The organism is Bacillus sp. bc15 (assembly GCF_900142585.1).
In the GTDB taxonomy this organism is placed as follows: Bacteria; Bacillota; Bacilli; order Bacillales; family Bacillaceae_G; genus Bacillus_A; species Bacillus_A cereus.
This window is the reverse complement of the sequence record NZ_FRBJ01000011.1, coordinates 95,691-145,149: the sequence shown is the minus strand read 5'-3', so window position 1 is coordinate 145,149 and position 49,459 is coordinate 95,691. Positions and strand designations below refer to the sequence as shown.

Below are 49,459 nucleotides of genomic sequence, written 5' to 3'. Positions count from 1 at the left end.
CCTTGTATCCCCTGAGGACCCTCTGGACCCGTTGCTCCAACTGGCCCTGGCACACCTTGGATTCCTTGCGGGCCCTGAAGTCCCTCTGGGCCTTCTGGACCTGTTGGACCTATCTCTCCTTGTATCCCTTGGATTCCAGTTGGACCTTGTGGCCCAGTCGGACCTATGTCACCTTGCGGACCTTGGATTCCCTGTGGACCTTGTGCTCCTGTTCCCCCTGTCGCTCCTTGGATTCCTTGAGAACCTTGTGGGCCTTGAATTCCTTGTGGGCCGGTTGGACCTATGTCGCCTTGTGGGCCTTGAATCCCTTGCGGACCTTGATCTCCAGTGGCCCCCGTTACTCCTTGAATTCCTTGGGGACCTTGAACACCTTGGGGACCCGTCGGACCTATCTCTCCCTGCACACCTTGGATTCCTTGCGGACCTTGCAAACCCGTCACTCCGGTTGCTCCCGTTTCTCCTGTCGCTCCTGTCACTCCAGTTGAGCCTGTCGCCCCAGTATCTCCTGTTACTCCTGTCGCACCTGTTGCTCCTGTCGGGCCAGGTGGTCCACCAGATGGACCAGTTACTCCCGCCGGACCTGATGGCCCCGTTGGGCCGGTCGGTCCTGCTGGTCCTCCAGATGGGCCTGTTACCCCTGTTGGACCGGTTACTCCTGTTGGGCCTGTAGTGCCTTCCCCTGTTGCTCCTGTATCTCCTGTTGCCCCCGTCGGACCTTGGATTCCTTGAATTCCCTGTGAACCTTGCACTCCTTGTGCGCCCGTCGCTCCTTGAATTCCTTGTACTCCTTGCACACCTTGGGGACCCATCGGACCTGTTGGACCAATCTCCCCTTGAGCACCTTGCACTCCTTGGGGACCCTCTGGACCCGTTGCTCCTATTTCCCCTTGTATCCCTTGAATTCCAGTTGCTCCTTGTACTCCAGTTGCTCCCGTTATCCCTTGCACACCTTGTATTCCCTGTATTCCTTGTGGACCTTGTGGGCCTGTTGTTCCTACCGGTCCTTGAATACCTTGTATCCCCTGAGGACCCTCTGGACCCGTTGCTCCAACTGGCCCTGGCACACCTTGGATTCCTTGCGGGCCCTGAAGTCCCTCTGGGCCTTCTGGACCTGTTGGTCCTATATCACCCATCGGACCTTGTATCCCTTGAACTCCCTGTGGGCCTGTTGCTCCTGATGGCCCTGGTACTCCTTGGATTCCTTGTGGACCTTGATCTCCTGTTGCTCCTGTGGCCCCTTGAGGCCCTATAGCCCCCTGTATTCCTTGTGGACCTTGATTCCCTGTTGCTCCCGTTGCCCCTTGAATACCTTGAACTCCTTGTATTCCTTGTTCACCAGTTACTCCCGTCGGACCAGGAATACCTTGAATACCCTGCGGACCTTCTGGACCTGTTGGCCCAATTGGCCCTTGAATCCCTTGGATTCCTTGCAAGCCCTGTGCTCCCGTGCTTCCAGTCGGACCTGTACTTCCCGTTGCTCCTGTTACCCCTGTACTTCCTGTAGCCCCAGTATTCCCCGTTGCTCCAGTCGCACCTGTACTTCCACTTGGTCCACCACCCGGACCTGTCGCACCAGTCGGCCCCGTCGGACCAGGAGGTCCTCCTGACGGGCCAGTGATCCCTGTTGGACCGGTTACTCCCGTCGGACCTGTTATCCCCTGACCAGTCGCTCCGGTTGCACCTGTATTTCCACTCGGTCCTTGTGTTCCTTGTATCCCTTGTGCTCCTTGTATTCCTTGTGGACCAGTTGCACCCGGTAACCCTTGGACGCCTTGAATTCCTTGAGGTCCCTCAGGTCCCGTCGCTCCAATTGGCCCCTGTAATCCCTGTATCCCTTGTATACCTTGTGCCCCAGTCGCTCCCGTTGAACCAATCGGACCTTGTAACCCTTGCACCCCTTGAGGTCCTGTCGCTCCAGTTTCTCCTTGTGGTCCTCTCAATCCTTGTGGCCCCTGCTGTCCTTCTGGTCCAGTTGCACCTATTGGCCCAACTGATCCTTGTATCCCTTGCACACCTTGAGGTCCTGTCGGGCCCATCTCCCCCATCGGACCTTGTAACCCTCTCGGTCCTTGAGGACCAGTTGGACCCCGTGGACCTGTTGGGCCAGTAATCCCTATACCTGTAAATCCAGTTGGAACAGGAGGGAAAGTAGGCCCAATAAGTTCGGGGGGAATTCTAAAATTAGAGCTTAACGAATTTTGCCCCCCATTATTATCACGTTTCTTCACACTTTCACCACCTACAAACCGTCTTTTTCATAATAAATAAACCTCTTCTTAATCTATTTACAAAAATAATTTCCAAGACTATTTTTATTTTAAATAATAAAAACTCCCTTAATTCCTTAAGGGAGTCCAGCAACTGAATCCATATTATCTGTATTAGGGACAGCTTGTGCTATACCCGATGCATTTACACTTTGCCCCATATTTATTCCTGTTACAGTACCAGCAGGAGTGCCTCTTGTATATGTTGTCGTCACCGAATCACCCGGCTGTAAACAAAGCTTTGTCTCCGTCCCTATTACTGTAACAACATCAATCCAAGTGCACCCCATTGAACCACTATATGATTTCGAAGCAGTAAATGAAGTATCACTCAAATTATCACCGGTAAATATATTTCCAGTGTTATTCACAATAACAAATTCTTTTATATGAGCAGGCATAATTACACTCTACCTTTCCTCTATGAACCTAATGTACGTGTACTCGTTGCTAATGGCGGAAGAAACACTGATGTTCTAATGACTGCTTCTGGCTGTCTTTTCCCATTTAAAAAAATAGCCGCACTCGACCCTCCAGCACCTGCATATACTTTTGCTACAGCTAAAGGCGAGATATCATAACAGTCGCCGACATTAACAGCTCCTGTATTATTAATAATTTTTACTTTACGCAAGTTAATCCCCATTGACCCCTCCTCCTTTTTTATACTGTATGCAAAAGAAAAAAACTTGAAACAGACTCGTTTCAAGTTTTTAACTATTAACTATTTCGTTTCACCTTCATATTGAAGCATACCGCCAACCATATTCACTGTTTTAAATCCTTGCTCATTTAAATAATGACATACATTTTCACTGCGCATTCCTGAACGACAAATAAAGATATATTCATTCTCTTTATTAAAGAAATCTACTTTATGTGGGATATCGCCCATTTTAATATGTACAGCTTCTGGAATCTTTCCTGCCGCTACTTCTTCATCTTCTCTTACGTCTACTAGAAATAACGTTTCTCCATTTTCTAAACGCTCTTGTACCTCTTCTGTAGTAATTGTTTTAACTTCTGTCATATGTAGTTCCTCCTTATATACAATAAAACCTTTATTTTCTTTTTCACAAACATTCTCTACCAATTTTAGCACGCAAAAGAAAGAACGCAAAGAATCGAAAAACTATTTCTCAATTTTCTCTCAAAATTTATTCTTTACAAACATAACTAGCACATTGTATCCTCAATATACTTGTTTTATGAAAGGAGTCGATTAAAATGACACTTTTTCTTTTCATTATGGGCATTGTGTTCTTACTCGCTGCAATTATTGCTCTTAGTATGAAAAATAATAGAAAAATAAAATCCTCACAAGAAATGTCATTCTTATTTCTATTGCTTAGCATAGCGTTTTTCGGTATAGCAATAGCTACATATATTTTCCGTCTACAAATCATGTAAAAAAAGGTGCCTATTACAAACATTGCACCTTTTCCCCATCATTTGTCTTCTACACAAAACTAGATACTTTCCGATTCAAAAATTCATAAACTTTCTTTTCAAATAAATGAATATCAAATGCTCCTGCCATATGCCCATTTATACTTTCTATCTCATACACTTCCGCATATTTTCCTTGTTTTTGCAAAATATCTACCATTTTATAATTATAACGAGACGGCTGAAGCAAATCTTGTTTACACGGAATCATAAGTACATTCGCTTCTATGTTAGAAAGAGATTCTTCTAGTGAAGAAAACCCATGTGCAATATCATGCAATAAAACTGCCTTCGCAGTATACATCCATGAATTTGCATCTACTAACTCTATACTTCTATATGTCGCTTTATTTATCTCTTTTTCAAATGATGTTAATGTAGAAAACTTTTTATAAGGTTCTATCTCTATACTATTACGAGGAAATGCCATTTCATAAAAATGCTCATCAAACGCGTTCATAAACATCATTCTATTTGCTAAATGAAGCCCTTTTATCGGCTGCTCTTCTCCGTATTTTCCATCTTTCCAACTTGGATCCAGTTGAATTGCCTCAATCGCATTTTGTGCTACGTTTACAGACGTAATAATTGGATTTTGTGGGTTCGTAATAACGCCAATCATCCGCTCTACCATATGTGGATAGTGAACCGCCCATTGTTGTGCAATCATCCCCCCCGCCGACGGTCCGATTACAGCGTGTAACCTTGAAATTCCCATACCTTTTATTAACTCATATTGCATACGAGCTACATCAAGAAATGTAAAAACCGGAAAATCCATAGCATATTCTTCTCCAGTTTCTGGATTAATCGATTTCGGTCCTGTTGTAATCACATATGGATTCCTCGCCTGCACATTACAAAGATTATCCGTACATATAACAAAATACTTATTTGTATCAATTGCTTTCCCAGGTCCAATGAGCCCATCCCACCAACCAGACTCCTCATCATGCACTGTATATTTTCCTGCCGCATGACTTGTTGCACTAAAATAATGACAAACCAAAATCACATTTGACCTTTCTCTATTCAACGTACCATATGTCTCGTATCCCATTTGAACAGGAATTTCCCTGCCATTTTCAAACGTAAACTCTTTTAAAACAAACTTCTCCTTTTTTACAATTTGCACAGACTCTCCCTCTCCCCGTTATAGTATGAACTGCTTACTAAAGATTTTTTTCTATGCAAACTAATCTCCTTCTTCTTTTCATAAATAAATGAATAATATACAAAATTAGCCACAAAATAGCACTATATTACAAGATTAAAGAGGGCGTACATATGATTTGGAATTGGTTACGTAAGAAAAAAAAATCAAATACACCAGAAGCAAACAAAACAGATAACTGGGAGCAGCATTCTAACAATCAAGAGGATGATAACAAAGAACAGACTAGAAGTACGAAACATAATAAAGGTAAAAATAACGAGCAAAAAGATTCTTCTCAGGATAAGCAACAAAGTGCTAAACAGGAGGACTCGTCTCAAGATAAACAACAAAGCGCTAAACAAGAGGATTCCTCTCAAGGTAAGCAACAAAGTGCTAAACAAGAGGATTCCTCTCAAGATAAACAACAAAGTGCTAAACAAGAGGATTCCTCTCAAGGTAAGCAACAAAGTGCTAAACAAGACGAACCTTCTCAAGAACAACAGCAACATTCTAAGCAAGACAACTCAGAGCAAAATCAACAACACTCTAAGCAAGACAACTCGGAGCAAGGGCAACAGCAACATTCTAAGCAAAACGACTCCGAGCAGGATCAACAACAAAGTGCTAAACAAGACAAATCTTCTCAAGGACAACAGCAGCAAAACTCTAAAGGTAATAGTATTTATGACTTTACAAAACCAGAAAAAGATCGTATTCATTCTTTACAAAATTTAATAGAGAAGCTGAAAAAGTCTAGTGATTTTGTAAATTATCATACATCCGACGATGAAACGATGCCTTATTGGATTTCTTACTATCGACCTTCACTTGATGGAGAAAAATTACAAAAGTATTTAATGCCCACTCTTTTAGAACGACCTAACGCATCACTAGAAGAGCTGAAGGAACATATCCCGATGAGCGGCATTACAATTACGAACGACTTACAAAAAATTGAGGATATGGTTTTAAAGGGGCATGCGATTATTCAATTGAATCAGCAAGATCAAAAATGTATGCTTGCAAACATTGCAATTGATAATTATCGTGCACCAACCCCTCCTTTAAACGAATCAACTGTTATTGGTCCGCAAGAAGGTTTTGTAGAGGATATTGATACAAACATTAATTTAGTTCGAAAACGTCTTCCTGTTTTGGATTTACAAACAAAAGAAATGATTATCGGCGAGTTTTCCAAAACAAAAGTTGTCATGATGTATTTAGACAACCTCGCTGAAAAAGATAATGTAGATTTTCTAGAAGAATCATTACGCGCTCTTGAGTATGATCAAATTAATGATAGTGCTTATATACAAGAATTGATGGGTGAAAAATCGATCTTCCCTCTCTATATTAATACAGAACGCACTGATAGAGTTACAAAAGCACTAATTGATGGAAAAATCGCTATTTTCGTTGATGGTTCTCCAAGTGTTTTACTAACACCTGTATCCTATTTCGATTTTTTCATTTCACCAGAAGACTATAACGTCTCCTGGATGTACGCTACATTTTCAAGGATTTTAAGATTAATTGCCGTTCTATTTTCAATTTGCGCTACACCATTATACGTTGCAGTTTTAAATTATCATTATGAACTTATTCCAAGTGATTTACTTGAAACTTTGATTTTATCAAGGGCACAAGTACCATTCCCACCTTTAATTGAAGCGCTCTTTTTAGAACTTGCAATTGATTTATTAAGAGAAGCCGGCGCAAGGTTACCAATGAAAGTTGGTCAAACGCTCGGTATTGTAGGCGGTATCGTAATCGGGCAAGCATCTGTACAAGCTGGTTTAACGAGCAATATTTTATTAATTATCGTTGCCTTATCAGCACTTGCTTCCTTTATTACACCTATTTATAAAATGGGTAACGCTGTTCGATTACTACGCTTTCCTTTTCTTATGTTTGCAGAAATAGGCGGATTGTTCGGGATTTCTCTTGGATTTATCTTCTTATTTACTCATCTATTCAGGCTTACTTCTTTACGCAAGCCATACGCTTTGTTTTATCCAACAAGACAACAATCTGTTAAAGATTCTTGGATTCGTTTTCCTTTAACAATGATTGATACAAGAGATGTACAAGCAAGGCCACAACATGTAAAAAAAGCAGCGAAAGGAATTTCAACAAAACATAGATCAGACTTTGATGATTAAGAAATGAGGTGCATTCGATGAGTAAAGTTCAAGAAAAATATCAAATATCTCCTGTCTTTGTTTTCTTCTTAATTCACGGTGCACAGTTCGGTGCTGGAGTTCTCGGATTCGCTCGAATTATCGCAAAAGCCGCTGGATACGACGGCTGGATGGGAGTTATAATCACGGGAATTTTCATCCATATTATTATATGGATGATGTATGTCTTATTAAAAGAAACAAATGGGAATTTAGTTGATTTACATCGGCAAACATTTGGAAAATGGCTAGGAAATGGCATTAGCATCATCTTTATGGCTTATTTTTTAATCGTTAGTATTTCAGTCATCCGAACATATGTTGAAATTATTCAAGTATGGATGTTTCCTACCGCTTCCACCTTTATGTTAACACTCTTTTTATGCTTAGTTAGCTATTACATTATCTCTTCTGGATTTCGTGTAATTACCGGTATTTGCGTCATCTCTGTTGGTGGTACATTAGGATATTTATTTCTAAGCTTATTCGTTTTGAAATATTCACATTGGGATAATTTACTACCTATATTCACACATTCTTTTTCAGACATTTTAAAATCCGCTCAACTGTCAATCTACAGTATGACCGGTTTTGAGATTTACCTCATGGTGTATCCATTTGTGAAAAAGCCTATGCAATCTCATAAATACGCTCAGCTTGGAGCACTATTTTCAAATCTTCTATATCTATTTAGTACCCTTTTAGCCTTTGCATTTTTTAGTGAGAAGCAATTGTTAAAAACAATATGGGCACAACTTTCTATGACCCAAGTCATTCAATTACCATTTATAGAAAGACTCGAATATATTGCAATTTCAGGCTATGCACTCGTTATTATTTCAAGTTTTATCCTCCCTTTATGGGCGTCAATGAGAGGAACTCATGAAATATTCCGTGTAAAACAAAGGGGTGTTTTAATTGCTTTTATCTTTATCACTCTCATTGTTTCGCAACTTTTAACAAACAGACACGATATTAATAACTTTATTAGTAATGTATCAAAAGTTAGTTTTTGGCTCATTTATGTATACATCCCAATCCTATTTATTATTGTGTGGGTGAAAAGAAAATGGAAAAAATCAAAAGCACAAGCAAATTAATACTTATTTCTTGTATAACATTCTTCAGTCTAATTGGATGTTTACAAAAAAATATTATCGATGATGTACAACTTATTCAAGGAAGCGTTTTTGATGTCGCAAAAGATAATAAAGTAAAAGTGACATTCGTTTGTCCCATTCAAAAAAAAGGAAATAAAGTTCAAGTTTTTGAAGGCAGTGCAAATGCGGTAAAACAAGTAAAAGCAGACACATCTTTAGAGTCTTCTCAACCTTTTGCTAGTGGACAAATGCGTGTCGCTCTATATACGATAAGACTTGCCAAAACAGGAATGTCTACTTCATTCGATACATTACTCCGAGATGTGAATATAGGGAACGCTTTATATGCTGCTTTATTAGATGGGAATGGTACTGAACTTTTAAAAGGCAAATATTCGACTTCATACAACGTTGCAATTTATATAAAAAAATTGCTAGAACATAACATGGAGACCGGACCTTTACCAGCGGATAATCTACATATAGGAGCATTTCGCTATTATCAAGAAGGAAAAGACTACTATATTCCCATTCTAAAGAAGCATGGTGATAAAATAAAAATTACCGGAATTGGCCTTTTTAAAAAGGATAAATATATCGGTAAAATTGCGGAAAAAGATATGTTCATATTTAAAGGACTATTAGAGAAACATAAATTAGATTCACATGAATTTAAAACAGATTCTGCGTACGTAATGATTAATAATATTCGTTCTGTTCCAACTTACGATATAAAAATTAAAAACGGAAAGCCTTCTTTTTTCATTCACGTTCGTCTTGACGCACGTATTCAAGAACTATCAAAACAAATTAACTTAGAAAATAACAAGAACACAAAAAACATTGAAAAAGATGTCCAAAAACAATTAGATAAACAAGCTGCTAAGTTAATTAAGCAATTTAAATCTTTAGGCGTCGATCCTCTCGGACTAGGTGCAAAGTATAAACAACATTATCGCCCATTCAAATTAGAAGAATGGAGACAAATGTATAAAGATGTTCCGGTTCATATAAAATACACCGTAAATATTACAAATTCTGGTGTCATTGAATGAGAAATGATTGAACTCCTCTCTCCAGCATGATACAACGGAGAGAGGAGTTTTTTATTATCAAATAGAGAGAGAAGATATTTATGGGGGAGCTTATGTCTAAAAAATTAGTAAAGCCTATTTTAAATGGTATTTTATTTCTCGGCGTCTTTTTATTTGCTCATACATACTTAAAAAATGTTTCCTTCACACGTTACTTGCTTGTCGTTATACCAATGTTACTCGTCGGTATTTTTGGCATCGATCTTATTTCATCGCTTTTAATAAAAAAAGAAGAATAACGAGCGAACATCTTATTTCGATAAGATGTTCTTTTCATTTCATAATCACCTTATGTTACAATAAACTTCGGCATAACGTAAGAAAGGATGAAACAACATGACAAACGAAAAAGGTTTAGATAAAGGATACGAACTTGTTGCGAAAATGCATGAAGTATTCGGACATCCTGTGACAAATACTCCAACAAAATTAACAGAAGAGCGTGCAAAAATCCGTGCAAGTTTTATGCAGGAAGAACTAGAAGAATTTCTAGAGGCAACGACTGTTGAAGATCAATACGATGCACTGATTGACCTTATTTACTTTGCATTCGGAACGTTTGCAGAAATGGGCGTACGTCCAGATAAAGGATTCGAAATTGTAAACAACGCCAACATGGCAAAACTATTCCCTGATGGGAAGCCTCGATTCCGTGAAGGCGACGGTAAGATTCTAAAGCCAGAAGGCTGGCAAGCACCGGAACCACAACTTCGTGCTGAAATTGAACGTCAGCGTCAAGAAGCTGAAAAAAACTGCTAGGATTTCCTAGCAGTTTTTTATTATGGCTTTTTTTCTGCCAATCATTAATGACCCACGTGCCCTGCGTGTCCTGCTGCTCCACTAATACTAGCTGCTCCTGCTGCTGCCCCTGCTCCTCCTGCTCCAATTCCACCTGTCCAAGGAGAAGATTGTTGCTGTTGTTGATATTGCTGATATTGCTGATATTGTTGATGATGTTGGTGCTGTTGACCTTGGTGTCCATGATGTTGGCCTTGGTGCCCATGATGACCGTGTTGGCCTTGATGACCTTGATGACCTTGGTGATGGTGGTGACCTTGGTGTCCATGATGTTGGCCTTGGTGGTGATGTCCATGGTGACCATGTTGGCCTTGGTGAGTTTGATAAAGAACAGCTTGCGGATGAATGTGGTGGTGACCTTGATGATGTACTTGTTGTTGGTGATGACCATGATGGCCTTGGTGACCTTGATGGTGATGATGACCATGATGGCCTTGGTGACCTTGATGGTGATGATGACCGTGGTGGCCATGTTGGCCTTGATGGTGATGATGACCATGATGGCCTTGGTGGCCTTGGTGGTGGTGATGTACATGATGACCGTGGTGGCCTTGGTGATGGTGATGTACATGATGATCGTGAACACCCTGTGGATAACCACCTACTCCTCCTGCCACTACACCTACTCCCGGTACAGGGAATCCTGTCTGCACTCCTCCAACGAAAGAAGGAAATGTAGTTGGTCCCCCTACTGGAATTCCTGTCTGTACGCCAGCTACTGATGTTGGAAATCCTCCTGTTACTGTAGGCATTCCAGCCCCTGATGTCGAAAATCCTCCCATTAATGTAGGCATTCCAGTTTGCATGCCAGCTACCGATGTTGGAAATCCTCCTGCTGCTCCACCCATCCAGCTCGGAATTCCACCGTATCCTTGTTGTCCTCCTCCCATTAACATCATTTGTTCATAACTATCCGATCCACCCCCGAAGAAACCATGTGGTGCATTATTGTCCATCCCTTTCATTCCTTTCACCTCTTCTGCTCAATTTTACCTACCTTTTTTATCATATTTCCTAGTGAAGAATAGGTGTTTGTCTTTATAAGAATTCCTCAACAAACAAATTAAAGGAAAAGATGCAAAACGCCTTTAAAGTAAACTTCTTTATAAATTAAAAACTTATATAAAAGTGATCCAAAGATTATTTTTTACACAAAAAAGCCCAGAGTATAAATACTCTGAGCTTTCATTTAGAATAAATTAGTTTGCAACAACGTTAACAAGTTTTCCAGGAACAACAATTACTTTACGAACTGTTTTCCCTTCAATTTGGTCTTGAATTGCTTCAAGTGCAAGTTGTTCCATTTCTTCTTTTGATGCGTCTTTACTCATTGTTAGTTTTGCGCGAACTTTACCCATAACTTGAACAACGATTTCAACTTCATCTTCTACAAGTTTAGACTCATCAAATGTTGGCCAGCTTGCATATGTGATTGTTTCATTGTATCCAAGTTTGCTCCATAGCTCTTCCCCGATATGAGGTGCAACTGGTGCAATCATTTTTACGAAACCTTCTACATATTCTCTTGGAAGTGTTTCAGCTTTGTATGCATCGTTGATGAATACCATCATTTGAGAAATCGCTGTGTTGAAGCGAAGCTCTGCATAGTCTTCTGTTACTTTCTTCACTGTTTGATGGTAAGCTTTTTCAAGCTCTTTATTTGGTGCGTCAGTAATTTTCTCACTTAATTCACCGTTATCTTGAACGAATAGACGCCATACGCGGTCTAGGAAACGACGAGCTCCGTCAAGACCATTTTCAGACCAAGCGATTGAAGCATCTAATGGTCCCATGAACATTTCGTATAGACGAAGTGTATCTGCACCGTGGCTTGCTACGATATCATCAGGGTTTACAACGTTACCTTTTGATTTACTCATTTTCTCGTTGTTTTCACCTAGAATCATACCTTGGTTGAATAATTGTTGGAACGGTTCTTTCGTTGGAACTACACCGATATCGTATAATACTTTATGCCAGAAACGAGCATATAGTAAGTGAAGTACAGCGTGCTCTGCACCACCGATATAAATATCAACTGGAAGCCATTGTTTTACTTTTTCAGGATCTACAAGTGCTTCGCTATTGTTTGGATCGATGTAACGTAGGTAATACCAACAGCTACCAGCCCATTGCGGCATTGTATTTGTTTCACGACGACCTTTTTTACCAGTCTCAGGATCAACAACATTTACCCACTCGTCAATGTTAGCAAGTGGTGATTCACCTGTACCTGAAGGACGGATGTTTTCTGTTTTCGGAAGAACTAATGGTAATTCCTCTTCTTTCACAGCTGTCATTGTACCATCTTCCCAGTGAATTACTGGAATTGGCTCACCCCAGTAACGTTGACGGCTGAATAACCAGTCACGTAGACGGTACGTTACTTTTTGATTTCCTGCGCTCGTTACTTCAAGCCATTCAATCATTTTTGCGATTGCTTCTTCTTTATTTAATCCATCAAGGAATGCTGAGTTTACGTGTGCACCATCACCTGTGTACACTTCTTTCGTAATATCTCCGCCTTTTACAACTTCCTTCATTGGAAGATTAAATACTGATGCGAATTCATAATCACGCTCATCGTGAGCTGGAACTGCCATTACAGCACCTGTTCCGTAAGTTGCAAGAACATAGTCAGCAATCCAGATTGGTAATTTCTCACCGTTTACTGGGTTAACTGCGTAAGCACCAGTGAATACACCAGTTTTTTCTTTCGCAAGTTCTGTACGCTCTAGGTCACTCTTCATTTTTACAGCGTTAATGTAAGCTTCTACCGCTTCTTTTTGTTCTGCTGTTGTAATTTCTGCAACAAGTGCATGTTCCGGAGCAAGTACACAATATGTTGCACCAAATAGTGTATCAGGACGCGTTGTGAAAACTGTGAACTTCTCATCTGTACCGTCGATGTTGAAGTGTACTTCTGCACCTTCAGAACGACCGATCCAGTTACGTTGCATATCTTTTAAACTTTCAGGCCAATCAAGCTCATCTAGATCTTCTAATAGACGATCTCCGTAAGCTGTAATTTTTAACATCCACTGTCTCATCGGACGACGCTCAACTGGATGTCCACCACGCTCACTCTTACCGTCAATGATTTCTTCGTTTGCAAGTACTGTACCAAGTGCTGGACACCAGTTTACAGGTACTTCATCAACGTAAGCTAAACCTTTTTCAAATAGTTTTAAGAAGATCCATTGTGTCCACTTATAGTAGTTTGGATCTGTTGTATTTACTTCACGGTCCCAATCATAAGAGAAACCTAATGATTTAATTTGGTTACGGAACGTATTAATATTATGCTCTGTAAATTCAGCTGGGCTGTTTCCAGTATCAAGTGCATATTGCTCTGCTGGAAGACCAAATGCATCCCATCCCATTGGATGAAGAACGTTATACCCTTGCATACGCTTCATACGAGATAAAATATCTGTCGCTGTATAACCTTCTGGATGTCCTACGTGTAGGCCTGCACCTGATGGATATGGGAACATATCTAGTGCATAAAATTTTGGTTTTTCTGTCTCATCTGGCGTACGGAATGTTTTATTCTCTTCCCAGTACCCTTGCCACTTCTTCTCAATATCTTGATGATTAAAGCTCATGAGATACCCTCCTTGAAATTCTATTTATTTTCACCGCCCAAAATACAAAAAACCTCTCATCCCTAGAAAGGGACGAGAGGTTATAGATTCCCGCGGTACCACCCTAAATTAATGTAAAAATATACATTCGCTTAGATCCGTAACGTGGATTAACGGCAATTGCTACTATTAGTTTCACAACTGCAACTCAAAGGCGAGTTCATAACGAAACGTGGATTGACTTGCACCGACCGTCAACTCTCTAAACCAGCTTCTATTACTACTACTCCTTCTCACTGTTATTACACATATAAGTTAAGTGAACTATCCTTCATCTAGTATCTCTTAAGAGCTTACTTAAAGCGAGGACTTCTCGGTTAATCTTTACTCTTAATAACTAACGAATTCATCTTAAGACAGCCGAGCTATCTCCCTTGTTCTAAAGGTTGTTTTATTTAAATATATTCTAAAACATGTGAACATGTTCCGTCAAACTAAACTGCAATTTTTTCTTCAACTGCTTCTTCTACTTTTACTCGTTTATCATAAATACTCGTTGCTATAAGCGCTACTACAAGCATTACCATGATTGCTATAAACAATACTTCCATATTGTATAAATCCACAATTGCTCCGCCAACGACCGGCCCGAACATTTTCCCTACAGTCGCCGCACTATTTACGACCCCTTGATAAAACCCTAATTTATCTTTTGGTGCAAGTATATTTGCAATCGTTGGAACCGCAGGCCATACAAATAACTCACCAATTGTTAATGTTACCATCGCAATGAGGAACATCGTAAATTGCTGCGCTTGACTTAGCACAATGAATGACGCCGCAAAAATAAAAATTCCAATCATAATTTGTTGCTTTAAAGAACGCTTCATCCAGCGAATTAACATACTAACTAACGGCTGCGCACAAACGATCATCGCTCCGTTTATCGTCCATAATAAACTATAGTGGCGAAGGCTAATATTCAATTCTTGCATATGTGTTGCAATCGCTCCTTGCCACTGTACGTATGTAACCCAGCATAAAGCATATGCTACACATACGATAAGAAGTGCTTTGAATCCAGGTGTAAGTGACCAACCTTTTTTCGTCTCGACTTCTTTTTGCACTCCTGGCTCTTTCTTGTCTTCCATACCACGGAATCCAATAAAAGCAATTAAGAAGAAAACAAAGTATAAAATAAAGTTCGCTAAGAAAATATAATCAAAACGATATGAAGCAACTAAACCACCGCACGCTGTTCCAATCGCAATACCAACGTTTTGTCCAACGTACATCGCATTAAACGCTCGTCTTCCGCCCTCTGGCCAAACCGTACCAACCATCGCGTACATCGATGGGAAGACCATCCCAGAACCGAAGCCGATTAACGCTAGCCACACAACATATAACGGCCAACCGTGGAAGAACACAAGACCTAAAATCGATACAAGTGTAATGACAATCCCTACTAAAATTGATTTATAACCGCCCCATTTATCAAATAAAACACCGCCGAGCAAGTTTCCGATTACACCAGTAAGCGAGTTGATCATTAATACCATTCCGGCCACAGATAAAGATTTGCCTAGGTGATCATGCAAATAAATTGTATTAAAAGGCCATAAAAAAGAAGCACCCGTGACATTAATAATCATCCCAGCTACTAATAGCCATACTTTCCTTGGCATAGTTTCCCCTCCTATTCTATTTTTTTCGTTCATATATATAACAGTAAAATTGTAGTCGTTTTTAAATAGGAAGGCAACTGATTAATAGTTGATGAAATTCAGATAATGGTTTTGCGGTAAATGAAATTATATTGATTACTTCTTGGATTATATCAGCGATTATTAGAATATATCGGCGCAACTACAAATATATCAGCGATTATCAAAATATATCGGCGCAACTACAAATATATCAGCGATTATTAAAATATATCGACTTACCGACAAAAAACGACGACAGTAACAATATATAAAAGGGTAGACTGCATGAAATTTTCATGCAGTCTACCCTTATTTGTACTATCCAACTTCTTTTTCTCGCTTCGCACTTTCTTTAGCGCTCCATTTAAATATTTTATCTAGTAAGGAATATATTCTCCCAGATTCTTTCGTTAACAAAGGTCCTAACGATGCTAATATTAAAACATACAAAGCTGAGAATGGTTTAATCGTTGCCATTAAGCCGCCCGCAATTCCAATATTCGCGACGATAATGGAAAATTCTCCGCGTGATACAAGTGTTAAACCGATATTCGTAGAAGCCTTATGCGATAACCCAGCTTTACGCCCCGCAACCATTCCAGCAGTAAAATTACCGATAAGAGTAATGAAAACTGCTCCTAATGCCAACCACACTGCTCCGCCAAGTGAAAATGGGTCTATACTTAAACCGAAGCTGAAAAAGAATATAGCTCCAAAGAAATCACGAAACGGAACGACAAGCTGTTCAATTCGATCACTATGCTCTGTTTCAGAAAAAACGAGTCCTAGTAATAATGCTCCAATTGCCTCTGCAACATGAATCGTTTCTGAAAATCCTGCTACAAAGAATAAAATAGCGAATATTACGATAATAAAAATTTCATTGGACGAAATATCTAACATTTTATTTAAGAATCGTGTAGCTTTTCTAGCAACTACAAAGAATAGTAGCATATACCCTACTGCGATTAAAATAGATGTAAGAGCACCTACAAATGACGTTGCCCCTCCGAGTACTAATCCTGAAACGACTGATAAATATACCGCTAAAAAGATATCATCAAACATAATGATTCCTAAAATTAGCTCCGTCTCTTTATTACCAGATCTTCTTAAATCAACAATTACTTTCGCAACAATTGCACTCGATGAAATTGTTATGATCCCAGCAATAATTAATGTTTCTAATAAGGGGAAACCCATTATATATCCGTAAAGTAAACCTAATATAAAATTAAGCGATATATGAACAGTTCCCCCAAAAGCAATTGATTTTCCTGATTTAATTAATTTTTTAATTGAGAATTCTAAGCCTAAATAGAATAAGAGGAATATAACGCCAACACGGCCGAGGAAGGAAATAACTTCTCCACTTTCAATAAATCTTAAATCGATAAGCCCTAAATCTGGGGCATGTGGTCCCACTAGCATACCGAGTATAATGAGAAACGGAATAATCGAGAACTTTAACTTTGCAGCGAGAATAGCTGCAAAAGCGACTAATACTAACGCAGTTCCAACTTCAAAGATTAAAGTATCCATCGATTATGAATCCCCTCCTACTGAAAGCAACTCATTAATAATTCTTTTTACTTCATGTCTTTCGCCTGATAATACGAGCATATCGCCAGCTTCAATGATAGAATCTGGGCCTGGATTAAAGAACTTCTTCATATTCTTTTTCAAAATGGCAATAATCGTTACGTTATATGTGTTTCGAACATGTAAACTACCAATTGTTTTTTGTACAACTGGTGCATTATTTTCCACCTTAAACCACTCAATTGATAATCCCTCAAAAGCCATTTCAATCGTATCTAAAGCTTGTGGCCTATATACCATTCCGCCCAATATAGCTGCAATTTGTCTCGCTTCAGAATCACGAAGAGAGACACTTGAAATACTCTCTTCATGATCAGCATCAAAATGGTACATTTCTCTTCGGCCATCATCATGAATAACGATAACCATCTTTTCATTACCTTTTGTAATCACTTCAAACTTACATCCAATACCCGGCAGTTCACTCTCTCTAATATTCATATTTTCCGCCTCCTAATTTTTTAGTTACGGCTTTTATAAATCGACATCAATCTCCGTTTTAAAGGTCTCATCCTTTGAGATACCTAAATACTTTAGTGTCTCTGATGGAGTCGCGTGATGAAAATGTTTTTGCAATAGCGCAATCGCTATCCCTCTTTTGTACGCATGAAATCCGAACGTTTTTCGCATTGAATTCGTTCCGATTTTACCAACAACTCCAACTGCTTCTGCAGCATTATGAATTACACGATACGCTTGTTGGCGCGTAATTGAATTTGGCGTTTTATTAGATTGAAATACGTAATTTTCTCTTTTAACGCCAATAGATTGTACGTAATCTAAAAGCGCTTCTTTTACTTTTGTATTTAAATAAATATCTTGTTTAAATTTTTCATCTTTCACAGGAAGAGCATAAAACTCTTTAACAGTCCCGTCTTCATTTAATACATCTTCAAATTTCATGCTAAGTAGTTCTGTAATTTTTAATCCTGTGTTAATTCCAATAACAAATAAAAGATAATCTCGCTGGGAGTGCTCTTTTAAATATTTTTTCATAGCCTCAATTTGGCTTATATCTTTTAATGCCTCTACAACTTCCATACATGTATTCTCCTCATCTTATGAACGGTAATTTTCTCATTATGTTGTCCATTTTACCTTATCATGCTATGAGATTTCCATGTGTTATCCATTATTTTCACAATATACTCAGGTGGTTCTGAAAACTTTCAATGTGGAAACTTACGATTGTATAAATACGTTGCGGTAAAAAAATGTGGGGATAAAAGTTCAGCTTCTTTCTACAGATTGCATTCCTCCTTTCCTTATACAGCTACTTCTACTTTTATATTACGTTACTTACTTACATTATATTATACATTTCAGTAACATTAAAGTGTTTTTTTCTGAAAATAATAAAAACCGAGCGTTTTTGCTCGGTTTTTATTATTAATCTTCTTTCGGAAGAACAATTCCTTTATACAATTGAACGGTAATGAAGTAATAAATCGCATAAATAACTACGAAAATTACAATTGGTACCCAAATACGGAAGTACGGATCGATTAAAATAAATCCGAAAATATTCATACCAACTAATACGTGAGCGATACCCACAATTGCTGGGAATAAGAATACTAAGAATAACTCTTTATAAATCGATTTCGTTAGTAACTCACGGCGCACACCGATTTTACGAAGCATTTGATAACGCGTAATATCTTTTGATGCACCAGAAAGAATTTTAAACATAAGGCAGCTTGCCATCATTGCTAAGAACGCAATTCCAAGGAAGAATCCCATAAATACTGTTCCACTCGCAATGCCATAGAACCCACTATAAGCTTGATATTTACTATCCATTTGTTCAGCTTTTACATTTTTATATTTATCTAGCTGCAACTCATCAAGTTTTTTCCATTCTTTTTTATATGTTAAAAAATCATCTGTTTTTCCGATAAATGCTATACCTTCTTTACCATTTATCCCATCGTACATTTTTTGATCTACAATTTTAATTGCATGATCATTGTATAAATAATATGGATGGATTGTACTAAAAGCATCTGTCCATTCCGCTGAAAGTTCTTTAGTATTCGCATCTTTTTGATTCATCTCTCTAGAAACTGCACCTACCGGTAGTTCCTCTGAAACTTTTTTCGTATTTACTAAATCCTTCATAGACTTCATCTTTGCCATATCTTTTACGAAAGGACGATTTTTCTCTAAATCTTCTTTTACATAGTAAACGTATTTATCATCAACTTTATAACGATATTCGCTTTTCTCTTTAAATGTAATACCATCTAAAATTTTCTTTTCTTCAGCTGTTGGATTATGAACTACTGAATCATATATTACTAAACCATCTACCATTTTTATAACGTTATTTTTAAATGCCATACCACCTGAAATTGCACCAGCTCCAAGTGCAACTAACATTGCCACTGTTGCAAGTACTTTCGTTAAACTATTAATTCGGAAGTTTAATTGTGCAAATGTAAAAGCATTAAGTCCTTTTTCACTACGCTTTTTATTACTTTTTAACTTTTTAATAATGACTGGAAGAAGTGAGCCAAATAGCATGTAAGTACCAGCTGTCGTTGTAATTAATGCAATAAGGATTCCCATCTCTTTTAGTTTTTCCATATAGATCATAGATGCATAACCTATACCTAATAAAATAACAGCAAGGAATGCCACTACAACTGTCTTTTTACCTTTTACTGCAACACGCTCTGTTTGTGCATCTGCATGTACTAGTTGCAATACAGAAATACGTGACAATTTAATACTGTTCATAATTGCTGATAATACAAATAGTGCAAAGAAGAAGATGCAAGTAACAGTCATAGATGGTAGATAAAATGCTTTATACCCTTCACCAGCAAATTCAAGCTGTTTCATTAATAACTGTCCAATACCTTCTGCAAGTCCTACTCCAACTGCAATCCCGATTGCAAGAGACGCAGCACCTAATACGATTGTTTCAATAAACATAAGTAATGTAACTTTATGTTTTTTCGCACCTAACATCATATACATACCGAACTCTTTTTGACGAAGAGATAATAAGAAAGAGTTTGCATATAAAATGTAGAAGAACGTTATAATTGCTAATAAAAATGAACCTGCTTGGAATACGAATCCAATAGATTTAATCACTGAATTAGATTCTAAAAATGCTTTATTCAGTGCTAACGTTTGGAACATGTAAAAAATTGAAATCGACATGACAAGACCAACAAGTAAGACGATATAATCTTTCAGCTTACTTTTCAGCCCCGACATGGAAAGTTTAAATAACATACTGGAACCTCCTTTCTTACGCCTTTTGTGTACCTAAATCTGCAAGTACATCTAAAATTTCTTTGTAGAACTCTTCACGCGTACCACCGCGATGAATTTCTTTATATAGCTCACCATCTTGAATGAATAAAATACGCTGACAGTAACTTGCACTATATGGATCATGCGTAACCATCATAATCGATACGCCTTGATCTTTATTTAAGTTTGTCATCGCATCAAGTAAACTCGTTGCATTTTTAGAATCAAGCGCTCCTGTTGGCTCGTCCCCTAAAATAATTGCCGGCTCATGCACAAGTGCACGCGCTGCTGCTGAACGTTGTTTCTGTCCACCAGATACTTCAGATGGATACTTTTGAAGAATTTCTGTAATCCCTAACATATCCGCTACTTTTTCTACTTTCGGTCCAATATTACGTGATGCGACACCTTGAAGAGATAATGGAAGTGCGATGTTTTCATAAATAGATAAGTTCTCTAATAGGTTAAAGTCTTGGAAAATGAATCCTAATTTTTGTGAACGGAAATCAGAAAGTTCACCTTGCTTCATTTTCGTAATATCCGTACCCGCAATTTCAACAACGCCGCCCGTTGCTTTATCAAGTGTTGAAATTACGTTTAATAATGTCGTTTTACCAGAACCAGATGGTCCCATAATCCCTACAAACTCACCCTCTTGAATTGAGAATGAAACACCTTTTAATGCATGTGATTGGTTCTCACCTTTTTTACCGTACACTTTTTGAACGTTTTTCACGTCTACAACTGGTTTCGTCATATATATCCTCCTACGCTTGTTTTTCCATTACCTATTTTGCGCTTTTTAGAGGCGAACTGCTATTTGTTAACATTACATTTACCTTACACTTTTGTAATATAAAAAAGATAAGTGTGTAAGGTTCGTTGATAAATGAAATTTTATTAGCGATTTCTCAAATATATCGGCGATTCGCGAAGGAATATCAACTTTCCGAAAAAGATGAAAATGAAAATAAAAATGGGCTGTTCCACAAAAGGAATAGCCCATTTCTCTCTCTATTTCTTTAAAGGTGTTACCGTCCAATACGTAACAACTCGCCAAATCCATTCTAATGGACCCATTTTAAAGATTTTCATCCAAATTACGCTAAAGACAATTTGAATTGCATAAATTGCAATACACACATATAAAGTCTGCATGTACGTTAAGTTTCCTGCAAAGTTAAATACACTTCCTGCGATTAAAATCATTGCAGTTTGTCCAATATAATTCGTTAAAGCCATGCGGCCATAATATTTCAATGGTGCTAATAATGTTTGAACTGGTTTTAACTGAAGTAATAAAATTAATGCTCCTACATAGAAAGCTGAAATAATTGGTCCAACTGTAATGCCAATTTTTAAGAATTGACCTGCAGCGTCCACTGTTCCATCCTCATTCATGAGCATCATATTTACAAATGGTTCGGCAGGAACGTGTCCATATTGATACCATAACGCGACAACACTTAAAACAAACATAATTCCTGTAAAAATAGCGACTTGTTTAATTTTTGCTGAAAGATTTTCAAATACTTTATACTGCCCCGCAGCAAGACCTAATAAAATTAACCCTAATGGTAATAATTCCTTAGCTGCCATAATACTAAAAGCTATCGTAAGAATAAGACCAATTACTACATTCACTTCTTTTTTCGCTTTATAAAACGGTAAAACGATTAACCCACAAATTGCGTATAACGCTAGTGCTTCTCCAGGCTGAAACATTTGATGAATTAAACCAAAAATAAATAATGCTACTAAGCGACGTAAAAATAAAACATAGCCATTTTTCCCTTTCGCAATCGCTCTTGAAATAAAGATATAGAATCCCACTCCAAATAAGAATGAGAAGATTGAGAAGAAACGACCTTCTACAAATAAGTATAAAAATCTTTGATAGCTAGCATCCACTGTATTAGGATCTGGAATTTTAATGTTAAGTAATGCGAGAATATTTACTAAAATAATTCCCAGTAGTGCAAAGCCACGAATGTAATCTAACTCATCAATTCGCTTGTTTGTAATATTGTTCCCCATAAAGCAACTCCTTGTATAAAATTTAATCCTTCCTTACTCTACTGGAGAAAGCTGCTCACAACTATCGACAAACCTTACATAAATCTTACATTATTGTCATATAGCAAAATAAAACCAGGTCATATTTCGACCTGGTTTACTCTGATTGTTTTGATTTTTGAGGTTGTCCTTTTTTACTATTACGCTGTTTTACTTGAACAATCGGATCAAGTTCATTCGAAAACTCAGCGTTATGTCCATTTTGTGTTTTTTGCTCTGGATTATTTTGATCTGAACGTTTCGCCATTACATTCACTCCTTATTAGTGCGGTGTAATAATCATTTGATGTTGCAATTGGCGAATTGCCATACGTGCTCTATTTAATTGCTCACGTTGCTCATCATTCGCATGTTGTTGCATCGTTTGTAAATCGTTATATGCTTGTTCTAATTGCAACTGCGCATCCGAATACTCCATCGTATTATAATGCTCTTGTCTCATACCTTGGTCTAATTGTTCTTTCGCATATTCCACCGCTTGTTCCGCTTGTGTAATATACGATTCAAGTGATTGACGCTCTGCCATAATTGTCCCTCCTTGCTTCAATTCCCCTTTAGTGTGTCCCTTCCTTATGAACCTTATGAGTATGTTATAATGGATTTTGTGTTATTTTGACTCGGCTTAGGAGGGAAAGTAATGAAGGTTCAAAACCCTTTTCCATATACAAACGACAATAAACGTTATCATACATGGAATTATCATTTACGAAATGAATTTGGTGAAAAAATCTTTAAAGTTTCATTAGATGCTGGCTTCGATTGCCCGAACCGTGACGGTACAGTTGCTTATGGCGGTTGTACATTTTGCAGTGCTGCTGGATCTGGTGACTTCGCTGGCGATCGCCGCGATGATGTTATAACGCAATATCATGAAATGAAAGAAAAAATGCGCTCAAAGTGGAAAGATGGAAAATGTATCGCTTATTTCCAGGCGTACACAAATACACATGCACCACTTGAAGTGTTAAAAGAAAAATTCGAACCGCTTCTAGCAGAAAAAGACGTTGTCGGTCTTTCTATCGCAACTCGTCCAGATTGTTTACCAGACGATGTTGTTGAATATTTAGCGGACTTAAATAAACGCACGTACCTTTGGGTTGAACTCGGACTACAGACCGTTCATGAACGTACTGCAAATCTTATTAATCGCGCTCACGATTATCCGTCTTATGTGGAAGGTGTAAATAAATTACGTAAGCATGGCATTCGAGTTTGCTCTCATATTATTAACGGTCTTCCTCTTGAAGATTACGACATGATGATGGAAACAGCACGTGAAGTAGCGAAGCTTGACGTACAAGGAATTAAAATCCACTTACTTCATTTATTAAAAGGAACGCCAATGGTGAAGCAATATGAAAAAGGACAACTCGAATTCCTTTCTCTTGAGGATTACGTAAGCCTCGTTGTTGACCAACTTGAAATTATTCCAGAAGACGTAATTGTGCACCGCATCACAGGTGACGGTCCGCCTGATTTAATGATCGGTCCAATGTGGAGCTTAAATAAATGGGAAGTATTAAATTCCATCGATGCAGAATTTGTACGCCGCGGAAGCTGGCAAGGAAAATATGCAAATGAGGAGAAACAAAAATGAAATTAGAACGTGTATTACCGTTTGCTCGTACTCTCTTGCAAACGGCAGTAAAAGAAGGCGATTACGCTGTAGATGCAACTTTAGGAAACGGCCATGACACTTGCTTCCTAGCTGAAATCGTTGGAGATAACGGAAAAGTATTTGGATTTGATATTCAAAAAGGGGCAATTGAAAGCTCAACAACTCGTCTAAAAGAAAAAGAACTTTTCGAACGTACTGTTTTAGTTCACGATAGTCACGATACACTTCTATCCGTATTACCGGAAGACGCAAAAGGAAAAGTAACAGGTGCAATTTTCAACTTAGGTTACCTTCCAGGCGGAGACAAGCATATCGTTACAAAACCGAACTCAACAATCTCAGCGATCGAACAATTATTAGAAGTAATGGCACCTGAAGGTATCATCGTCCTTGTTATTTACCACGGACACCCAGAAGGACAAGTAGAACGCGACGCTGTGCTTACATTTGCTGAAGAACTAGACCAAAAACAAGCACACGTACTGCGATACGGCTTCATTAATCAACAAAATAACCCGCCATTTATTGTGGCGATTGAGAAGCGATAATATATCGACGATTTTTCAATTATATCTATCGTAACTCGGGATATATCAACGATTTTTTCGATATATCTATCATAACTTACAATATATCAACGATTTCTCGGATATATCGATTGTTCGACAAAACATAACAAAAAAAGACGTGCATTCACTGCACGTCTTTTTTTATTCTCCTATATAATGGATATATAGACTATTTAAAGAAAGAAGGATAGAACTTTACTAGTAGAACTACGGGGAATTCAAAAGAAGTACGGCAAATCACTTATACTAGACAATATTGATTTATCCCTTCCAGAAGGAGAAGCACTCGCCATTGTTGGCGGAAACGGGACGGGAAAAAGTACTCTACTCAAAATAATTGCAGGATTTGTTTCACCTACGGCAGGGGCACTTCAAAGAAAAGAACATATACAAATTGGCTATGTACCTGAACATTTTCCTGAAGGGATTCGTTTTACATTAGAGGATTATTTATATCATCTCGGCCACATTCACGGTTTATCAACCAAATATTTAAAAGATAAAATCCCGATGCTTCTTGAATCTTTTCATTTACAGCATGCAAGACATTCTGTTGTACGAAACTTTTCAAAAGGTATGAAACAAAAAACTAGTATTATGCAAGCATTACTTACAGACGTCCATTTATTAATTTTAGATGAACCGCTTTCTGGGCTCGATCCTAACTCTCAGCAAGAATTAGAACATATTTTACTCTCATTAAAACAACAAGGTATATCTATACTCTTCACATGTCACGAAAAACAACTATTAGAAAACTTCGCCGATAGAATTGTGACGTTAGCAAATCATACAATTGCAGAAAATACCTCTGCACAAAAAGTAGCAGAACAGGTCTATATTGAGGCAATCGTTCACGACACATTTTCAGCAATAGAACTACAAAAGCAATCCGGTTTTATACACGTTGCACACAATGCAAATCAAAATCTTATTCAATTACAAATCGAAAAAGAATATACAAACGAAATACTTCAGTTTTTATTACATAAAAAAGCATCTATCACACTGCTACAACCTAACTTTTAAATCGAAAGAAGGTTTATTATGTTTGCGCTTATTCGTTACCATTTTCTCGACTATACAAAATCGTATAAGTATGTCCCTCCTATTGCGATGTACTTTGTGAGCTTGCTTTTTGTATATACATATAAACCGACTCCTATTGTACCGACATATTTAGAAACAGCTCTCGCGCTTTATTTATTATCTGCCTGGATTACGGTCACAATTTTTCATACTGAAGACCCTGTACAAGAACAAATTACTATTTCTCACACAAATAATATTTCCGCATTATACGTTGGTAAATATATTACAGCTCTTCTCATTTGTACTGTATTATCTTTTATATCAGTAATCTATCCAATTATTTTGCAAATGTTTAATGAAAAAATGACTGTTTCTTTATTATTAGTCGGATTTCTCGCTCACATGTCTTTCTCTATACTAGGAATTTCAATTGCAACTTTATTTACTAGAAATATTATTCCAAAAGCAAGCACAGCTTGTCTTAGCCTGACATTTATATTACTTATAACGATTGCCTCCATCCGGTTTAAAAAAGAGTTACTATGGTTTTTACCACCTATCGAAAGCTTTCTAATGCTTGGCCAATATAAATTTAATATACTTACTCACACGCTATGGCTCACAGCTTGGGCTATCGTATATTCATTTTTATTACTTACTTTATTTCTTTTTATCGTTCGCAAAAAACGTTTTTAATTACATATTAAAGGGGACTAAACAATGATCGGAATACTAGCAGGAATGGGTCCAAAATCAACTGGACCATTCGTCGATACAGTTGTAGCAAGGTGCCAAACAATATACGGAGCAAAGTATGATATGGACTTTCCTCATATGATGATTTACTCGTGCCCAACACCATTTTACATGGATCGCCCTATTGATCACGAAGCGATGAAAAAAGCAATTATTGACGGAGCACAAAAACTTGAAAGTACTGGCGCAAGCTTTATTGCTATGCCGTGTAATACGGCGCATCTTTATTTTGAAGAATTACAGCGTTCGCTTTCTATCCCGATTTTAAATATAGTCGATGAAACGTTACAAGCAATTCCTGAAAATACAAAAAGAGTCGCTCTTCTCGCAACAGAAGCAACTGTTCAAGCTAGGATTTACCAAGATGGGATTGCAAAGCGTAATATAAAATACATTCATCATGAAAAATGGCAGGAAAGCATTAATCAAATTATTACTTGCATTAAATCTGGAGAGATTGAAGAAGCTCGCGAATTGTGGAATGCGCTCGTTTTACAACTGAGAGATGAAGTAGATACTGCAATTATCGCGTGTACCGATTTGAATGTGGTGGCGAATGAGGATTTTGTTGATTCCTCTCAATATCTTGCTGAAGCGGTTGTTGAAATGTATTTATCAAATAAGAAGAAACATTTATAAACGTTGAAAACCCTAAAAACTTTTAACTTTCTTCACAATTCTTTCAAAGTAATCACACTTAATCTCGCTATATTAAATAAGTAGTTATTCATATAGGGAAGGTTAGGGGAACTGAAAGTATGAAACAAAATCGTTCGCTTCATTACATTTTTTGGCGTTGGCATTTTTATGCTGGACTTTTTATTACGCCGCTTCTTATTACTTTGTCACTGAGCGGAATTGGGTATTTATTTCGGGAGGAAGTTGAAGATTTCATCTATAAAGATTTATATTTTGGAAAGAGCGCTCAAACAGAATCTATTTCGATGGCTGATTCTATTTCCTTAACAGAGAAAAAATATCCACATTATAGCGTGGCGAAAATTAGTGAGTTTAATGGGGATTATAATACGAGACTTACGATTGCAAATGAGTATACTGGGCAACAAAAATATGTGTATTTAGATAGTAATAATCAAATTGTTGGGGATCAAAACGCAAGTGAAACGTTTGCCAATATAATGAGGGAATTACATAGTTCTCTTTTAGTTGGTGGCACTGTCGTCAACTATACTGTAGAACTTGCAGCATGCTGGACAATCTTTTTAATTGTAACCGGATTGTACATGAGTATACGCCAATTCAAAAACACACCATCATCCAATAAGCGAGAAAAGGCAAAAAGACGTCATTCTATTATCGGTATTATATTTACAATTCCTCTCTTTCTGCTAATCGCATCTGGATTGCCATGGTCAGGATTTATGGGGAACCAAATTTATAAAATTGCATCTTCTAATGAATCACTCGGATATCCAAAATTGTACATGGCACCGCCTGAATCAAAGGTAAAAGAATTGCCGTGGGCAACAAGAAAAGAAGCTCCTCCTGAATCGAATTCAAATGAACCGAAAGCAATTTCTGTCGATGAATTACAAAAAGGAATTGAAATAAAGAAGCCATATGTTATTTCACTACCAGCTGATCCGAAAGGTGTATTCACTGTTTCGAAATCGAGCGGTTCTGGTATTACAGGGATGCATGTTGCACCAAGTGAAGAGATAACAGCTTACTTTGATCAATATAGCGGGGAACTCATTTCAAAAACGGACTATCGTGATTATGGATTACTTGCACAATGGTTCACTTACGGTATCCCACTTCACGAAGGACATTTATTCGGATGGCCAAATAAAATATTATGCTTACTAACGACATTATCTCTATTACTTCTTATTTATTACGGAGTAAAAATGTGGTTAGCAAGAAAGCCAAAAGGAAAATTAGCAGCACCTCCAAAGCAAAGAGATAAGAAAAGCGTACTCGTTTTCTTTATCATGATGGTTATATTAGGCGCTGTCATGCCTTTATTCGGACTATCTGTTTTAGTTATTTTTGCGATTGAACTTCTCATATATGTATTTTCAAAAATACGATCATAATAAAAAGAAAACCACTCTACATGAGTGGTTTTCTTCATCACTGCGCCAATTTCTTTCGGTACATCTTCCCGTTCCAATAGAAGAATCTTGAAGTGAGGCCTCCGTACTTTACAATGCGCCGTGCCATTTTGTGCATATTCTTTTGTGCTGATACTTTTTGATCTGATAAATAAATACCAAGTAATCCTCGGCTTATAAGACGATGAAACTTCGCATGAGGCAAATCACCAATGCTCTTCTCTGCTTCTTCTACAAAGTGTTTCATACGATCTAATATAGCTTGCTCGTTTTCATAATAACTACAGAAATTCAAATCTCCGCCTATGCGGTCTTCTTCTTGATCGATGAAATAATCAAGTAAGATATGAAGTCCTTGTACGTAAGGAAAGTATCCTTGTCTAATTTTCGCAATATCTTCATCATGTAATTCATCATGAAATGCATATGCTACAAGGCAGAAAATTCCAAGCGTAGAACCGGCACATGCTGAAAATTCAAACCAGCTCATCTCAGGTAAGTTTTCTTTATGTGCTTCAAACCATGTTTTCAGGCGCGGTTCTCTCTCTTCTAACTTCACGTGTTTATGAATTTGTAAATCACAATAATAACAAGCAAGTTCATGGAGAACAGGAGCGATTTTGTCATAGTGCTTCGTTTTCTTTAAAACATCTTGGCACGTTTCAACAAGTTCATCTAAATAACCACCATCATCTTGATCATCACGGTAACGATAATAATTACCGCCACCTTCCACTTCAGGTGATAGTGCCATTAACATTGATTCATGTAGCGCGGCAAAATCATTTGGATCAAGTGATGTACTGCGATCACATAAATTATCTAAATAGTCACTGATTGTTTGATACGCTACGATAAAACGAATACATTCCTCTCGGTGTTCATTTGCTAGCAGCGATAAAATGCCACCACCCTCACAATGAAACGTTTTATGCTCAATACTTGCGATTGCCTGACTATGAAGCTCATCATTCGGAATATGGTAGGCACGCTCTTTCCACATCGCTAGCTCATGGTGTACAACCGGAAACACATCACGGTATACTTTCGCCATGAGCGTTATGGGATTACTCGGTACGTTCACTTCTTCCTTCATCTCCTCTATTAAATGTACAAATAATGATTTATTTGTTTGTTTTTACTATATTATTGACATGTATTTCAGTAAATGACTGAATATAATTCAAAATTTCATCACGCTCATACTCATTTAATAACTCGTGATAACAATTCGGCCATTCTTTAAAAGCCTTATCACCTATTTTAACATTATCAAACCACATGCGGACACGTGTTTTATCTACAAGTTTATCCTCACATGCTTGCATTAGCAAGAGCGGAACGTCTGGAAAATCGTCTATTTTTTTATGAGCAATTTCGATAGACTTAATCAATTCACTATACCAACGTACTGATACTTTGCGCAAGAACAATGAATCATTCTCCATTGCATCTCTCACTTCATGATTCCTTGTTGACATTTCCACCGTAAGATTCGTTGCAAATTGCAATTTTGGAGCCACAACATTTAATATTTTTGAAGCAAATTGAAGCGGAGCAGAGGGTCCAGTCACTACCCCTAAACAAGGCGAACTCAAAATAATACCCTCTACATCTTCTCTCTTCGTTTCTTGCATCATACGAATGACGATAAGACCACCCATACTATGACCGAATAGAAAAATAGGTAACCTATACTTTCTTGCTTCTTTCACCCATAATTTAACTTCCTCTATGTATTCATCAAATGAATCAATATGTCCTCTATTTCTTGAAGTTGTTCCATGTGATGGAAGATCTCCCATCACGACGTGGTAGCCGATGTGATTCCACATTTCCGCAACGGCTTCGTAACGTCCGTGATATTCCATTGCGCCGTGCACGATAACAATGACAGCTTTTGCTTCCTCTGCTTCATAATTCCACATACGGACCTCCTCCATTTCACTCTTTCTCATAATTTGATACACTAAAACTAGTCTCTAGGAAAGGAAGACTTTACATGATATATCCTTACAAAGAAAAAAATCCGAAAATTGCGAGTAGTGCTTTTATCGCTGACTATGTTACGATTACAGGCGACGTTTCCGTTGGCGAGGAATCAAGTATTTGGTTTAATACAGTCATCCGTGGTGATGTGTCACCAACAATAATTGGAGACCGAGTAAATGTACAAGACCAATGTACACTCCACCAAAGCCCTCAATATCCTCTTATTTTAGAAGATGATGTTACAGTTGGGCATCAAGTTATTTTACATAGCTGCCATATTAAAAAGGATGCTTTAATTGGAATGGGATCCATTATATTAGATGGTGCTGAAATTGGTGAAGGAGCTTTTATCGGCGCTGGAAGCCTCGTTTCACAAGGAAAGAAAATTCCACCAAACACGTTAGCTTTCGGTCGTCCCGCGAAAGTCATTCGTGAATTAACAGAAGAAGACCGTAAAGATATGGAGCGTATTCGTACGCAGTATGTTGAAAAAGGTCAATATTATAAATCACTACAAAAATGATTTTACTGCTGCCATAATACTGGCAGCTTTTTTATATAAAAACTAACTTTTTCTTTACAAAACATTATTACTCCCTCAACAAAATCTTATTAAAATAAAAGCTAATATCTCCATATATATGTAAACGAGGGAGGAGAATTTTCATGAAGGTCAGTGGATTATATAAAATAGAATGTTACATTTTTAAAGGAATTAATCGCTACTTTGATCAAAAAACATTAAATATCTTTTTCAGCAATATTACCCATATCGGTGGTGCTACTTTCTCCATTGCACTTACACTTTTCTTTTTAATTTTTGCAAAAGGGACTTTACACCAAGCAGCAATCGCTACTGCTATTTCTTTAGCAATTAGCCATATTCCTGTACAAATATTAAAAAGGTGGTATCCACGAAAACGTCCTTATTTAACAATTCAGGATGCGAAATATCCAGTCCATCCATTAAAAGACCACTCTTTCCCGTCTGGTCATACAACAGCCGTTTTCTCTGTCTTCATTCCATTTATTTGCTATAATCCAAGCTTACTTGCTTTCCTATTACCGTTAGCATTATGCGTCGGTATTTCACGTATTTATTTAGGACTTCACTATCCGTCAGATGTGTTCGTCGGCATGTGCCTTGGCACTTGCTCTGGCATCATCTCTTTTTATCAATTCATCCCACTTTTCACATAAAGGAGTGATATGATGAGAGTCGCCATTTTTACCGATACTTTTACGCCACAAGTTAACGGGGTTGCGAAAACGTTAGAACGATTAACAAGTTACTTTCAGAAAGAACAGATCGCCTATTCTGTTTTCGCCCCTCAGCATACAGCTGAAGATAATTTCGTAGCTAATGTGAACAAGATGAGAAGTATCCCGTTAACAATATTATATCCAGAATGTCGCTTTTCTTTTCCTACTCCGCGTATTAAACGGGAACTTCATTCCTTTAAACCTGACATTATTCACATTGCCACACCTTTCAACATGGGACTTTGTGGACTGTATTACGCCAAAAAGTTAAACATCCCAGTTGTCGGTTCTTATCATACTGATTTCGATGCGTATTTACGCTATTACAAAATTGAATTTCTCTCCAATATGCTTTGGAACTATTTAAAATGGTTTCATAGTCATATGCAAAAAAATTTTGTTCCCTCCTCTGAAACATTACATCAATTAAAAAATAAAGGCTTTCAGGCCCTCTCCATTTGGGGACGTGGTGTAGATTGCACACTCTTTCATCCAGCTTACAATACAGACCTATTCCGAAAAAAATATAATATTACAGCGAAGTACGTTCTTTCCTATGTAGGACGAATTGCTCCTGAAAAAGATATTGATACGTTGCAAAACCTTATCGTTAAAACATCGCATACTCGAAACGACATTCATTGGCTCATCGCAGGAGACGGACCTCTAGCAACAAATTTGCGTGAAGCTGTTCCGCAAACAAATGTCACTTTTACTGGCTATTTACAAAGTGCAGATTTAGCTGAAGCATATGCTTGTTCTAACATAATGGTATTTCCATCAGCTACTGAAACATTCGGAAATGTCGTACTTGAATCACTCGCATGTGGCACACCTGTCATTGGTGCAAATAGTGGCGGGGTTAAAAATATTATTACAGATGGAAAAACGGGAATTCTTTGTCCCCCTAAAAATGAGGATGCATTTCTATCATCCATTTATTCTTTATTGCAAAATAAAGAAAAACTTGAGCAGATGGGAATAGCAGCTTCATCTTTTGCAAAATCAAATAGCTGGGATGAGATCTTTCGCGGCTTACTTAACCAGTATGAAGAAGTCCTTCAGCATACCGCATCAGAGTTACTTGCTTGAACAGAAAAACTCCTTTCAAAAAACGAAGGGAGTTTATTACACACTTGTAAATTTTAGTTGAATGAATGATACATAAGGTGAAATATCATTTATTTCCATATTTATTATAGCAAAAATAAACATAACTAAACAGACTTGTAATAAAAACCCATAAAAATTAATATATGGTTATACAGTGTTTTTGCTGTATAATGATTTTAAGAATTCCCCTTAAAATCAACTTACTCGCATACCTTTATACAGCAATTGTTCCCCAATTCTGTATATCAAAAAACCTTTCATTCATTTGAAAGGTCTTTTTGAGCCTGCACATATTCTTCTTTTGTATTTACATTTATAAACCAATCTGTATTCGCTTGTACATCTTCTCCAGAAACATACTTCACATTACATTGTGATAAAAGCTGCCCCATACTTCTTTTTTCATCTTGAAGCAAAGCATAAATCTTTTCTTTCACTCGGTTATGATACGCTGCAAGTAGCGGCTGTTTTCTTCCATTAATAATAGGTACAACCGCATCATATTCATTGCTCGTTTGCTCCAGTAAAATGGTAAACCATTCATGCGAAACATTTGGCGCATCGCAAGGCATAATAGCGTACCAATCTGCTTCTATGTATTCCATTCCTGATACAATGCCGGCCAGCGGTCCATTCCCTTTATAGTGCGGAATATCTTCTATAACAGGAACTTGTACGAATTGCTCTACTCGCTCTTTTATATCAGAGTGACTGATGACTACAACTTCTTGGAGCGCACTTGTCATCTCTTTCAAAATATGCTCAATAAAAGTACTATTTTTCCAGCTCGCTAAAGCTTTTGGCTCACCGAATCTACTCGACATACCGCCCGCTAATACAATTCCAGCCCACTTACTCATTGGCGATGCAGCTCAAATGTAATATGGCCTAATTCCGGTAAAATTAATTTATTCATCGCAAGACGAACCGCTCCGCTCGACCCTGGCATCGAGAAAACTACTTTGCGTCCAATTGTACCGCCAATTGCTCTACTTAACATTGCGCTGCTTCCGATATCTTCTAAATAACTAATCATGCGGAACAGCTCACCAAACCCGACAATCTCTTTATCTAATAGAGCTGACACTGCTTCAATTGTTACATCACGCTTCGTAATACCAGTACCGCCATTTGTTAATACAACATCTACATCTTCCTTATGATAACCAGCTAACACTGCTTGCTGAATACTTTCTTTATCATCTTTTACAATTTCATAAGAGGTTACTGTATGGCCCGCTTCTTTTAACAATTCATGTAATAGTTGTCCGCTCTTATCCGTTTCTTCCGTACGTGTATCGGAAATCGTAACAATCTTGCAACGCACTTCTTTTGGAGCTTGTTTTTTATGTTCAGTTACACTCATTTTTTATCTTTCCTTTCTTAAAGACTTTTCTTCATTTTATCATACATATCTTTACACAATTATGTATGAAGCCAATCATGCGCCATGATACAATATAAGTATACTAACCCACAAAAAGGAAAGTGCACTTTCTTATACTCCTAGACTACACATCTTTAGTTACTCTTTATATTTTCTACATAATAGAATTCAATTTTAAAACTTGTACTAAAAAATAAATTGGAGGTCTACATAGTATGGAACTTTATAAAAAATTAACAACAACATTCATCCTCTTATTCATCGCTTCCATCACTGTCGGCTTTTCCTTAAAAGGTGCAATTCCATACGCTACATTAGTAAGCATTATATTCGCGACACTATTTTTACTAAGTAGTGCCTTTTGCGCAGGTAAAGTACGTCAAATGAAAGGTTGATCACGTATGTTCCAGAAGAAACCCATCCTTTGTAAATCATGTAAAAAGGAAATACAAACGTATGAAAAGGCATGACTAATACGAAAAAGTATATTGAGCTAGAAGGCGAAGTATATTGCAAATCATGCATTCAAATTGTAAGTAAAACGAAATAAAAAAAGCTTTGCGCTCACCGCGCAAAGCTTTTTTTCATATATTATAGACCAGCTTGCTCTTTTAAAGCTGCAGCTTTGTCTGTACGTTCCCATGAAAGATCTACATCAGTACGTCCGAAGTGGCCGTAAGCTGCTGTTTGTTTGTAAATTGGGCGACGTAAGTCTAGCATTTTAATAATACCAGCTGGGCGAAGATCGAAGTTGTTACGAACTAGTTCTACTAGTACGTCTTCAGATACTTTACCTGTGCCGAATGTATCAACTGAAATTGATACTGGTTGTGCTACACCGATTGCGTATGCAAGTTGTACTTCTGCTTTGTCAGCAAGACCAGCTGCTACGATGTTTTTCGCAACATAACGAGCTGCATATGCTGCAGAACGGTCAACTTTTGTTGCATCTTTACCAGAGAATGCACCACCGCCATGGCGAGCGTATCCACCGTAAGTATCAACGATGATTTTACGTCCTGTTAAACCAGCATCACCTTGTGGTCCACCAATTACGAAGCGGCCAGTTGGATTAATGAAGAATTTCGTTTCTCCATCCATTAATTCTGCTGGTACTACAGCTTTAATTACGTGCTCTTTTAAGTCGCGATCGATTTCTTCCCATGTAACATCTGGGTGATGTTGTGTAGAAATTACGATAGTATCAACACGTACTGGTTTACCATTTTCATCATACTCAACTGTAACTTGCGTTTTTCCATCTGGACGTAAGTATGATAATGTATCATCTTTACGTACTTCAGTTAAACGGCGAGCTAATTTGTGAGCAAGCGAGATTGGAAGTGGCATTAACTCTTGTGTTTCATTACATGCGAAACCAAACATTAAACCTTGGTCTCCTGCACCAATTGCCTCAATCTCAGCGTCAGTCATTTGACCTTCGCGTGCTTCTAGCGCTTGGTCAACACCCATAGCGATGTCAGCAGACTGCTCATCGATAGATGTTAAAACAGCACAAGTTTCTGCATCGAATCCGTATTTTGCGCGTGTGTAACCAATGCCTTGAATTGTTTCACGAACGATTTTTGGAATATCTACGTAAGTAGAAGTCGTAATTTCCCCCGCTACCAATACTAAACCAGTTGTTACAGTTGTTTCACAAGCTACACGTGCATTTGCGTCTTTTGATAAGATCGCATCTAAAATTGAATCAGAAATTTGGTCACAAATTTTATCTGGATGTCCTTCAGTTACAGACTCAGATGTGAACAGATGACGTTTTTTTGTCATGTGGTAAACCTCCCTACAGTAATTGTATATATTGTACGGAACTCATCCTTAATTTGCCACAAACTGCGACATACATTTATTCTCCCACACAAGCATACAGAAAAACCTTTCCTACTTTACATAGAGGAAAGGTTTAATTTGCTACTTGCATACTGCTTTTTGCCCTTCGCTCTTATCGTTCGAGACCTGTAGCCTCGCACAGGTTTTAGCACCTATTCACCTGCATTTATCAATACAAGTGAGGTTGCTGGGCTTCATCGGGCCTGTCCCTCCGCCAGCTCGGGATAAGAGAGTATCCGTCCCAACCTATACTAAAGAAATGATATTCATTTGTCAATTAATATTCACATTTTCCTGAAAGTTTTTCTCAATACGCCTGAAATGAAATATTAATAGGGAAATAATGCATTCACACAAACAAAAAGAAATAAATAGTATACATTATTTATATAATTGTGTTATACTCTTGTTGGGGATTACGAGAAATATTTCATTAAATGAAAAGGATGGTATATAAATATGAGTACTGTGAATGTCCAAATTGGTTTACACGAATTATTGAACGGAAGCAATGCACAGATTCAACTAAGTGTTCCGCAATTAGTGGAAAAAGTATTAATGCGAAATGAAGGGAAATTAACTTCGACTGGTGCCGTTTCTGCTTCAACTGGAAAATATACAGGACGTTCTCCTAAAGATAAATTTATTGTGAAAGAAGCATCGGTTGCTGACAAAATTGCTTGGGGAGCTGTGAACCAACCGATTTCTGAAGAACATTTTAATAAATTATATACTAAAGTTTTAGAATACTTAAAAGAAAAAGAAGAGTTATTCGTCTTCAAAGGATTTGCAGGCGCTGACCGCAATTACCGCCTACCAATTCAAGTTATTAACGAATATGCATGGCACAATTTATTTGTACATCAATTATTCATTCGTCCAACTGAAGAAGAATTAACAACTCATGAATCAGAGTTCACAATTGTTTCTGCACCGAATTTCAAAGCTGATCCAGCTGTTGACGGTACAAACTCTGAAGCATTCATTATGGTTTCATTCGAAAAACGTATCGTACTAATTGGTGGTACAGAATACGCTGGAGAAATGAAAAAATCAATCTTCTCTATTATGAACTTCTTATTACCTGAACAAGATATCCTTTCTATGCATTGCTCTGCAAACGTAGGTGAAGAAGGCGACGTAGCACTATTCTTCGGTTTATCTGGAACAGGTAAAACAACATTATCTGCTGATCCAAACCGTAAATTAATCGGTGATGATGAGCACGGTTGGTCTGATAACGGTGTATTCAATATTGAAGGCGGTTGCTATGCAAAATGTGTAAACCTTTCTCACGAGAAAGAACCACAAATTTTCGATGCAATCAAATTTGGATCTGTTTTAGAAAACGTTATCATTAATGACCAAACGCGTATCGCCGACTACAACGATACTACTTTAACAGAAAATACTCGTGCTGCATACCCTATGCATGCGATCGACAATATCGTACTGCCAAGTGTTGCTGGACACCCAAATACAATTATTTTCTTAACTGCTGATGCATCTGGCGTATTGCCTCCAATCAGTAAGTTATCAAAAGAGCAAGCTATGTATCATTTCTTAAGTGGTTACACTAGTAAACTAGCAGGAACAGAGCGCGGCGTTACATCTCCGCAAGCTACATTCTCAACTTGCTTCGGTTCACCATTCTTACCACTTGATGCATCTCGCTACGCTGAAATGCTTGGTGAAAAAATCGAGAAACACGATGCGAAAGTATTCCTAGTAAACACTGGCTGGACCGGCGGCGAGTACGGAGTTGGTAAACGTATGAACTTAGGTTATACTCGTGCAATGATTCAAGCAGCATTAAGCGGCGAACTTGCAAAAACTGAAACAGCTAAACATGACATCTTCGGTCTTGAAGTTCCACTTCACGTACCAGGTGTACCTGACGAAGTGTTAATGCCTGAACAAACTTGGGCTGATAAAGCTGCTTACAAAGCAAAAGCAATCGAGCTTGCAAATGAATTCAAAGAGAACTTCAAAAAGTTCGAAAGCGTTTCTGAAGATATCATTAACTTAGGCGGTCCAATCGCTTAAATTAAAACTTTCTGTTGGAATAACCCTTTACTCATATGAATAAGTGTCGTGTAACCGTAAAGTTTCGCGTACTCACCGACAAAACCCAATGCGGCTTAACGGTTACACACACTTACATAAAAAAGAAGCTTACGTGAAAACGTAAGCTTCTTTCTATATCTTATATAAAGTGAAATGCTAATCTCTTCATCTGTGATCTAGATTATAAAATTACAGCTTCGAATATATACATTATATCCCTACTCGCTACATCTCTCGGGTTTCACATCGTATGGGGTTAAAAAAGGCCCTGACCGCTTCTATTCGTGGCTGGATCATCTATTCCATCTAAAAAGAAGTCTTTTATCTTTTTATCTCTTTTAGCTCTTTGTTAGTTCTTTCTCATCTTTCATGCTATAGTATCCTAAATTCACAACGATTAAGAAATAACCACCCATAATCCCTACTGCAAATGCCCACATAACCATGTGGTGCTCAATTTCGTACATAATAATAGCACCCAAAATGGCAGCTGCAAAACGGTTAAACATACCGAGTGTCGGTGCTTTCGTCTTCTTTACAATACTATCTCCAAGCTTCTCAATTCTTCTCCCTAGAAGCCAAACGCAATACATACTTACAATAAGCCCAATTCCAGCGCCTAAAAAGTGTGCTGAAAACGGTGTTAACATCCAACCTAGTAACAAAATACCTAGTATATAATACGATTGGATTTTAAATGATCTTAGTGACATACTAATCATGCTGTACCTCTCTTCATTCGTTCTTATCTATCCAACAAAAAATTTCTTTCAAATTCATATTCCTTACATCCATTTCACTCAAATTAAAAACAACATAAACAGTATGTTTATGTTGTTTAAATGTTTTTAGAAAATAATATTATACAAGATTTCAAACATTATATTCTCATATTTTGTGACGGTTTTTCAAACTTTTTTCGTCCATTTATGAAAAAAATGATATCAATCTATGAACATACGGATATGATGTAATAAGCACACAAATAAAGGGGGCGTCTAATGATTTATTTTTTAATGGCTCTCATTCACCTCATTATCCCTGCACTTATCGGACTTTCATTGTATTGGTACACGAAAAACCATAGCATTTTTTACGCTGTCCTCGGTGTTCTTCTTCCAGGTATTATTCTTATTACACTCTTCCGTATTCCATTTTTAAACTTAATTCCACTTATTACTGCTATCTTATTTCTCATCTTCTTACCAAAAATAAAAAAATAGGAAAGCAGATCATAGGTGATCTGTTTTCCTATTTTGATATAGGTTCCCCTGCAATAGAATGAACTTTTACTTTCTCCGATTTCACAAACCATAGACCGACAAAAATGATAATTCCACCGATGATTTGTTGAAACGATACATATTCATTTGCCCAGACAGCTGCAAATAAAACAGCTACAAGCGGCGTTATATACATATATACCATCGTATGTGACGCCCCAATTTTTTGAACACCAACATACCACATTACTAGACCAAATACTGTGACAAAGAAAATAGAATATAGTAAAGCAAATAGTGTCATTCCGTGAGTAATGTGAAATGGCCTGACAAACACATACGGACCACTTAACAATAATAGCGGAATCGCACCCACTAATGCAGACCATGCTGTAACACGTAATGCTGAATATTTTTTAATTAATGGTCCTGCTAAAACAGGATAAAGCCCCCAGCATATGGATGTAATAAGTCCAATTCCATTGCCATAAAAAGAACTAGTAAGTGAATGTCCTGCTACTAAAACTAATGCTGCACCAACAAAAGCAATCATAGAACCGATTAACTTTCGAGAAGAAAAATTTTCTTGTTTCAGAAAAATCGCAAATACAGTTGTAAAAATAGGTGAAATAGAAATGAGTAAAGAGGCATTTGTAGCGGATGTATATTTGACAGTTTCCATAAATAACGTTTGATACAGTACAATACCTACAACGCTAACGATGATTAGTCTAGGTATATCCTTTCGCTCCATATAAACCGACTTTTCAATAAAAAAGGTAAGAAGTAACAGGAGCGGTGCCGCCGCCATCATACGAAGTGCAGTAAATTCAATTGCTGTAAATTCTAAAAATCCATACTTTGCAATCGTATAGTTAATCCCCCAAATAATAACAACACTTAAAATTAATAACTCAATTCCCCATCTTCTCATGCGTATCCCCTCCGCAAAGAAGATTATACAGAAAATTCAATCACATGTACATTTCATTATGTGAAAAAATCTTTTTACTATTGGGACGTTTTGGTAAATGAAATTATATCGGCGATTTTCTGAATATATCGGCGCAACTCCATTTATACCGGCGATTCCCCAAATATATCAGCGCAACTCCATTTATATCGGCGATTTTTTCAATATATCGACAATAATAGCGACTTATAAAATAAAAAAATGTGAGTCCAAAATACATTTTGGACTCACATTTCCTTTACTATACTCGAACGTGTAATTTCATATTTGGATTATAAAACTGGCTTGGGCTCTTCAACTGAAAAGTTCCTCCACCTTCATGCCAATCAACCGTTAACTTATCGTCCATAAATACAAGCTTTGTACGATCAGCGATAAAATTCATTGTGCTTGATTCAATATCCACATCGCGCTCATCTTTTTCTGCTACAGCTACTAAATCGATGATTCCGCTCATGACACAACCGCAACCCTCATTATCATAAAATAACTTTATATATTTCGCTTCGCTTGGAATCGTATCCATAATCTTTTTATATGCTGCTTCTGTTACAGTAACGTACATATGTTAATCTTCATCCTCTCTTCTCTTATCATTCATATATTGTATCACCATTTTTCTTAAAAGTTATATACAGAAAATTAAGACTAATATACAATGTATGTGATAAAGTTTCAGCAATCGAGCTTTTATGAGTAGTTCATGCAGGAGAAAGGATGTTTACTATCTGTGTTCAAACTACAACGATATCCTATGTTATTAGGTCTATTTAGTAGTTTCTTCATTTCTAGCGGAATGCTATTACAGCATGTACTTCCCTATTCTCCTTCTATTGGCTGAATTCTAGGTTTTATTTGTTTCCTATCCGCTTCTTATTTTGCTACGAAGAATACAAACAACTCATAAAGCAAGAATCATCTTAAGGAGGATTATCAAACATGCCAGCCTTAAAAAAAATAGAGCAATCACTCGATCACTTATTTCAAATTGAAAAATACGGAAAAGATAGCGCCTTTAGTCGATTTATCCCAGCCGTATATGATCCTATCAAATTTCCTTGGCAACAATTTTTCGAAGCAAATTTTGTAGATTTATTTAACGGCCTTATGATGCACGGATCTGAAAATGTAAACAAAGTATTTTTAGCTGTATTCCCTACAGATGACGTTCTTGAAACATTCATTTCACAATCCACACCCGGTGATTTACTCTTTATGCACCATCCCCTTGTAATGGAGTGCGGTGATCCAATTGGAAGATCAGGCCGCGGTTTCATACCAATTCCTGAAAAATATTTGCAAGGAATAAAGGAAAAACAACTTTCTATATATACATGTCACGTACCAATGGATTTTCATCAAACACATGGAACGAGTATTTCAATTGCAAAAGCATTAAATGCTACTGTAGTGGACAACTTTGCATATGGAGGTCCAGAACAAGAACCAGTTGGCCTTATTTGTGAAATAGATGAAACATCAACAGAAGCACTCCAAAAACATCTAAAACAACTCTTCCAGATTCCTTACACAGACTTCGAAGGTAAACGACATGATTCCATCAAAAAAATCGCAATTATCGCTGGATGTGGCGATGTTGTATCTTTAATGAAGGAAGCAGAAGAAAAAGGTGCTGAAGCATATATTACAGGAGAAATCCATTGCCATATCGACAATGATTACGGCCGACATAAATACTCGCTCATTATGGATTATGTAAAAGAAACGAATATGTCTCTAATTGGCGTGTCACACTCTGCCTCTGAATATTTAGTAAAAGAGACATTGATGTATGATTGGTTTAAAGAGAATTTTGATGTGGATGTTATTTTGCTTCCGCAGGAGAAATGGTGGCTCTAACACTACTTAATTCTCCTCCCGCTATCTTTTGAAATCTAGACACAAAATACGATCTGCCACACAAAATTATAGAATTCATAATATATATATAGTAGTTCTATTTTAAAAACTAGATTTTGAAAATATAGAAAGGAGAACATATATGTACCCACGTAATTATTTTAGTTGCGACGGCAGGCGCAACAGCGGTTCTAACGGAAACACTGGGCCCACGGGGAACACCGGACCCACGGGGAACACCGGACCCACGGGGAACACCGGACCCACAGGGAACACCGGACCTACTGGGAACACCGGACCTACTGGTAATGCTGGACCTTCCGGAGCGGGTTTCCAAAGTACTACCACCTTCAGTCTAGCAGCGGCTCCCAACTATAAAAAAGGACAAGTTGTCACTTATACGGGCAGCGGCTATGTTGTAAAAAAAGATGCACCTCAAGGGTTTCCTAATATATCTCCAGATTATATCGTATTAGTAGAAAGTGGGCCTACCGGTAGTACCGGACCTTCCGGCATCACTGGCCCTACGGGGAACACCGGACCTACTGGCATTACTGGGCCTACGGGGAACACTGGGCCTACAGGGAACACCGGACCTACTGGCATTACTGGGCCTACGGGGAACACTGGACCTTCCGGCATCACTGGCCCTACGGGGAACACCGGACCTACTGGCATCACTGGCCCTACGGGGAACACCGGGCCTACTGGCATTACTGGGCCTACGGGGAATACCGGACCTACTGGCATCACTGGCCCTACGGGGAACACCGGACCTACTGGCATCACTGGCCCTACGGGGAACACCGGGCCTACTGGCATTACTGGGCCTACGGGGAATACCGGACCTACTGGCATCACTGGCCCTACGGGGAACACCGGGCCTACTGGCATTACTGGACCTACGGGATCTGCCGATAGTGCTTCAGCAAAAAGTATTGTTTTTCAAGGAACAAATGCTGGTTTTCAACGTATAGCGGGTTCTCCTGGAATTGACTCCAATGTTATTCCATATGTCACTGCTGGAGCCGGTAGTATTGTCGGCTTTTCTGCGTCTATAAATATAAATAATTTACCTGCTGCTATTTATACGATTAATATTTGCAGAAATGTCCCAACAAATCTCACAACCCCTTCTTCTAGCTACATCCTATCTACTATTACCTTAACTACTACTGACAAAATTACCGGAACTATGGTATTTTCCATTAAACCAACGGATAGCGGAGCAGGACAAATTCAAGTATTTAATCCTTCTCCGGCAGTAGGTCCCGCTAATGTAACTTGGACTAGCATTACAACTGGAAACCCAGTTGCAAGAGGAGATGCTATATCCCTTTATATTACCCCTGGAATTACTGCAAGTGCTGTATATTCTGTTTTTCTAATTACTAACATATAGCAATTCATTTCATAAAAAAGGACCCGAGATTCGGGTCAACAAATAGAAATATAAATGAACTACAACAAATAACAGACAAAGCCATTATATATTTTTCGTAGTAAAACATCCATTAATTTCTTTTTACACTATCAATATATTATTTTTCGTTATCGTCCTCTTTTTTAGAACGTCTACCTAAGAAGAATACAAGAACTAATAATATAATTAACAGTAGTACTCCGCCGATAATGTAATATAATGTGTAGTCTTTTTTCGCTTCTACCGCTGTATCATTTAACTTATCAGCTGTCTTTCCTTCAATTGTAAATTTCTTCGTCCATTCCCATTTTTGATCGCCATCAGTGGCTTTCACTTCTACTCGGTACGTTCCTGGATCAAATGCTTTGTTTTCCCAGCTAATAGCATAATCAAAGTTTGAGTTTGGCGCCATTCTTAAATTTTCTTTTTTCGCTTCAAATAAAACGTCTCTACCTTTTTCTTTATATACTTTTGCATCAACACTTAAATTTTTTAACATTGCTGGCTTTACGTTTTGTAAATTTGCAGTAACAACGTTACGCCCGTTAATTTGTGTTGGCTTTACTTCGTTTAATTTCATGTCTGGTTTTACTTCAGCATCCGTCTCTTTTAAAACAACACCAATTGCGTATGCATATTTATTTTCAATTTGCACACCTTCATCTTTTTTCTTTGCATTCTCATCTTCTTTTTCTTTAAAGTATAAACCACCTAAAATAACACCATCAAACGACTCACTTGGCATTTCTAGGTTTATATCAACTGTCACTATGCTGTTAGCTGGGACTTTCGTTTCTTTTGGCATTTTAGCAATTTTAGAAAACGGATATTTCAAAGTAGAATCCGTTTTTGGTTCTACTGTACTATAATCTGTAATACCATTGCTATTCGTAATTGCTGTATTAGCAAACGATTCTACCACAACTTCTTTATTCGTATCATTTTTCATTTGGACTTGAATTGTTTGCTTTTGTCCAGGTTGCATTTTCAAATCAAAATACGTTTGATTTTTATCAATTTGATTTTCTGGTATAACTGCTGTCACAGCGAATTTCATTTCAGCTGCATATACTGAAAAAGCGTTTACCATGAAGAATGTAATTAATAGTAAGCTAGTAAATAGTTTTTTTACCATCTCTTATGTAATCCCCTTCATATCCATTTTATAGACAAGAAAGAGACAAGGTTAAAGCCATTCCCTTATCTCTTCTCATTTTCCTCTTTTATCTTAAAATTCCTCTTACTTACATAGGAGCGTCTGTTAGTTCCCAAGTTAGTGAAGTTGTGTATTGTGTTTGTTCTTTTTTCGTTTTACCTGGTACAGATAACTCTACGCTTTGTTTCGCTTCTGTTGCATCTTTACCAAACGTATTTACCCATGTACCCATACCTTGGTTTTCTTTTGCATCGATTAAATCAGATGCTGCACCACTTGGATTTAATGTGATAGATTGTTCTGCTGTTGGTGCGTCGCTACCTGCATTTGATTTCAAAGCTGAATTTTTTAATGTTAATGCCGCACCACCCAACGCTTTATCATCTGCAGTTTTGAATTGACCATTTTGTTTTACTGTTAAATGCCATCCAGCATTTGTACCACGATTATCTGTTACTTGAACGTAGTTCGGCACGTCAATTACAGAACCGTCTACTTTTTTCTTTACTTTATCTAATTCTGCAAAGTAGATTTCGTTATTCCCTGATGCTTTTTGTGTTTTAAAGTTGAAGTTAGATACATAATCAATACTTAGTGGACCATCTGTACCTTTTTTATCTGGATCAACTGGATCTACAGTTTCATCTGGATTCTCTGGATTAACAACATCAATTTTATCTGTATTTTTCTCGAATTTAATGAATGCTTTTGAGTCTAATTTCCCGCCATCTTTCTCAGCTGCAAATGCAGACGTTCCTACTGATACTGATGATAATGTTACCGCTCCAATTAATGCTATTTTTGCTAGTTTCATAGTTTTATACCCCTTTATGATCATTTTTAAAATTCAGTCATTCTTAATTTTCAATCTTGTATAAACTTAGTTTGGTGTATCTTCTAAAGTCCAAGTTAACTCAGCTGAATATTTCGCACCTTTTTCTTTCGCTGTCGTACCTGGTACGAATAAGCTCACACTCTGTTTACCTTGTTCTGTTCCTTTACCGAATGCAGTCGTCCAATCACCCATACCTTTATTCTTTGCGGCAGTAGTAATTTCCACCGCATCTCCACCTGGAGCTAGCGTTACTTTATTTTTAAATGTTGTAGGTGCATATTGTGCATCAGTTACAGAATTTACAGCTGGGTTACTTAAGCTTAAAGCTGCATTTGTTAACTCACTATTACCACTTTTAAATTGTGCATTTTGCTTTACTTTCAATTTCCATCCTGCATTTGTACCACGGTTATCTGTTACAGATACGAAGTTAGGTACTTCAACTGTTTTGCTCCCTTGTTTCACTTTATCCAATTTTGCAAAGTATGTTTGATCATTACCAGAGATAACTTGCTCGCCGAAGTGTAAGTTAGAAACGTAGTTAATACTTAATGGACCTTTTGTTCCTTTTTCATGGTCACCAGGGTTCTCTGGTGTAACTTTTTCATTTGGATTTTCTGGATTGTTTGGATCTGTTGTGCTTGTATCTTCAATAAACGTTACATCGGTTTTTGATTTCATATTTGCTTTCTCTTCCGCAAATGCTGAAGTTCCTACTGCTGCAACTGATGTTAATGATACTGCACCGATTAATGCTAATTTTGCTAGTTTCATATGTACCTTCCCCTTTTCTCTGTTTTCATCTATTTTTTATTTTGAATACACTTGCTTTCCCCTAATTCTTTTGAATACATATAGAGATAAAACAATCGAAAACAATCCTATATATTGTTTGAAGTCCCGTGTCTGGCCTCCTGTTTTCGGTAAATATTTATCTCCATTTTTATTTTTATCAACTGTCTCTTTTTTTGTATTTATCTTTGTCGGATCAGTTGATGTATTTGGTGTATAGCTATTCGAAAATGTAATACCCGCTTTTGAATTCGTACTTGTAGCCGTTACTACATTTGCCATAAGAAACGGCACACATATAACTGTGGAAACGATAATACCAACTATTTTTTTCATTACTCTCTCCTTTCTAAAATTTATATATTTCATATATTTTTAGAGAGGAGCATCGGTTAATGTCCATTCTAGCTGTCCAGCATATTTAGTATTTGCTTTGACATTCGGCCCTGGTTTTACTTGTAAATGAATTCCTTCGTTTTCCTTCCAATTTAGTGAAACCTCCTCGTCGTTTTTAGAAATATACGAGAATGCTTCTATACTAGAGGTACTTAAAGGTGTATCCTTTCCATTTCGTTTGTAAATCAATGCTCCTGTCAATGTGTCATTTTGCGCTGAAGTTAATGGTGTGATTTCCTTTACATATACACTCCATTTTTGCTTTTTAGCACGATCATCGGTTACCTTTAAAGGATTTGAAATCGTCTTCGGTGCGTATGTCGTTGTTTTCGATGGAATTGTTAAATCTCCAAATGTAATTTCTTTTGGTACGTCTACTAACTTTAAAGTCCCATCAACGACAGTAACCGGCACTTGAATCTCCGCTTGTACACCTTGCTTCGTTTCAATTACAACCGTTACAGTATGATTCCCTATTGTTTTGGTATCTGGAATATTGATTAACTTCACTACTGATATTGGTTTATCTACATCCAAATTCGTATCTACAGATAAATCTGTCACAAATTTAGAAATATCCATTTTTGTTAAATCTGTTCCTTGCACTACTTTTTGTGGGACTGGTTTCCCAGTTGGAATACCTTTATACCTTATTTTTGCGATTCCATCTCGATTACTATCTTGTCCATTCTTATCGCCATCTAAATAATTTTTAGCTGACACCGGTATTTCAAGATAACCATCTTTGTAATATTTCATTACATTAGCACCTTTTACAGGAGAACCTGTAATTGTCATTTCATAAATTTTCCCGTTGAATTCTTCTGTTTTTAGCGCATTTACTTTCGCAACCGCAGTGACTTTATTGTTTGTCCTGCTAATATCAAAGAAGCTACTTACATCATCTCCACTCTCCACATCTTGAATGGAAACATCATTCACAGTAAAATCCTTATTCACTTCACTTTCTAATACAAAAGATTTCGCATAGTGAATCTCTTTCGATTGAGCAGGCATATTTTGATATACCTTATAAGAAAGTTGACGGGAATTATCTTCCACAATATCTCCTATTACACTTGGAGCTGGAATTTCAATTTGTGCAATCGCTAATTGGTCGTATGATACATTAACACCTGAAGCATTTAATCTAACTTCTAGCGGTAATTCTGTTAAATTATCAAATGTAATTGTCATATCTGCTTCTGGAGTAGCTACTGGACCTGCTGTTCCAGAAAACTCGATTTTATTATTCCCTTTGTCTTGATACCTAATTGAACTCGTATCATACACGTATAAATTCGTTAAATGACTACCATCATTACGTAACGTTACATTTTTATAACTATTTATCCTTTTGAAATTCCACATTGCCGTTAATGGTACTTTTTTACTTGTTCCGTGTTCATAAAATTCAAAGGAAGCATTATAAGTTTGTCCTGACCTTCCGTTCCCATATAATTGTAAAAAGTTTTTTGCATCACCTTTAGTTATTGGTGTTTTAACATCTACAGATGAAGCTGTCATAGAGTGAATATTAATACGGACATCAATCCATTTCCCTTGATATTCACCAGCTTTTTTTACTAATACGTACTGTTCTCTATTTGAATTTCTAAATGTATATTGACTTTGACCAGTTCTGTCATTGCTACTACCCTTTACCTCATATGTTACTTGTGGGCTCCAAACAAATCTAAAAGCATATTTACCCGAGATAGAAGGCCCTTCACCTGTTCTATTATTTATTACCTTTACATTTGGATATTTAAGAATACTTGTAACAGGACTAGCAGCTAGTAGAGATTGGCTCTTTAATACCTTCTCAGCTTGAATAGCAGGTAATTCCTGATTATTTTCGTTTATCCTATTGCTCTCTTTTAATTCATTTTCCTTTGGTACGAGTTCTTCATTAACCTTTTCTTTCGCTAAAGTCTTCGTTTCTTTTGGAACTTCAGCATTAGTAGAATTTATTTCTTGTTTTTTATTTTCTTCCGATACTTTCACTTTTTCACTTATTTCTTTTTTCATAACTTCCTCTGAAGCCTTTGGATTTTCATCAGAAATGGCTACATTTAAAGCCTCTTTTTTCTCTACAACATGTAGAGAAGGAGATTCAATTTTCTTTTCATTCCCTTCAAACTTCACTATCGGTTCAAATTTGTACTCTCCAGCTTTTTTCATTTGAATGACTACATATACGTCACCGATAAAATTACTTTGTTCATTCTTTTCAATTTTTACAATGTGATCTTCTGTTACTGAAATGTTTTGAATCGCTTTATTGTTTTCGTTCATTTTTTTCGTTTCTGCTTCATTGAACAGCTGTTCATTAGATAATTTCAGCTCGATATTAGCATCTTGTTTATTTGTATTTGTAATCTTTAATACTACATTTTCATCAACTTTTATTTCTTGTTTATCCATATGAACGATAAAACGTCCTTGCTCGTCGTTTGTAACCGCATAAACTTTCGTTGCAGAGTAATCTAGCACACCAACTTGCGTAAATAATATTCCTCCAGCGAGAAGTATACGCCCAAATTTACCTATTTGATTTTGCAATGTACTTCCCTCCCTCACTTCTTATGAACTGAATATTTCGAACATTAAATTTATTATTCAACTAAATTTACAATCATAATGTGTATTCCTAGAAAATAAAAAGCCTGGTTGCCTTTTCGATTTTCATACATCACAACATGTGTGAAAATCCAAACTGCAACCAGACTATCATAGTAATTTTCATTACCTTAGACTCTTAGCTTTGCGACCTATCCTTTCGAA

General features: G+C 37.4%; 48 protein-coding genes, 1 pseudogene, 2 riboswitches and 1 other annotated feature (1 of these 52 running past the window's edge). Of the genes and pseudogenes, 20 read left to right on the top strand and 29 right to left on the bottom strand.

The genetic code is table 11. The features are described 5' to 3' along the window. The 4 genes and pseudogenes from BUA87_RS25755 to BUA87_RS25740 form a co-directional block, all read right to left on the bottom strand. Positions 1 to 2,228: pseudogene (locus tag BUA87_RS25755) on the bottom strand (BclA-related collagen-like exosporium protein); the annotation flags it as partial. A gap of 116 nt (positions 2,229 to 2,344) precedes the next feature. Continuing rightward, a complete protein-coding gene (locus BUA87_RS25750; protein ID WP_001110850.1) occupies positions 2,345 to 2,668 on the bottom strand; it encodes a hypothetical protein in 324 nt (107 codons plus the stop codon). A gap of 20 nt (positions 2,669 to 2,688) precedes the next feature. After that, positions 2,689 to 2,913 carry a spore germination protein gene (locus BUA87_RS25745; RefSeq protein ID WP_000512463.1) on the bottom strand — a complete coding sequence of 75 codons (225 nt, stop codon included), beginning with the start codon at positions 2,911 to 2,913 and terminating at the stop codon, positions 2,689 to 2,691. Positions 2,914 to 2,991: 78 nt separating this feature from the next. Further along, complete coding sequence (locus BUA87_RS25740; RefSeq protein WP_000141207.1) at positions 2,992 to 3,297, bottom strand: rhodanese-like domain-containing protein; 306 nt, start codon at positions 3,295 to 3,297, stop codon at positions 2,992 to 2,994. A gap of 197 nt (positions 3,298 to 3,494) precedes the next feature. Here BUA87_RS25740 and BUA87_RS25735 point away from each other — a divergent pair, with 197 nt between their 5' ends. Continuing rightward, positions 3,495 to 3,677, top strand: a complete 183-nt coding sequence (locus tag BUA87_RS25735; protein WP_016512224.1) for a hypothetical protein — start codon at positions 3,495 to 3,497, stop codon at positions 3,675 to 3,677. Between the two features lie 49 nt (positions 3,678 to 3,726). Here the strand turns inward: BUA87_RS25735 and BUA87_RS25730 are convergent, their stop codons facing one another. Then, positions 3,727 to 4,851: a homoserine O-acetyltransferase family protein gene (locus tag BUA87_RS25730; RefSeq protein ID WP_001167624.1), complete on the bottom strand. Its 1,125-nt coding sequence runs from the start codon at positions 4,849 to 4,851 to the stop codon at positions 3,727 to 3,729. Between the two features lie 152 nt (positions 4,852 to 5,003). Here BUA87_RS25730 and BUA87_RS25725 point away from each other — a divergent pair, with 152 nt between their 5' ends. The 5 genes from BUA87_RS25725 to BUA87_RS25705 all read left to right on the top strand — a co-directional run bounded on the left by BUA87_RS25725 (position 5,004) and on the right by BUA87_RS25705 (position 10,005). Then, on the top strand, positions 5,004 to 7,034 hold the full coding sequence (locus BUA87_RS25725) for a spore germination protein (protein WP_072941242.1): 2,031 nt from the start codon (positions 5,004 to 5,006) through the stop codon (positions 7,032 to 7,034). Between the two features lie 17 nt (positions 7,035 to 7,051). Then, a complete protein-coding gene (locus tag BUA87_RS25720) occupies positions 7,052 to 8,152 on the top strand; it encodes a spore germination protein (RefSeq protein WP_000049081.1) in 1,101 nt (366 codons plus the stop codon). Further along, positions 8,122 to 9,207, top strand: a complete 1,086-nt coding sequence (gerHC, locus tag BUA87_RS25715) for a spore germination protein GerHC (RefSeq protein WP_000411387.1) — start codon at positions 8,122 to 8,124, stop codon at positions 9,205 to 9,207. Before BUA87_RS25720 ends, gerHC begins: the two co-directional genes overlap by 31 nt. 92 nt (positions 9,208 to 9,299) lie before the next feature. Beyond that, positions 9,300 to 9,485, top strand: coding sequence for a hypothetical protein (locus BUA87_RS25710; RefSeq protein ID WP_000038781.1), 186 nt, complete (start codon positions 9,300 to 9,302; stop codon positions 9,483 to 9,485). A 97-nt stretch (positions 9,486 to 9,582) separates the two neighbouring features. Further along, positions 9,583 to 10,005, top strand: coding sequence for a pyrophosphohydrolase domain-containing protein (locus tag BUA87_RS25705; RefSeq protein WP_000180554.1), 423 nt, complete (start codon positions 9,583 to 9,585; stop codon positions 10,003 to 10,005). Positions 10,006 to 10,049: 44 nt separating this feature from the next. On the opposite strand, the gene BUA87_RS25700 is transcribed toward BUA87_RS25705, so the two are convergent. From BUA87_RS25700 to BUA87_RS25645, 11 genes are all read right to left on the bottom strand, one after another. Next, positions 10,050 to 11,009 (bottom strand): hypothetical protein, encoded by a 960-nt coding sequence (locus tag BUA87_RS25700; RefSeq protein WP_071713457.1) that lies wholly within the window; start codon positions 11,007 to 11,009, stop codon positions 10,050 to 10,052. Positions 11,010 to 11,243: 234 nt separating this feature from the next. Next, positions 11,244 to 13,652 carry a leucine--tRNA ligase gene (leuS, locus tag BUA87_RS25695; RefSeq protein WP_000009442.1) on the bottom strand — a complete coding sequence of 803 codons (2,409 nt, stop codon included), beginning with the start codon at positions 13,650 to 13,652 and terminating at the stop codon, positions 11,244 to 11,246. A gap of 65 nt (positions 13,653 to 13,717) precedes the next feature. Further along, positions 13,718 to 13,937: a binding site (T-box leader), on the bottom strand. Between the two features lie 188 nt (positions 13,938 to 14,125). Then, the gene (locus tag BUA87_RS25690) at positions 14,126 to 15,319 is read right to left on the bottom strand and encodes an MDR family MFS transporter (protein WP_001137537.1); all 1,194 of its coding nucleotides are present in this window, start codon (positions 15,317 to 15,319) and stop codon (positions 14,126 to 14,128) included. A gap of 339 nt (positions 15,320 to 15,658) precedes the next feature. After that, entirely contained in the window at positions 15,659 to 16,882 is a 1,224-nt protein-coding gene (locus BUA87_RS25685; protein WP_000380176.1) for a cation:proton antiporter, read from the bottom strand. A gap of 3 nt (positions 16,883 to 16,885) precedes the next feature. Beyond that, positions 16,886 to 17,383: a cation:proton antiporter regulatory subunit gene (locus BUA87_RS25680; protein ID WP_001026053.1), complete on the bottom strand. Its 498-nt coding sequence runs from the start codon at positions 17,381 to 17,383 to the stop codon at positions 16,886 to 16,888. Between the two features lie 33 nt (positions 17,384 to 17,416). Further along, on the bottom strand, positions 17,417 to 17,983 hold the full coding sequence (locus tag BUA87_RS25675) for a tyrosine-type recombinase/integrase (protein ID WP_000454206.1): 567 nt from the start codon (positions 17,981 to 17,983) through the stop codon (positions 17,417 to 17,419). Positions 17,984 to 18,331: 348 nt separating this feature from the next. Further along, entirely contained in the window at positions 18,332 to 20,191 is a 1,860-nt protein-coding gene (locus BUA87_RS25665) for an FtsX-like permease family protein (protein ID WP_050822136.1), read from the bottom strand. A 16-nt stretch (positions 20,192 to 20,207) separates the two neighbouring features. Next, positions 20,208 to 20,969: an ABC transporter ATP-binding protein gene (locus tag BUA87_RS25660; protein WP_000165837.1), complete on the bottom strand. Its 762-nt coding sequence runs from the start codon at positions 20,967 to 20,969 to the stop codon at positions 20,208 to 20,210. 257 nt (positions 20,970 to 21,226) lie between these two features. Next, the gene (locus BUA87_RS25655) at positions 21,227 to 22,249 is read right to left on the bottom strand and encodes a DUF418 domain-containing protein (protein WP_072941236.1); all 1,023 of its coding nucleotides are present in this window, start codon (positions 22,247 to 22,249) and stop codon (positions 21,227 to 21,229) included. Positions 22,250 to 22,385: 136 nt separating this feature from the next. After that, entirely contained in the window at positions 22,386 to 22,535 is a 150-nt protein-coding gene (locus BUA87_RS25650; RefSeq protein WP_001129340.1) for a hypothetical protein, read from the bottom strand. Between the two features lie 15 nt (positions 22,536 to 22,550). Beyond that, the gene (locus BUA87_RS25645; RefSeq protein ID WP_000840869.1) at positions 22,551 to 22,814 is read right to left on the bottom strand and encodes a YtzC family protein; all 264 of its coding nucleotides are present in this window, start codon (positions 22,812 to 22,814) and stop codon (positions 22,551 to 22,553) included. 111 nt (positions 22,815 to 22,925) lie between these two features. Here BUA87_RS25645 and BUA87_RS25640 point away from each other — a divergent pair, with 111 nt between their 5' ends. The 6 genes from BUA87_RS25640 (at position 22,926) to BUA87_RS25615 (ending at position 28,323) form a co-directional block, all read left to right on the top strand. Beyond that, positions 22,926 to 23,885, top strand: coding sequence for a tRNA modification radical SAM protein MnmL/YtqA (locus BUA87_RS25640; RefSeq protein ID WP_000868033.1), 960 nt, complete (start codon positions 22,926 to 22,928; stop codon positions 23,883 to 23,885). Next, positions 23,882 to 24,454, top strand: a complete 573-nt coding sequence (locus BUA87_RS25635) for a tRNA 5-(aminomethyl)-2-thiouridylate-methyltransferase MnmM (RefSeq protein ID WP_025118657.1) — start codon at positions 23,882 to 23,884, stop codon at positions 24,452 to 24,454. The genes BUA87_RS25640 and BUA87_RS25635 overlap by 4 nt, the downstream gene beginning before the upstream one ends. A 237-nt stretch (positions 24,455 to 24,691) precedes the next feature. Further along, positions 24,692 to 25,504, top strand: coding sequence for an ABC transporter ATP-binding protein (locus tag BUA87_RS25630; RefSeq protein WP_072941233.1), 813 nt, complete (start codon positions 24,692 to 24,694; stop codon positions 25,502 to 25,504). Positions 25,505 to 25,522: 18 nt separating this feature from the next. Further along, entirely contained in the window at positions 25,523 to 26,203 is a 681-nt protein-coding gene (locus tag BUA87_RS25625) for an ABC transporter permease (protein ID WP_072941228.1), read from the top strand. Between the two features lie 24 nt (positions 26,204 to 26,227). Beyond that, positions 26,228 to 26,902: an aspartate/glutamate racemase family protein gene (locus BUA87_RS25620; RefSeq protein WP_000579349.1), complete on the top strand. Its 675-nt coding sequence runs from the start codon at positions 26,228 to 26,230 to the stop codon at positions 26,900 to 26,902. Positions 26,903 to 27,021: 119 nt separating this feature from the next. After that, on the top strand, positions 27,022 to 28,323 hold the full coding sequence (locus BUA87_RS25615; RefSeq protein WP_025118654.1) for a PepSY-associated TM helix domain-containing protein: 1,302 nt from the start codon (positions 27,022 to 27,024) through the stop codon (positions 28,321 to 28,323). A 37-nt stretch (positions 28,324 to 28,360) separates the two neighbouring features. Here BUA87_RS25615 and BUA87_RS25610 read toward each other — a convergent pair whose 3' ends face one another. Next, entirely contained in the window at positions 28,361 to 29,425 is a 1,065-nt protein-coding gene (locus tag BUA87_RS25610) for a tetraprenyl-beta-curcumene synthase family protein (RefSeq protein ID WP_072941225.1), read from the bottom strand. A 40-nt stretch (positions 29,426 to 29,465) separates the two neighbouring features. Further along, positions 29,466 to 30,269: an alpha/beta hydrolase gene (locus tag BUA87_RS25605; protein WP_072941221.1), complete on the bottom strand. Its 804-nt coding sequence runs from the start codon at positions 30,267 to 30,269 to the stop codon at positions 29,466 to 29,468. A 74-nt stretch (positions 30,270 to 30,343) separates the two neighbouring features. Here BUA87_RS25605 and BUA87_RS25600 point away from each other — a divergent pair, with 74 nt between their 5' ends. From BUA87_RS25600 to BUA87_RS25590, 3 genes are all read left to right on the top strand, one after another. After that, complete coding sequence (locus BUA87_RS25600; protein ID WP_000640208.1) at positions 30,344 to 30,856, top strand: gamma carbonic anhydrase; 513 nt, start codon at positions 30,344 to 30,346, stop codon at positions 30,854 to 30,856. Positions 30,857 to 30,999: 143 nt separating this feature from the next. Then, entirely contained in the window at positions 31,000 to 31,533 is a 534-nt protein-coding gene (locus tag BUA87_RS25595) for a phosphatase PAP2 family protein (RefSeq protein ID WP_000868582.1), read from the top strand. Between the two features lie 12 nt (positions 31,534 to 31,545). Further along, positions 31,546 to 32,688: a glycosyltransferase family 4 protein gene (locus BUA87_RS25590; RefSeq protein ID WP_065229463.1), complete on the top strand. Its 1,143-nt coding sequence runs from the start codon at positions 31,546 to 31,548 to the stop codon at positions 32,686 to 32,688. Between the two features lie 278 nt (positions 32,689 to 32,966). Here the strand turns inward: BUA87_RS25590 and BUA87_RS25585 are convergent, their stop codons facing one another. After that, on the bottom strand, positions 32,967 to 33,569 hold the full coding sequence (locus tag BUA87_RS25585) for a molybdenum cofactor guanylyltransferase (protein ID WP_065229464.1): 603 nt from the start codon (positions 33,567 to 33,569) through the stop codon (positions 32,967 to 32,969). After that, a complete protein-coding gene (locus BUA87_RS25580) occupies positions 33,566 to 34,075 on the bottom strand; it encodes a MogA/MoaB family molybdenum cofactor biosynthesis protein (protein WP_000117130.1) in 510 nt (169 codons plus the stop codon). The genes BUA87_RS25585 and BUA87_RS25580 overlap by 4 nt, the downstream gene beginning before the upstream one ends. Before the next feature lie 236 nt (positions 34,076 to 34,311). Between BUA87_RS25580 and BUA87_RS25575 the strand changes: the two genes are divergently transcribed. Further along, on the top strand, positions 34,312 to 34,491 hold the full coding sequence (locus BUA87_RS25575; protein WP_000424799.1) for a hypothetical protein: 180 nt from the start codon (positions 34,312 to 34,314) through the stop codon (positions 34,489 to 34,491). A 196-nt stretch (positions 34,492 to 34,687) separates the two neighbouring features. Here the strand turns inward: BUA87_RS25575 and metK are convergent, their stop codons facing one another. Next, complete coding sequence (gene metK / locus BUA87_RS25570; protein WP_000163117.1) at positions 34,688 to 35,887, bottom strand: methionine adenosyltransferase; 1,200 nt, start codon at positions 35,885 to 35,887, stop codon at positions 34,688 to 34,690. A gap of 169 nt (positions 35,888 to 36,056) precedes the next feature. Then, positions 36,057 to 36,178, bottom strand: a riboswitch (SAM riboswitch). A gap of 228 nt (positions 36,179 to 36,406) precedes the next feature. On the opposite strand from metK, the gene pckA reads away from it, so the two are divergent. Continuing rightward, the gene (pckA, locus tag BUA87_RS25565; RefSeq protein WP_053563510.1) at positions 36,407 to 37,993 is read left to right on the top strand and encodes a phosphoenolpyruvate carboxykinase (ATP); all 1,587 of its coding nucleotides are present in this window, start codon (positions 36,407 to 36,409) and stop codon (positions 37,991 to 37,993) included. A gap of 359 nt (positions 37,994 to 38,352) precedes the next feature. Here pckA and BUA87_RS25560 read toward each other — a convergent pair whose 3' ends face one another. After that, positions 38,353 to 38,736: an ATP synthase subunit I gene (locus tag BUA87_RS25560; RefSeq protein ID WP_000624926.1), complete on the bottom strand. Its 384-nt coding sequence runs from the start codon at positions 38,734 to 38,736 to the stop codon at positions 38,353 to 38,355. A gap of 279 nt (positions 38,737 to 39,015) precedes the next feature. Here BUA87_RS25560 and BUA87_RS25555 point away from each other — a divergent pair, with 279 nt between their 5' ends. Further along, positions 39,016 to 39,237 (top strand): hypothetical protein, encoded by a 222-nt coding sequence (locus BUA87_RS25555; protein ID WP_000639042.1) that lies wholly within the window; start codon positions 39,016 to 39,018, stop codon positions 39,235 to 39,237. 28 nt (positions 39,238 to 39,265) lie between these two features. Here the strand turns inward: BUA87_RS25555 and BUA87_RS25550 are convergent, their stop codons facing one another. Next, positions 39,266 to 40,171 carry a DMT family transporter gene (locus tag BUA87_RS25550; RefSeq protein WP_071713463.1) on the bottom strand — a complete coding sequence of 302 codons (906 nt, stop codon included), beginning with the start codon at positions 40,169 to 40,171 and terminating at the stop codon, positions 39,266 to 39,268. A 280-nt stretch (positions 40,172 to 40,451) separates the two neighbouring features. Continuing rightward, positions 40,452 to 40,775 carry an iron-sulfur cluster biosynthesis family protein gene (locus BUA87_RS25545; RefSeq protein ID WP_000289570.1) on the bottom strand — a complete coding sequence of 108 codons (324 nt, stop codon included), beginning with the start codon at positions 40,773 to 40,775 and terminating at the stop codon, positions 40,452 to 40,454. A 374-nt stretch (positions 40,776 to 41,149) separates the two neighbouring features. On the opposite strand from BUA87_RS25545, the gene BUA87_RS25540 reads away from it, so the two are divergent. Further along, on the top strand, positions 41,150 to 42,070 hold the full coding sequence (locus BUA87_RS25540) for a Nif3-like dinuclear metal center hexameric protein (protein ID WP_072941217.1): 921 nt from the start codon (positions 41,150 to 41,152) through the stop codon (positions 42,068 to 42,070). Between the two features lie 142 nt (positions 42,071 to 42,212). Beyond that, the gene (locus BUA87_RS25535; RefSeq protein WP_072941214.1) at positions 42,213 to 43,472 is read left to right on the top strand and encodes a collagen-like domain-containing protein; all 1,260 of its coding nucleotides are present in this window, start codon (positions 42,213 to 42,215) and stop codon (positions 43,470 to 43,472) included. A gap of 139 nt (positions 43,473 to 43,611) precedes the next feature. Here BUA87_RS25535 and BUA87_RS25530 read toward each other — a convergent pair whose 3' ends face one another. The 5 genes from BUA87_RS25530 to BUA87_RS25510 form a co-directional block, all read right to left on the bottom strand. Next, complete coding sequence (locus BUA87_RS25530) at positions 43,612 to 44,628, bottom strand: WxLIP family cell surface protein (RefSeq protein WP_072941209.1); 1,017 nt, start codon at positions 44,626 to 44,628, stop codon at positions 43,612 to 43,614. Between the two features lie 109 nt (positions 44,629 to 44,737). Then, the gene (locus BUA87_RS25525) at positions 44,738 to 45,463 is read right to left on the bottom strand and encodes a WxL domain-containing protein (RefSeq protein WP_072941206.1); all 726 of its coding nucleotides are present in this window, start codon (positions 45,461 to 45,463) and stop codon (positions 44,738 to 44,740) included. Between the two features lie 66 nt (positions 45,464 to 45,529). After that, positions 45,530 to 46,258, bottom strand: a complete 729-nt coding sequence (locus BUA87_RS25520) for a WxL domain-containing protein (RefSeq protein WP_071713469.1) — start codon at positions 46,256 to 46,258, stop codon at positions 45,530 to 45,532. A gap of 36 nt (positions 46,259 to 46,294) precedes the next feature. Next, positions 46,295 to 46,612, bottom strand: a complete 318-nt coding sequence (locus BUA87_RS25515) for a hypothetical protein (protein WP_000724871.1) — start codon at positions 46,610 to 46,612, stop codon at positions 46,295 to 46,297. Between the two features lie 39 nt (positions 46,613 to 46,651). Continuing rightward, positions 46,652 to 49,237, bottom strand: coding sequence for a WxL domain-containing protein (locus BUA87_RS25510; RefSeq protein WP_072941202.1), 2,586 nt, complete (start codon positions 49,235 to 49,237; stop codon positions 46,652 to 46,654). Positions 49,238 to 49,389: 152 nt separating this feature from the next. Continuing rightward, positions 49,390 to 49,459, bottom strand: a riboswitch (cyclic di-GMP riboswitch) (it continues 14 nt past the right edge of the window).

What these genes read in the sequence shown, in the direction of transcription:
- BUA87_RS25750 (WP_001110850.1), bottom strand. Translation starts at nt 2,668, where the DNA reads ATGCCTGCTCATATAAAAGAATTTGTTATTGTGAATAACACTGGAAAT.
- BUA87_RS25745 (WP_000512463.1), bottom strand. Translation starts at nt 2,913, where the DNA reads ATGGGGATTAACTTGCGTAAAGTAAAAATTATTAATAATACAGGAGCT.
- BUA87_RS25740 (WP_000141207.1), bottom strand. Translation starts at nt 3,297, where the DNA reads ATGACAGAAGTTAAAACAATTACTACAGAAGAGGTACAAGAGCGTTTA.
- BUA87_RS25735 (WP_016512224.1), top strand. Translation starts at nt 3,495, where the DNA reads ATGACACTTTTTCTTTTCATTATGGGCATTGTGTTCTTACTCGCTGCA.
- BUA87_RS25725 (WP_072941242.1), top strand. Translation starts at nt 5,004, where the DNA reads ATGATTTGGAATTGGTTACGTAAGAAAAAAAAATCAAATACACCAGAA.
- BUA87_RS25720 (WP_000049081.1), top strand. Translation starts at nt 7,052, where the DNA reads ATGAGTAAAGTTCAAGAAAAATATCAAATATCTCCTGTCTTTGTTTTC.
- gerHC (WP_000411387.1), top strand. Translation starts at nt 8,122, where the DNA reads ATGGAAAAAATCAAAAGCACAAGCAAATTAATACTTATTTCTTGTATA.
- BUA87_RS25710 (WP_000038781.1), top strand. Translation starts at nt 9,300, where the DNA reads ATGTCTAAAAAATTAGTAAAGCCTATTTTAAATGGTATTTTATTTCTC.
- BUA87_RS25705 (WP_000180554.1), top strand. Translation starts at nt 9,583, where the DNA reads ATGACAAACGAAAAAGGTTTAGATAAAGGATACGAACTTGTTGCGAAA.
- BUA87_RS25700 (WP_071713457.1), bottom strand. Translation starts at nt 11,009, where the DNA reads ATGAAAGGGATGGACAATAATGCACCACATGGTTTCTTCGGGGGTGGA.
- leuS (WP_000009442.1), bottom strand. Translation starts at nt 13,652, where the DNA reads ATGAGCTTTAATCATCAAGATATTGAGAAGAAGTGGCAAGGGTACTGG.
- BUA87_RS25690 (WP_001137537.1), bottom strand. Translation starts at nt 15,319, where the DNA reads ATGCCAAGGAAAGTATGGCTATTAGTAGCTGGGATGATTATTAATGTC.
- BUA87_RS25685 (WP_000380176.1), bottom strand. Translation starts at nt 16,882, where the DNA reads ATGGATACTTTAATCTTTGAAGTTGGAACTGCGTTAGTATTAGTCGCT.
- BUA87_RS25680 (WP_001026053.1), bottom strand. Translation starts at nt 17,383, where the DNA reads ATGAATATTAGAGAGAGTGAACTGCCGGGTATTGGATGTAAGTTTGAA.
- BUA87_RS25675 (WP_000454206.1), bottom strand. Translation starts at nt 17,983, where the DNA reads ATGGAAGTTGTAGAGGCATTAAAAGATATAAGCCAAATTGAGGCTATG.
- BUA87_RS25665 (WP_050822136.1), bottom strand. Translation starts at nt 20,191, where the DNA reads ATGTTATTTAAACTTTCCATGTCGGGGCTGAAAAGTAAGCTGAAAGAT.
- BUA87_RS25660 (WP_000165837.1), bottom strand. Translation starts at nt 20,969, where the DNA reads ATGACGAAACCAGTTGTAGACGTGAAAAACGTTCAAAAAGTGTACGGT.
- BUA87_RS25655 (WP_072941236.1), bottom strand. Translation starts at nt 22,249, where the DNA reads ATGGGGAACAATATTACAAACAAGCGAATTGATGAGTTAGATTACATT.
- BUA87_RS25650 (WP_001129340.1), bottom strand. Translation starts at nt 22,535, where the DNA reads ATGGCGAAACGTTCAGATCAAAATAATCCAGAGCAAAAAACACAAAAT.
- BUA87_RS25645 (WP_000840869.1), bottom strand. Translation starts at nt 22,814, where the DNA reads ATGGCAGAGCGTCAATCACTTGAATCGTATATTACACAAGCGGAACAA.
- BUA87_RS25640 (WP_000868033.1), top strand. Translation starts at nt 22,926, where the DNA reads ATGAAGGTTCAAAACCCTTTTCCATATACAAACGACAATAAACGTTAT.
- BUA87_RS25635 (WP_025118657.1), top strand. Translation starts at nt 23,882, where the DNA reads ATGAAATTAGAACGTGTATTACCGTTTGCTCGTACTCTCTTGCAAACG.
- BUA87_RS25625 (WP_072941228.1), top strand. Translation starts at nt 25,523, where the DNA reads ATGTTTGCGCTTATTCGTTACCATTTTCTCGACTATACAAAATCGTAT.
- BUA87_RS25620 (WP_000579349.1), top strand. Translation starts at nt 26,228, where the DNA reads ATGATCGGAATACTAGCAGGAATGGGTCCAAAATCAACTGGACCATTC.
- BUA87_RS25615 (WP_025118654.1), top strand. Translation starts at nt 27,022, where the DNA reads ATGAAACAAAATCGTTCGCTTCATTACATTTTTTGGCGTTGGCATTTT.
- BUA87_RS25605 (WP_072941221.1), bottom strand. Translation starts at nt 30,269, where the DNA reads ATGTGGAATTATGAAGCAGAGGAAGCAAAAGCTGTCATTGTTATCGTG.
- BUA87_RS25600 (WP_000640208.1), top strand. Translation starts at nt 30,344, where the DNA reads ATGATATATCCTTACAAAGAAAAAAATCCGAAAATTGCGAGTAGTGCT.
- BUA87_RS25595 (WP_000868582.1), top strand. Translation starts at nt 31,000, where the DNA reads ATGAAGGTCAGTGGATTATATAAAATAGAATGTTACATTTTTAAAGGA.
- BUA87_RS25590 (WP_065229463.1), top strand. Translation starts at nt 31,546, where the DNA reads ATGAGAGTCGCCATTTTTACCGATACTTTTACGCCACAAGTTAACGGG.
- BUA87_RS25585 (WP_065229464.1), bottom strand. Translation starts at nt 33,569, where the DNA reads ATGAGTAAGTGGGCTGGAATTGTATTAGCGGGCGGTATGTCGAGTAGA.
- BUA87_RS25580 (WP_000117130.1), bottom strand. Translation starts at nt 34,075, where the DNA reads ATGAGTGTAACTGAACATAAAAAACAAGCTCCAAAAGAAGTGCGTTGC.
- BUA87_RS25575 (WP_000424799.1), top strand. Translation starts at nt 34,312, where the DNA reads ATGGAACTTTATAAAAAATTAACAACAACATTCATCCTCTTATTCATC.
- metK (WP_000163117.1), bottom strand. Translation starts at nt 35,887, where the DNA reads ATGACAAAAAAACGTCATCTGTTCACATCTGAGTCTGTAACTGAAGGA.
- pckA (WP_053563510.1), top strand. Translation starts at nt 36,407, where the DNA reads ATGAGTACTGTGAATGTCCAAATTGGTTTACACGAATTATTGAACGGA.
- BUA87_RS25560 (WP_000624926.1), bottom strand. Translation starts at nt 38,736, where the DNA reads ATGATTAGTATGTCACTAAGATCATTTAAAATCCAATCGTATTATATA.
- BUA87_RS25555 (WP_000639042.1), top strand. Translation starts at nt 39,016, where the DNA reads ATGATTTATTTTTTAATGGCTCTCATTCACCTCATTATCCCTGCACTT.
- BUA87_RS25550 (WP_071713463.1), bottom strand. Translation starts at nt 40,171, where the DNA reads ATGAGAAGATGGGGAATTGAGTTATTAATTTTAAGTGTTGTTATTATT.
- BUA87_RS25545 (WP_000289570.1), bottom strand. Translation starts at nt 40,775, where the DNA reads ATGTACGTTACTGTAACAGAAGCAGCATATAAAAAGATTATGGATACG.
- BUA87_RS25540 (WP_072941217.1), top strand. Translation starts at nt 41,150, where the DNA reads ATGCCAGCCTTAAAAAAAATAGAGCAATCACTCGATCACTTATTTCAA.
- BUA87_RS25535 (WP_072941214.1), top strand. Translation starts at nt 42,213, where the DNA reads ATGTACCCACGTAATTATTTTAGTTGCGACGGCAGGCGCAACAGCGGT.
- BUA87_RS25530 (WP_072941209.1), bottom strand. Translation starts at nt 44,628, where the DNA reads ATGGTAAAAAAACTATTTACTAGCTTACTATTAATTACATTCTTCATG.
- BUA87_RS25525 (WP_072941206.1), bottom strand. Translation starts at nt 45,463, where the DNA reads ATGAAACTAGCAAAAATAGCATTAATTGGAGCGGTAACATTATCATCA.
- BUA87_RS25520 (WP_071713469.1), bottom strand. Translation starts at nt 46,258, where the DNA reads ATGAAACTAGCAAAATTAGCATTAATCGGTGCAGTATCATTAACATCA.
- BUA87_RS25515 (WP_000724871.1), bottom strand. Translation starts at nt 46,612, where the DNA reads ATGAAAAAAATAGTTGGTATTATCGTTTCCACAGTTATATGTGTGCCG.